The sequence below is a fragment of the Motiliproteus sediminis genome (assembly GCF_017912535.1).
Taxonomy (GTDB): Bacteria; Pseudomonadota; Gammaproteobacteria; order Pseudomonadales; family Balneatricaceae; genus Motiliproteus; species Motiliproteus sediminis.
In genome coordinates, this window is the sequence record NZ_JAERQK010000008.1 from 115,344 (window position 1) to 173,014 (window position 57,671).

45 protein-coding genes (2 of these 45 cut by a window edge) are annotated in these 57,671 nt (G+C 61.3%); 12 read left to right on the forward strand and 33 right to left on the reverse strand.

Features of this window, described 5'->3' with window-relative positions; translation table 11 throughout:
• Both JJQ76_RS13890 and JJQ76_RS13895 read right to left on the reverse strand, forming a co-directional pair.
• Positions 1 to 1,525, reverse strand: partial view of a methyl-accepting chemotaxis protein gene (locus JJQ76_RS13890; RefSeq protein ID WP_210397471.1) — the 5' portion only. The gene continues 152 nt to the left of window position 1, outside the view; the window shows 1,525 of its 1,677 coding nt (coding positions 1–1,525); its start codon is at positions 1,523 to 1,525; its stop codon lies beyond the left edge, outside the window.
• 42 nt (positions 1,526 to 1,567) lie between these two features.
• Complete coding sequence (locus JJQ76_RS13895; RefSeq protein WP_210397472.1) at positions 1,568 to 2,491, reverse strand: type IV pili methyl-accepting chemotaxis transducer N-terminal domain-containing protein; 924 nt, start codon at positions 2,489 to 2,491, stop codon at positions 1,568 to 1,570.
• A 323-nt stretch (positions 2,492 to 2,814) separates the two neighbouring features.
• On the opposite strand from JJQ76_RS13895, the gene JJQ76_RS13900 reads away from it, so the two are divergent.
• The 3 genes from JJQ76_RS13900 to JJQ76_RS13910 are packed head-to-tail and all read left to right on the forward strand — an operon-like array spanning position 2,815 to position 6,051.
• The gene (locus JJQ76_RS13900) at positions 2,815 to 3,297 is read left to right on the forward strand and encodes a DUF3015 domain-containing protein (RefSeq protein WP_210397473.1); all 483 of its coding nucleotides are present in this window, start codon (positions 2,815 to 2,817) and stop codon (positions 3,295 to 3,297) included.
• Between the two features lie 55 nt (positions 3,298 to 3,352).
• Positions 3,353 to 5,191 carry an Lnb N-terminal periplasmic domain-containing protein gene (locus tag JJQ76_RS13905; RefSeq protein ID WP_210397474.1) on the forward strand — a complete coding sequence of 613 codons (1,839 nt, stop codon included), beginning with the start codon at positions 3,353 to 3,355 and terminating at the stop codon, positions 5,189 to 5,191.
• The gene (locus tag JJQ76_RS13910) at positions 5,188 to 6,051 is read left to right on the forward strand and encodes an alpha/beta hydrolase (protein WP_210397475.1); all 864 of its coding nucleotides are present in this window, start codon (positions 5,188 to 5,190) and stop codon (positions 6,049 to 6,051) included. Before JJQ76_RS13905 ends, JJQ76_RS13910 begins: the two co-directional genes overlap by 4 nt.
• 92 nt (positions 6,052 to 6,143) lie before the next feature.
• Here JJQ76_RS13910 and JJQ76_RS13915 read toward each other — a convergent pair whose 3' ends face one another.
• A complete protein-coding gene (locus JJQ76_RS13915; RefSeq protein ID WP_210397476.1) occupies positions 6,144 to 8,126 on the reverse strand; it encodes an HD domain-containing phosphohydrolase in 1,983 nt (660 codons plus the stop codon).
• 477 nt (positions 8,127 to 8,603) lie between these two features.
• Here JJQ76_RS13915 and JJQ76_RS13920 point away from each other — a divergent pair, with 477 nt between their 5' ends.
• The 4 genes from JJQ76_RS13920 (at position 8,604) to JJQ76_RS13935 (ending at position 14,045) form a co-directional block, all read left to right on the forward strand.
• Complete coding sequence (locus JJQ76_RS13920; protein WP_210397477.1) at positions 8,604 to 10,028, forward strand: YjgN family protein; 1,425 nt, start codon at positions 8,604 to 8,606, stop codon at positions 10,026 to 10,028.
• 23 nt (positions 10,029 to 10,051) lie between these two features.
• Positions 10,052 to 11,098, forward strand: coding sequence for a M48 family metallopeptidase (locus JJQ76_RS18270; protein ID WP_425515236.1), 1,047 nt, complete (start codon positions 10,052 to 10,054; stop codon positions 11,096 to 11,098).
• Positions 11,099 to 11,208: 110 nt separating this feature from the next.
• The gene (locus tag JJQ76_RS13930) at positions 11,209 to 12,636 is read left to right on the forward strand and encodes a rhomboid family intramembrane serine protease (RefSeq protein WP_210397480.1); all 1,428 of its coding nucleotides are present in this window, start codon (positions 11,209 to 11,211) and stop codon (positions 12,634 to 12,636) included.
• Between the two features lie 11 nt (positions 12,637 to 12,647).
• The gene (locus tag JJQ76_RS13935; RefSeq protein WP_210397482.1) at positions 12,648 to 14,045 is read left to right on the forward strand and encodes a DUF4013 domain-containing protein; all 1,398 of its coding nucleotides are present in this window, start codon (positions 12,648 to 12,650) and stop codon (positions 14,043 to 14,045) included.
• 24 nt (positions 14,046 to 14,069) lie between these two features.
• Here JJQ76_RS13935 and JJQ76_RS13940 read toward each other — a convergent pair whose 3' ends face one another.
• The 13 genes from JJQ76_RS13940 to JJQ76_RS14000 all read right to left on the reverse strand — a co-directional run bounded on the left by JJQ76_RS13940 (position 14,070) and on the right by JJQ76_RS14000 (position 28,573).
• Complete coding sequence (locus tag JJQ76_RS13940) at positions 14,070 to 14,453, reverse strand: hypothetical protein (RefSeq protein WP_210397483.1); 384 nt, start codon at positions 14,451 to 14,453, stop codon at positions 14,070 to 14,072.
• 141 nt (positions 14,454 to 14,594) lie between these two features.
• Positions 14,595 to 15,113, reverse strand: a complete 519-nt coding sequence (locus tag JJQ76_RS13945) for a GNAT family N-acetyltransferase (protein WP_210397485.1) — start codon at positions 15,111 to 15,113, stop codon at positions 14,595 to 14,597.
• A gap of 121 nt (positions 15,114 to 15,234) precedes the next feature.
• Complete coding sequence (locus JJQ76_RS13950; protein ID WP_210397486.1) at positions 15,235 to 15,603, reverse strand: hypothetical protein; 369 nt, start codon at positions 15,601 to 15,603, stop codon at positions 15,235 to 15,237.
• A 527-nt stretch (positions 15,604 to 16,130) separates the two neighbouring features.
• Positions 16,131 to 18,752: a PEP/pyruvate-binding domain-containing protein gene (locus tag JJQ76_RS13955; protein ID WP_210397488.1), complete on the reverse strand. Its 2,622-nt coding sequence runs from the start codon at positions 18,750 to 18,752 to the stop codon at positions 16,131 to 16,133.
• Positions 18,753 to 18,755: 3 nt separating this feature from the next.
• Entirely contained in the window at positions 18,756 to 19,769 is a 1,014-nt protein-coding gene (locus tag JJQ76_RS13960) for a peptidase U32 family protein (RefSeq protein ID WP_210397490.1), read from the reverse strand.
• A gap of 26 nt (positions 19,770 to 19,795) precedes the next feature.
• Positions 19,796 to 20,752, reverse strand: coding sequence for an ABC transporter substrate-binding protein (locus tag JJQ76_RS13965; RefSeq protein WP_210397491.1), 957 nt, complete (start codon positions 20,750 to 20,752; stop codon positions 19,796 to 19,798).
• Positions 20,745 to 21,773, reverse strand: a complete 1,029-nt coding sequence (locus tag JJQ76_RS13970) for a peptidase U32 family protein (protein WP_210397493.1) — start codon at positions 21,771 to 21,773, stop codon at positions 20,745 to 20,747. Before JJQ76_RS13970 ends, JJQ76_RS13965 begins: the two co-directional genes overlap by 8 nt.
• A 2-nt stretch (positions 21,774 to 21,775) precedes the next feature.
• The gene (locus JJQ76_RS13975; RefSeq protein ID WP_210397494.1) at positions 21,776 to 22,750 is read right to left on the reverse strand and encodes a peptidase U32 family protein; all 975 of its coding nucleotides are present in this window, start codon (positions 22,748 to 22,750) and stop codon (positions 21,776 to 21,778) included.
• 52 nt (positions 22,751 to 22,802) lie between these two features.
• Positions 22,803 to 23,795 (reverse strand): peptidase U32 family protein, encoded by a 993-nt coding sequence (locus JJQ76_RS13980; RefSeq protein ID WP_210397495.1) that lies wholly within the window; start codon positions 23,793 to 23,795, stop codon positions 22,803 to 22,805.
• Entirely contained in the window at positions 23,789 to 24,889 is a 1,101-nt protein-coding gene (gene hisC / locus JJQ76_RS13985) for a histidinol-phosphate transaminase (RefSeq protein ID WP_210397496.1), read from the reverse strand. Before hisC ends, JJQ76_RS13980 begins: the two co-directional genes overlap by 7 nt.
• Positions 24,882 to 25,694 carry a fumarylacetoacetate hydrolase family protein gene (locus JJQ76_RS13990; protein ID WP_210397497.1) on the reverse strand — a complete coding sequence of 271 codons (813 nt, stop codon included), beginning with the start codon at positions 25,692 to 25,694 and terminating at the stop codon, positions 24,882 to 24,884. Before JJQ76_RS13990 ends, hisC begins: the two co-directional genes overlap by 8 nt.
• Entirely contained in the window at positions 25,691 to 26,122 is a 432-nt protein-coding gene (locus JJQ76_RS13995; RefSeq protein WP_210397498.1) for a dual specificity protein phosphatase family protein, read from the reverse strand. The genes JJQ76_RS13990 and JJQ76_RS13995 overlap by 4 nt, the downstream gene beginning before the upstream one ends.
• Before the next feature lie 213 nt (positions 26,123 to 26,335).
• Positions 26,336 to 28,573 carry a sensor domain-containing diguanylate cyclase gene (locus JJQ76_RS14000; RefSeq protein ID WP_210397499.1) on the reverse strand — a complete coding sequence of 746 codons (2,238 nt, stop codon included), beginning with the start codon at positions 28,571 to 28,573 and terminating at the stop codon, positions 26,336 to 26,338.
• A 336-nt stretch (positions 28,574 to 28,909) separates the two neighbouring features.
• Between JJQ76_RS14000 and JJQ76_RS14005 the strand changes: the two genes are divergently transcribed.
• On the forward strand, positions 28,910 to 30,478 hold the full coding sequence (locus tag JJQ76_RS14005) for a methyl-accepting chemotaxis protein (RefSeq protein ID WP_210397500.1): 1,569 nt from the start codon (positions 28,910 to 28,912) through the stop codon (positions 30,476 to 30,478).
• 10 nt (positions 30,479 to 30,488) lie between these two features.
• Here the strand turns inward: JJQ76_RS14005 and JJQ76_RS14010 are convergent, their stop codons facing one another.
• The 3 genes from JJQ76_RS14010 to ercA all read right to left on the reverse strand — a co-directional run bounded on the left by JJQ76_RS14010 (position 30,489) and on the right by ercA (position 36,443).
• Entirely contained in the window at positions 30,489 to 33,467 is a 2,979-nt protein-coding gene (locus JJQ76_RS14010; protein ID WP_210397501.1) for an EAL domain-containing protein, read from the reverse strand.
• A 74-nt stretch (positions 33,468 to 33,541) separates the two neighbouring features.
• Positions 33,542 to 35,296, reverse strand: a complete 1,755-nt coding sequence (locus tag JJQ76_RS14015) for a PAS domain-containing hybrid sensor histidine kinase/response regulator (RefSeq protein WP_210397502.1) — start codon at positions 35,294 to 35,296, stop codon at positions 33,542 to 33,544.
• Positions 35,280 to 36,443, reverse strand: a complete 1,164-nt coding sequence (ercA, locus tag JJQ76_RS14020; protein ID WP_210397503.1) for an alcohol dehydrogenase-like regulatory protein ErcA — start codon at positions 36,441 to 36,443, stop codon at positions 35,280 to 35,282. The genes JJQ76_RS14015 and ercA overlap by 17 nt, the downstream gene beginning before the upstream one ends.
• 177 nt (positions 36,444 to 36,620) lie before the next feature.
• Here ercA and JJQ76_RS14025 point away from each other — a divergent pair, with 177 nt between their 5' ends.
• Positions 36,621 to 38,408: an SLC13 family permease gene (locus JJQ76_RS14025; protein WP_210397504.1), complete on the forward strand. Its 1,788-nt coding sequence runs from the start codon at positions 36,621 to 36,623 to the stop codon at positions 38,406 to 38,408.
• Positions 38,409 to 38,438: 30 nt separating this feature from the next.
• Here the strand turns inward: JJQ76_RS14025 and cowN are convergent, their stop codons facing one another.
• From cowN to urtA, 14 genes are all read right to left on the reverse strand, one after another.
• Positions 38,439 to 38,732 (reverse strand): N(2)-fixation sustaining protein CowN, encoded by a 294-nt coding sequence (cowN, locus tag JJQ76_RS14030; protein ID WP_210397505.1) that lies wholly within the window; start codon positions 38,730 to 38,732, stop codon positions 38,439 to 38,441.
• On the reverse strand, positions 38,733 to 39,683 hold the full coding sequence (locus tag JJQ76_RS14035) for a PDR/VanB family oxidoreductase (RefSeq protein WP_210397506.1): 951 nt from the start codon (positions 39,681 to 39,683) through the stop codon (positions 38,733 to 38,735).
• A gap of 190 nt (positions 39,684 to 39,873) precedes the next feature.
• The gene (gene ureG, locus JJQ76_RS14040) at positions 39,874 to 40,503 is read right to left on the reverse strand and encodes an urease accessory protein UreG (RefSeq protein WP_210397507.1); all 630 of its coding nucleotides are present in this window, start codon (positions 40,501 to 40,503) and stop codon (positions 39,874 to 39,876) included.
• A 46-nt stretch (positions 40,504 to 40,549) separates the two neighbouring features.
• Positions 40,550 to 41,254 carry an urease accessory protein UreF gene (locus tag JJQ76_RS14045; RefSeq protein ID WP_210397508.1) on the reverse strand — a complete coding sequence of 235 codons (705 nt, stop codon included), beginning with the start codon at positions 41,252 to 41,254 and terminating at the stop codon, positions 40,550 to 40,552.
• Positions 41,244 to 41,825, reverse strand: a complete 582-nt coding sequence (ureE, locus tag JJQ76_RS14050) for an urease accessory protein UreE (RefSeq protein ID WP_210397509.1) — start codon at positions 41,823 to 41,825, stop codon at positions 41,244 to 41,246. Before ureE ends, JJQ76_RS14045 begins: the two co-directional genes overlap by 11 nt.
• Positions 41,826 to 41,836: 11 nt before the next feature.
• Complete coding sequence (ureC, locus tag JJQ76_RS14055) at positions 41,837 to 43,555, reverse strand: urease subunit alpha (RefSeq protein WP_210397510.1); 1,719 nt, start codon at positions 43,553 to 43,555, stop codon at positions 41,837 to 41,839.
• Position 43,556: 1 nt separating this feature from the next.
• Positions 43,557 to 43,886: an urease subunit beta gene (locus tag JJQ76_RS14060; protein WP_210397511.1), complete on the reverse strand. Its 330-nt coding sequence runs from the start codon at positions 43,884 to 43,886 to the stop codon at positions 43,557 to 43,559.
• Positions 43,887 to 43,894: 8 nt separating this feature from the next.
• Positions 43,895 to 44,197 carry an urease subunit gamma gene (ureA, locus tag JJQ76_RS14065; RefSeq protein WP_210397512.1) on the reverse strand — a complete coding sequence of 101 codons (303 nt, stop codon included), beginning with the start codon at positions 44,195 to 44,197 and terminating at the stop codon, positions 43,895 to 43,897.
• Between the two features lie 55 nt (positions 44,198 to 44,252).
• A complete protein-coding gene (locus tag JJQ76_RS14070) occupies positions 44,253 to 45,140 on the reverse strand; it encodes an urease accessory protein UreD (RefSeq protein ID WP_210397513.1) in 888 nt (295 codons plus the stop codon).
• 306 nt (positions 45,141 to 45,446) lie between these two features.
• The gene (gene urtE, locus JJQ76_RS14075; protein WP_210397524.1) at positions 45,447 to 46,142 is read right to left on the reverse strand and encodes an urea ABC transporter ATP-binding subunit UrtE; all 696 of its coding nucleotides are present in this window, start codon (positions 46,140 to 46,142) and stop codon (positions 45,447 to 45,449) included.
• Between the two features lie 127 nt (positions 46,143 to 46,269).
• Positions 46,270 to 47,091 (reverse strand): urea ABC transporter ATP-binding protein UrtD, encoded by an 822-nt coding sequence (urtD, locus tag JJQ76_RS14080; RefSeq protein WP_210397525.1) that lies wholly within the window; start codon positions 47,089 to 47,091, stop codon positions 46,270 to 46,272.
• An 8-nt stretch (positions 47,092 to 47,099) separates the two neighbouring features.
• On the reverse strand, positions 47,100 to 48,263 hold the full coding sequence (urtC, locus tag JJQ76_RS14085; protein ID WP_210397514.1) for an urea ABC transporter permease subunit UrtC: 1,164 nt from the start codon (positions 48,261 to 48,263) through the stop codon (positions 47,100 to 47,102).
• Positions 48,264 to 48,275: 12 nt separating this feature from the next.
• Positions 48,276 to 49,931 carry an urea ABC transporter permease subunit UrtB gene (urtB, locus tag JJQ76_RS14090; protein ID WP_246480818.1) on the reverse strand — a complete coding sequence of 552 codons (1,656 nt, stop codon included), beginning with the start codon at positions 49,929 to 49,931 and terminating at the stop codon, positions 48,276 to 48,278.
• Between the two features lie 133 nt (positions 49,932 to 50,064).
• A complete protein-coding gene (urtA, locus tag JJQ76_RS14095; protein ID WP_210397515.1) occupies positions 50,065 to 51,342 on the reverse strand; it encodes an urea ABC transporter substrate-binding protein in 1,278 nt (425 codons plus the stop codon).
• A 550-nt stretch (positions 51,343 to 51,892) separates the two neighbouring features.
• On the opposite strand from urtA, the gene JJQ76_RS14100 reads away from it, so the two are divergent.
• The 3 genes from JJQ76_RS14100 to JJQ76_RS14110 form a co-directional block, all read left to right on the forward strand.
• Entirely contained in the window at positions 51,893 to 53,563 is a 1,671-nt protein-coding gene (locus JJQ76_RS14100; RefSeq protein ID WP_210397516.1) for a flagellar assembly protein A, read from the forward strand.
• Between the two features lie 248 nt (positions 53,564 to 53,811).
• Positions 53,812 to 57,216, forward strand: a complete 3,405-nt coding sequence (locus JJQ76_RS14105; protein ID WP_210397517.1) for a hybrid sensor histidine kinase/response regulator — start codon at positions 53,812 to 53,814, stop codon at positions 57,214 to 57,216.
• A protein-coding gene (locus JJQ76_RS14110; protein WP_210397518.1) for a response regulator transcription factor crosses the window boundary here: on the forward strand, positions 57,216 to 57,671 show its 5' end (the start). 456 nt of this gene lie beyond the right edge of the window; the window shows 456 of its 912 coding nt (coding positions 1–456); it begins with the start codon at positions 57,216 to 57,218; its stop codon lies beyond the right edge, outside the window. Before JJQ76_RS14105 ends, JJQ76_RS14110 begins: the two co-directional genes overlap by 1 nt.

Genomic DNA, 57,671 nt, shown 5'->3' on the forward strand with positions numbered 1-57,671 from the left:
CTGTCTGCTCTTCAGCGGCGCTGGCAATCTGGGTGCTCATGTCGGTAATCCGGGTTACCAGGTCGGCTATCTCGGTCAGCGCATGGCCGGTCTTGTTGGTCTCCTCCACGGTCTGGTTGCTGCTTGCGTGGCTGGTCACCATCACCTCGACCGCGCGCTCGGCCTGGGCCTGAATCTCGCTGATGATGCGGTTGATATCCTGAGTGCTGTTTTCGGTCTGGCTGGCCAGTGCTCGCACTTCGTCGGCGACCACCGCGAAGCCGCGCCCCTGATCACCGGCGCGGGCAGCCTCGATGGCGGCGTTAAGAGCCAACAGGCTGGTCTGCTCCGAGACTCCCTTGATCACCTCCAGCACTGCGTTGATGTTGGTGGTTTTGGCATTGAGATCGTTAATGACCTGCACCGCGTTTTCAATTTCTGACGCCAGGTGCGAGACGGTGCTGACGGCGTGATTGACCACTTTGCGCCCATCTTCGGCATGGCGCTGGGCGGAGTCGGTGGCGTGGGACGTGTCTACGGCATTGCGCGCGACTTCGTGCGCGGTGGCGGCCATCTGGTTGATCGCAGTAGCGATCTGGTCGATCTCCAACTGCTGGGCCTGAATATCGCGGCTATTGTGCTGGGTGATCTCGTAGGCTTCAGCCGCCGCGCTGCTCAGGCGTTGCGATGAGGCCTCGACCTGACGCAGCAATCGCTGCACCTTTTCCACGAAGTGATTGAACGCATCGGCGATTCGGGCCATCTCGTCATCGCTCTTGACCTCCAGGCGCTGGGTGAGGTCCCCCTCGCCATCGGCTATATCCTGCATCATGGCAACCGTGCGGTTGATGGGCAGGATGACCGAGCGCAGACTGATCAACAGCGATACGCAGGCGATCAACAGTGAGCCGATCATGCCGGACACAATCAGGTTGCGTTCAAAGTGGATCTCGCCCTGAAAGCCGGTAGCCAGAGACCGAATGCCGGTGTTGGCGTCCAGGGTTGACTGAGCCAACGTGACCTGCTCGGCGACCTGCTGGTTAACCGCCTTGACCTTGTCGGCGGCGCTACCGACGGCGCGACTGAACTGGTCCATGCTGCGTACCGTGGCGGCGGCGTTGATCATCCCTTCCCGCTGCAGTGTTTCCTGAATGTTGCCGATCTCGTCGGCAATGTCATCCAGCGCGTCGCGAGCCGGCCCGCCGTCGAGCTCTTCACCGATATAGCCGACCTCCTCGGCCAGGTCGGCCAGAGTATCGTTGATCTGGCCCATCTTGCGTTCCAGCAGTTTGGCCCGCTGGTTCGCAACGATGATGCCCTCGGCAGTGGTCTGCATCTCGGAGGTGACGCTATCCAGTTCGCTACTGGCAGTGGCGGTGCTCTGCTGGGCACGGGTAGAGTTGTCCACCCCCACCTTTGATCGTTGCACGACGTCGGCGAACCCCTCATTGAGATGGTTGAACGAGAGCAGGGTGATGCCGCTGGTGACCAGCAGCAGCGTGGCGGTGGCAACGCCACCGGCCAGCAGTTTGGTTTTGATCAACATCGTCAGCTCCTTCTGCGCGTTGAGGCCCACCGCGGTCCGCTATTACTTGGCGGATTCCTGTTCATACATCTTCACCGCGGCATTCATCTCTTTCAGTAGCGGCAGATTGATCTCTGCCACCTTGGCGACCATGCTCGGGGAGATGCTGGCCGTGGTGGGATTGGCAGCTTGCTCCATCATTGGCTTGAACTCGGTCCAGATCGCCTGAACTTTGCCCAGCTGTTCCCGGATTGCCGGCTGCGACGTGCCGGGCAGACCCAGGGTGTCATCGCCGTCCAGCAAGCCCTTCAGGGTTCGTTCGAACAGGCTGTAGGTTTCCAGCAGGTTGAGTTTGTTGTCTTCGGGTTCATGGCCGTAGGCGATCAGCAGAAACTCTTTGCTCATTTTCTGGCTGAGCATGCGCTGCTTGCCCGACAGGTTGATGGTGGCAGCCAAGGCGGGATCCGCCTTCAGGCCGTTGGCGGACGCGTCTTTCTCGTACAGGCCCACCGCTTTGTTCATCTCCTTCAGCAATGGCAGGTTCAGTTGGGCAATCTGAGCAATGTCCGCCTGGCTGGCGCTGCCATTGGCACTGATGCGGTCGATGGCCGGACGGAACTCCGCCCACAGCTTATCGATTTTGTCGAGCTGGCGCAGAATCCGGGAGCTGCTGGTCGGGGGCAGACCCACCGCCGGATCACCATCGCGCAGGCCCTTGAGGGTGGTATTGAACAGGGCCGCCGTCGCCTTGAGGTTGTTGGCATTGCCGGACTGGTCGACCTCCAAGGCAACCAGTACGGCCTCTTTGCTCATTTTCTGGGTCAGCATGCGCTGGCGTCCGGACAGATTGAGCACGACACCGTATTCGGCTGCCGTCGGGCCGTCAGCGGCGTGGGCCGCGGGAATACCGCTCAGTGCGGTGATACAGGCGGCACTGATAAGCAGGGGGCGGACTAAAAAAGAACGGATAAATTGTAGGGTTTTCATGATCGATCATCCTTGTCGAAAGCGAATCTTTTGAAAACCAACGAGCAGACTGCATTCCTTGCAGGTGGTGACCGCGACTATAGCAGACGGTGGTTCAGGCGCACTTGATCTTGGGCAATTCTGCCTCGCTCGGTGGTGGAGGCATGCCGGTGGCCTCGGTAGCTGAGGCCTGGCTGTACACAGACTGATCAATGGCGGCCATTTCTTGCTATTTATTTGACTTTTCGCCGAATTCGGCGAATAACTTCCCGAGTATCTTCGGAGCTGGCGAGTCTGATGTTCGGGCTCCGGGTTGTGTCAATGTCGAAAAAAAGGATTTATCTATGAAGCGTTTAGTTCTTGCTACGTCTCTGGTCATTGCTTCTTCTACCGCTTTTGCCGAAGCCCCGGGCGGCCCCAACTGTGGTTGGGGTAACATGTTGTTTGACGGCTCCTCCGGTCTGCCTGCTCACGTAATGGCTTCGCTTACCAACGGCACTACGGGTAACGCGACCTTTGGCATGACCTCTGGTACCAACGGCTGTGACGCCAATGGCACACTGACATACGGCGGTCAGAAGTGGATGGGTCTGGCGGCGGTGATGGATGAGTTTTCCGAGGACGTTGCCCGCGGCGAAGGTGAAGCCTTGAACGCGGTCGCAGTAATGATCGGCGTTGCCCCGGAAGATCGCGAGCATTTTGCTGCGGTCACTCACCAGAACTTCTCCACCATCTTTACCAGCGAATCGGTGACCGCAGAAGATGTGGCTCGCAACCTGGATGAGGTTATGAAAGCAGACGCGCGCCTGAATCGCTACGCGTCCTGATCCCCACAAGCCCCTGTTCGCAGGGGCTTTTCTTTGTCTCAATTTTGCCTATTTGATGAATCGCATCCTGATTGGCGCGTTGTGTGCGCTACTGATGCCGGCGGTTGCCGGTGCTTCATCCCTCAAACAACTTGCAGAGTCGCCCTATTGGCAGAGGCTGCTGCATCTCGATGCCGGCGGTCGCAGCCGGGTCGACGATGAACGTTTTTTCCTGGCCGGCCGCTCCGATCCCAGTGCGCTTGAGGAGTTGGTTGCCATGCGCGACGCGGCCAGCGCCGAAACTGATGACCCCCGCACGCATCCGCGCTGCCGCTATCCGGCCCGCTATCGCTGGCTGCAGCAGCAGGGGGTGATCGACGCCAAAGCCTTGCCGGCGATCCGTTGTCCTGACTATGAAGAGTGGCGTGCCCAGGTCAACGCAACCCGGGTCAGTCTGATATTCCCGGCGGCCTATATGAACAGCCCGTCATCCATGTATGGGCACACCTTTCTGCGCTTTGATCCGGAAGACGCCGAGTCGGGCTCGCTGTGGCTCTCCTGGGCGCTCAACTTCGGTGCCAACATCACCACCGAAGACAACTCGTTGCTATATGCCTACAAGGGCCTGTTCGGTGGTTATCCCGGTCAGTTCAACATGATGCCCTACTACCGCAAGATTCAGGAGTACAACCGCATGGAGAATCGCGACATGTGGGAGTATCCGCTCGACCTCAGCGCGGCGGAAGTGGATCAGCTGCTGGAGCATGTGTGGGAACTGAAGGATATCAACTTCGATTATTTCTTCTTTGACGAGAACTGTTCGTTTCAGCTGTTGGAACTGCTGGACCTGATTCGGCCCGAGGCGCGGCTGACCGAGGGCTTTGATCTGCATGCGATTCCGGCGGATACGGTGCGGGCGGTGGTCAACGCCGGCATGGCGGGGGAGGTGGTCTACCGGCCGGCCAATCGTACCCGCTTTGACGCCCTGGTCGCTGACTTCAGTGACGATGAGATCGACCGCCTTGAGGCACTGACGCGGGCACCGGAACAGGCTGATCAGCTGCTGTCGGCGGTCCCTGTTGAACGCCGACAGCAGCTGGTGCAGGGGGCTTATGATTATCTGCGGTTGCAACAGGATGGCGCGGTCCGGGACGAAGACGCCAACCGGCGCAGCTATCGCCTGCTGCAACTGTTGAATCAGCAACCACGGGCCCCGTTGCCGCAGCCAGTGATGCCGACCAATCCGGTCAACGGGCACTATTCCGGCTTGCTCCGCGTGGGGGCAGGACAGCGCGCCGAGCGTGATTTTATCGAGCTGGGAATCCGCGCGGCCTATCAGGATCTGCTGGACGCCGATGACGGCTTCCCTGAAGGGGCCGAGCTGGAGATGGGTGAGCTGGCGCTGCGGTACTATGCCGGCGGTAACCTCAAGCTGGAGCTGCTGGATCTGGTATCGATTCGTTCGTTGCCGCCCCGTTCGGCCCTGTTCTCACCCTGGTCCTGGCAGGTGCGGGCCGGGCTGGAGCGGGTCCACAGTGATGCCGCATCTGGCGATAACCTGGTCGGTCAGGTTGCCGGTGGCGGTGGCGTCACCTACGATCTTAACCGGCAGCGCACGTCGCTGTTTGCGCTCGCCACCGGCCGACTGGAGTTTAACGACCGGTTTGACCCGGCGCTGACGGCAGGTATCGGTACCAACTTCGGGGTGCGGCACAAGGGCCGATGGGGCCAGGGCATCGCCGAGTACAAGCTGATGCAGCTAACCAACGGTCAGTTGCGGCAACGCTTCGATCTTGGCATGCAGTGGAATGTTGGCCGCCAGCAGGGGCTGCGGGCCGGTTACGTGCACCGTCAGCACGATGACGGTAGCTACGATAACGCCCTGCTGGTCGAGTATCGCCATCACCTGTTATGAAACGATTCGGACCGCTCCCCGTCACCTTGTTGCTGCTCACGCTGCTGCTGGGTGGCTGCGGCTCCCCCTCCCAGCTGCTGTTCTACCCGATGAAGCCCTGGGTACAGACCCCAGCCGATATGGGGCTGCTGTATCAGGATCTGTATCTCACCACCGCCGATGGTACCCGGCTGCATGGCTGGTATCTGCCCGCTGTGGGAGAACCCCGGGGGCAACTGTTGTTCCTGCACGGCAATGCCGAGAACATCAGCACCCACGTGGCCAATGTGGCCTGGCTGCCTGCCGAGGGCTATGGCGTACTGGCGCTGGATTATCGCGGCTATGGTCGTTCCGACGGGGTTGCGATGCTGCCGGCGGTGTTCGAGGATCTGAGTGCCGCCAGCCAGTGGTTGTTTACCCACACGCCGCCGCCCTGGATTCTGCTGGGGCAGAGTCTGGGCGGGGCGCTGGCGGCGGGATTCATCGACCGGGCCGATGCGGCACCCTTTGATGGGTTGGTGCTGGATGCTCCGTTCGCCCGTTATCAGGACATCGGCCGCCATGCTCTTAGCCGCGGTTGGCTGAGCCGCTGGCTGCTGGCTCCGGCGGCGCGTTTGCTACCGGAAGAGTACGATCCTGTCGATCACCTGCCCCGGCGCTCGTTGCCGTTGCTGGTATTTGCGAGTCCCCATGACCGCGTCGTGCCCTTGGCCCACACTCGGGAGCTGTTCGCCGCGGCACGAGAACCCAAGCAGCTGCAGCTGCACTCGCTGGGGCATGCCGCTACCTTCAATGACGCCGCCCAGCGCCGGCAGCTGCTAGCCTTTCTGGCCGGGATAGAACCGGGTAGCGCAACTCAGGGGCCGGGCGGGCAAGAGTGACGCGTTTACCTGCTGTCCCGGCTGCCGAACGGGGTGAAGATCCGCAGGGAGATGGCCCTGTCAGACACCGCTCTGGCCGCCGAGTTGCGCTATCAGGGGCTGGGCTGCTGAGTTGCGGTGTCGGTTGCGGCGCCGTTCTGTTTGCCGTTCAGCTCGTCGCGGACCATGGCAATGAATGCGCGTAGCAGGGCGGGATCCCACTGGCCGCTGTCCTGTTCGCTCTCCAGAATCGACAGCGCTTTTTCGCTGCTCATCCCCTTGCGGTAGACCCGGTCGCCGGTCATGGCGTCCCAGGTGTCGGCAATTGCCACGATCCGCGCCAGCAGGGGGATCTCGTCGCCGGCAAGGCCATCGGGGTAGCCTTTGCCATCCCAGCGTTCATGATGCCAGGCGGCGATCTCGGCAAAGCTGTGAAAGCGCACCAACGGCTTCATGATCGAGGCAGTGTTGCTCGGGTGTTCCGACATCACTTCGAGTTCCTCGTCGTTCAGCGGGCTGGGCTTGTTGAGAATGTTGTCGGGCACCCCGATCTTGCCCAGATCATGTACCAGTGCTCCGCGTTTAAGCAGATCCAACTGTTGCTGTGATAACCCTACCCGCTTGCCCAGCATCAGCGAATAACGGGCCACCCGACCCGAGTGAGCGGCGGTGTAGGAGTCTTTTTTCTCCAGCGCGCGGGTCAGCGAACGCAACATTTGCAACAGCGCGCTCTCCTGCTCGGTTTGCAGCTCCTCGATGCTATCGGCCATCCGGTCCACCGCGTTGCTGAGGTTGCCGATCTCATCGTTGCGGTGCAGGCCGGTGCGGCTATCCAGATCGCCGCTGGCGATATGGTTGGCGGTGGCGGCGATGCGCGTCAGTGAACGGGTCACCTTAAACGACACCCACCAGGCAACCAGAATGCAGAGCAGCAGGATAACGGCCCCCAGGAACCAGAGCTGCTGGAGCAGGGCATTGTCTTCACGCTGAATGGCCGCCGCGGCTTGTTGGGCCTGGGCGCGGAAGTCAGCCAGGCTCTGGGTCAGCAACAGGTAGGTGAAACCGGGGCGGATGGGTGTGTAGGCCCAGAGCAGCGGCGACGCGCTGCTGGTATTGGCCTCAAGCCTCACCTGCCCCTGACGTAACCCCGCCAAGTGGTCGAACAATCGGCCGCTGGTATCGTCAATGTAGTCGGGCAAGGGGGTGTTCAGCCAATCCAGCTGCGTAGCGTCCGCCGCGGCAGCGGCAATACGCTGGACCCGTTTTTCGCCGGGCGGCAGCGCCATCAAACTGATCTCCAGCGGTGCCTGTTCGAGCTGCCCGGAGACCAGCCTGGCAAAGGTCTGGTCCAGCGACAGATCGATGGCAGTGACACCGGCCAGGGTACCATCAGGGTGTAAAAAGCGGCGGGAGAGGGTGATCAACAGGCGTCCGGTGGTGGCGTCGATATAGGGATCACTGCGCTGCAGGCCACCGTTGGCGGCGGCTTGACGGTACCAGTCACGTTGGCGCGGATCAAAGCCGTCCGGGTAGCCGCCGTGGCCGGGAAAACTGCTGTGAAGGCCGCTCTCCAGGGCGGCGGTGTGCCACAGACTACCTGCTGCCGGGTCTGCATGTACGCTGCGATAAACTGGCAGCAGCGATGTCAGCAGATTGATGTCGCCAGCGGGTGCCGGTGCCGCCCCGGGGGGCTGCAGCAGGCTGACGGTGGCATGGGATATGGGGTGGCGGACCCGTTGTTCTCCCTTGTGAGCGGGAGTGGTGCCGTCGGTGGCAACCAGGCCGCGGTCAAAATCCGTAGCCCAGGCGTAGGGCTGGGGCGAGGCAGGTGGCTGGCGCAGTCCTGCTTCAAGGGTTTCCACCTGGCGCTGCAGTCCCTGTTCAATCAAGCCGAGCTGGGCCCGAAGCAATGCGGCCAGGGTTCGGGTGCGGGTTTCCAGATGAGCCCGTTTCTGTGCCAGCAGGGTATCACTGCTGTAGCGGCTGACCTCATCCCCGAGATGGTCGATCCCCCGAAAAGCCAGTAGGCTGAACAGCAGCAACGGCCCCAGGGCGGTCAACGTGAGCAAAGAGAGCAGCTTGTAGCGAATCCGCATCGTGGGTATATCCTTGGTTGTCCCGGCTCATACGGCCATGTATGAGGTGCAGTGAAGCATAATCCAGATTGCTGCGGTTGCACGCGGTGGCGCAATAACGGTGCGCAGCAGTGGTTATACCTCACCGGTCTTGGGCCATTGCCTGGTGACTGGCTGAAATCGCCGTCTTTTGCGCCCCGGTGGACCCGTCCTATGCAGCGACGCTGGGTGCTTACGCCCGCTCTCGCCATGGGTGCTTTAAAGCACTCCAATTCTGTCGCCTGGGCGCCGATGGCGGTGGTAGCGATGCTGTGTGACTGCAGTGTCGTCAGGTGCTGGTTTGATCGGCGTTCTGGCGGAAACCGGGCTGCGGTTCACGAATGCATGGTGCGCTATTGCGTCAGATCAACAATAACGTGGTGACGACTCAACAGGGGGGCGGGATCAATGCTAGATTGTGCCAACGACCCACCTCAATCGGTAATCAAGGACGATATCATGTCAACAGAACGTTTTAACGTGGTTGTCAGTGGCAGTGTGCTGGAGGGCTTTGAGCCGGACGCGGTGAAGGATGCGTTCACCCGCCTGTTCAAGTTGGACGCAGCCAAAACCGAGCAGATTTTTCGGCGCGGCAATGTGGCAATCAAGCGCGACATCGATGCTGACAAGGGTCAGCGTTTTATCGACGCGCTGCAGCGGATCGGAGTCGCAGCACAGCTGCAGCCGTTCAACCCCGCGCCAGAAGCTGCGGCGGTCGCACCGGCCCGTGGCACCATCTCGGGCGCCGTCAGCAAAGCGGCCGCGGCGGCCAGAGCCGAGGCGGGTGAGCCTGACAGCAGCGGCGAGGTGAGCCAGCGTGGCGGTGAGATGGCGGCTATGCAAGAGAGCGACGCGGAGGGCACCGCTACGTCCGCTGAGAATGCAAGCAGGGAGGCGGGCGAGCCAGCGGCTCACCCGTTCCGCTTTTACGGCAACGGCACCGAATACTTCCGCATCTGGATCGTTAATATACTGCTGACTATCGTGACCCTCGGCATCTACAGCGCCTGGGCCAAGGTTCGTAACGCCCAGTATTTTTACGGCAATACCGAGGTGGCGGGCAGCCGCTTTGCCTACCATGCCAAACCGCTGACCATTCTCAAGGGGCGGATTATTGCGGTGGTGCTGTTCGTTGCCTACTCGCTGATTTCGCAGCTCAACCCCATCGCCGGGTTGGCGCTGGCGCTGGCGATTCTGGCGGTGTTGCCCTGGATCATCGTGCGTTCGCTCAAGTTCAACCGCCGGGTGACCGCCTGGCGCAACCTGCGCTTCGGCTTCGACGGCGAGATCTGGCCGGCCTTCAAGGCGTTTGTTTTCTGGCCGCTGGCGGGGGTGTTCAGTTTGGGTTTGTTAATGCCGCTGGCGTTGTACAAGCAGCAACAGTTTATTGTTGATAACAGCCGTTACGGTACCGAACCGTTTCAGCTGACGCCCTGCGGTAAGGCGTTTTACATGATCTTTGTCGGCGCTTTCGGCATCTTTATGGTCGCCTTTGCGCTGATGTTTGGCTTGAACTTCCTGCTGCCGCCGTTGGCGCCGCTGGTGATGCTGGTTGCCTACCTGTATGTCTTTGCGTTCATTTCAGTGCGCAAGACCAACCTGATCTTCAACAACAGCGCGCTGCGTGGCGGGGATTTTGATTTCAGCTGTGACTGGTCAGACGGCTCCTACATCAAGCTGATGCTGGTCAATACCCTGCTGACGCTGCTGACCCTCGGCTTCTACTACCCCTGGGCCAAGGTCCGGGTGGCGCAGTACAAGGCCGACCACCTGCAGCTCAATGCCCATGCCGATCTGGAAGGCTTTATTGCCGGCGAAACGGAGAACGTGTCGGCGCTGGGTGAAGAGATGGGTGACGTGTTCGATATGGAGGTCGGCATCTGAACGATTCAACGGCGCGCGAGCCACTGTTTCACGGTGAATGGTACGACGGCCAGGGGTCGGCGCGTACCGAGGTGACGATCGGCTGGGGCGACGATGGTCAGCTGGAGGTGCGTCGCGGCTCGGATGGTGGGGTGATCTACCGCATCTGCGGTGGTGAGCTGCGCATTTCGCCGCGATTGGCCAACACCCCCCGCTATCTCCACCTGTTGGACGGACCCACGATCGAAACCCTCGATAACGACGCCGTGGACCAGCTGCAGCAATTGCTGGAGCCCAGCAGCTCGCGCGGTCTGGTGCACCGGCTGGAGTCTCACTGGCGCTTTGTTGCGCTCACGGTGCTGGTGGTCGGGGCGGTGTTCTGGGCCACGGTGCGTTACGGTGTTCCCGCCGCGGCGGATGCTGTGGCTGCTGCGCTGCCCGCCGAGCTGCTGGACAGCACCTCCGAGCAGACCCTGCAGCTGCTCGATCAGCGCTGGCTGGAACCCTCCATGTTGAGTGCCGCGCGCCAACAGGCGCTGCAACGGCACTTTCAGCCGCTGGTGCAAAGTCGACCGGAGCTGCGTATTCAAGTGGCGTTCCGTGCGAGCGAGGCGGTGGGTGCCAACGCCTTTGCCCTGCCCAACGGCCAGATCATCTTTACCGATGCGATGGTCAATCTGGCGGCCCATGACGACGAGTTGCTGGCGGTGCTGGCCCACGAGATCGGCCATGTGGAGCACCGTCACAGCCTGCGGCGGCTGGTGCAGAACTCGCTCTATGTGTTCGTACTGGCGCTGATCACCGGCGATACCTCAGGGACCGCCGAAGTGGTGCTGGGGCTGCCGGTGCTGATGGCGGAACTGGCGTATTCGCGCGCCTATGAGACCGAGGCGGACCAGTACGCGCTGGCCTACCTGCGTGAGGCCGGCATTCCGCCGCAGCGCTTTGCCGACCTGATGCGGCGGCTGGAGACAACGCGACTGGCCAAGGCGGGTGAAACCGCCGAGCCGGCGGATGCCGATCAGATCCGCTGGCAGGGGTATCTGTCCACCCACCCGCCCACCGAGGAGCGGCTGCGGGCGTTTGAGTAGTGCCCGCGCAGGGGGCTTTTGGATTTGGGCGCCACCAGCGGTTGTGCTATGGTCCGGCAAAACGTGGCAGTGACGCCGCGACTATCTGATCGAGAAGGGAATCGCGAGCTATGGTCATTGTCCCGACCGAAAAGCGCTTCGACCGCGAGCGCTCGCCAGTGGTGCTGTTTACCCTGGTTATCCTCAATGTACTGATCTTTTTCTTCTATCAATCGAACGACGATGAGAAGTTCTTTCAGGCGCTCAACGGTTACGAGCAACTGGGTTACCTGGACCACGAATGGCCGCTGTTCGAGGATTACCTGCGGGCGCAGCCCGACGGTGCGCCGGAAGAGTTGGCGGAGCTGCAGCAACGCTTCCGCGAAGGTGAGCGTGAAGGCCTGGCCTTCTATCTCCTCAATGACTCCTGCTTTTTCCCTTACCTGGTTGAGAACCGCCGCTTTCTCCCCGCGTCGGAGGACTTTGGCTACTGGGAAAACCGGGAACAGATCGACGACCTGATCCAATCGATCAGCTTTCGCCGCTTTGGACTGGTCCCCCGCGACCATAGCTGGTTGACGCTGTTGAGCCACCAGTTCCTCCACGGCGGCTTGATGCACCTGCTCGGCAATATGTTCTTCCTGCTGATGTGTGGGTTCGCCGTCGAGGCCGCCATCGGCCCGTTGCGTTTTCTGCTGTTCTATCTGCTCTCCGGAGTCGCTGGCGGTGTGCTGCATATGGCGCTGAACGGCGGCAGCGCGGTGCCGCTGGTGGGCGCCTCCGGGGCGATCTCCGGGGTGATGGCGATGTACCTGGGCGTGTTCCGGCTGAAGAAGATCGAGTTCTTCTACTGGTTCTTTATTTTTGTCGGCTTCTTTCGGGCGCCGGCGCTGGTGATTCTGCCGTTTTACATCGGCAAGGAGCTCTACAGCTACTGGACCGACGTCGACTCCAACGTCGCCTTTATGGCTCACGTCGGTGGTTTTCTGGCCGGCAGCGCGGCAGTGGGTATCGCGCTGCTGTTGAAGCTGCGGATCCTGGATGAGGAGTATATCGAAGAGGACCAGCAAGCCCCGCCATTGCAGAAAGATATGGCGGCTGTCTACGGCTATCTCGAGCGGTTCAATTTCAACGGCGCGTTAAAGGCTTTGGAGCAGGTCGAGCAGACCTATGGTAAGAGTTTTGAGCTGAGCAAGCTGCGCTACAACATTCTCAAGCTGGCTCCTGAACAAAGTCTGGATGATTGCGTGCTGGAACTGCTGCAGCAGGAGCGTTTGCGGCCGGCTCAGCTGCGACAGGTGGGGGAACTGTGGGATCAGCACCAGGATCTCCAGCACCGCCTGGCCGACGACCCGCTACTGAAGCTGGGTTGGCGACTGACCGGGCTGGCCGACATCGCCGCGGCCGAACAGATCTTCGGGCTGTTGCAGGGGCGCGACTCCCACAATCGGGCCCTGGGCAATTTTGCCCGCAAGTTGGCGCGCGCTCATGACGAGCGCGGTAATCGTCGCAAGCGCAGCAGCTACGAAGCGCTTGCTAAACAGCTCAGTCAGGCATAGCAGGAGGCCCCATGGAATACTGTAAATATCACCCGCTGGCCGCCGCTACCTTCGCCTGCCCCGAATGCCAGATCAGCCTGTGCGACGGCTGCGTCGATGAAAGCGGCTACGGCGAACAGGACCGCTGCTTTGCCTGCGGCAACATCGTTTCCAGCCTGGGTGCCGCCAACTCAGTGGCTCCCTTTTGGCGGCGGCTGCCGGAAAGCTTCCGTTACCCGATGAGTAGTGCGCCGTTGGGCTTGATCATCGGGATATCGCTGATCTCGACTCTGCTGTCGTCGGTCCCGTCGCTGATCACCTTTCTGCTCTGGGTGGCGGTCACCGGAGTCATGGTGAAGTACTGCTTTCTGTGCCTGCAGCATTCGTCCAGTGGTCGTGCCGAGGCGCCGGCGGTGGGGGATGCCTTCAGTGGTGGCGTCAGCCTGATCATCAATATCATCGGCATTCTTATTGCGCTCGGGGGTATGGTCTACGCCGCCGGGCTCTATCTCGGCGAGGGCGTTGCCGGTGGTCTGTCATTGCTGTTCACGCTGGGGTTGCCGGCGGTGATCATCAACTACGCGGTGACAGAGTCGTTCAGCGAAGCGATCAACCCGATGAACATGCTGCGCCTGATGGGTTCACTGGGGCTTTCTTACGGGGTGCTGCTGGCGTTTCTGCTGATCCTGTCTGCATCGGTGGGCATTATCAGCAGCCTGATCGGTGACGGCTTGACCCTGCTGACCGCCGCGCTACAAAGCGTGGTGTCCTACTACTACATGGTGGTGACCTTTCACATCCTGGGGTACATCATCTTTCAGCATCAGGAAGCGCTGGGATTTGTCGCGCGTGGCGACTTTGGGGGCACCCGTAGCGTCCGCCCCGAACGGGAGCGACTGCTGTCGCGTTTGGATGTGCTGATCAAAGAGGGCCGCCGCGATGAGGTGGTCGCCGGCTACAGTGAGGCGGTCAAGCGCTACCCGGATGACCGCCAGTTCCAGTTGCAATGCTTCGATCTGCTCCATGCCTGCGGCAACGTTGAGGCCCTGAGCCGATTCGCACCTGAGTTTTTCAGCTTTCTGGAACGCACCGGGCGCGGCGATCAGCTCTACGGCTACTACCGTAAGTTGCTGCAACTGAATCCCGGTTACCAGCCACCTGCGGCGGAACTGCGCCACCAGTTGGCACGTGCCTGCCAGCGGGCGGGTAATGCCCGCCTGGCGGTCAAACTGCTGGCGGGATTGCACCGGGATTATCCGAACTACGACGGGCTCAGCGATGCCTATCGCTTGCTCGCCGACAGTCTGGACGAGATGCCCAATATGAGCGGCAAGGCGGCACAGGTGCGGCGGCTGGTGGGGCAGTGGAGCGCGGCGGACGGGGTAGGAGCGGGACAGAGTGGTGATAAAGATACAAAGAGCCCCGCGTAGCTGGGCTCTTTGTTGGGCTACTCGCTATGAGCGACTTACGCACTCATGCTTGAATTTGGCGTAGTAACCCATGAGGTTATATTGCTCGCTATCTGCTCTGGTGGTTTTTATCAGGCGCAGCCCCTCTCTGCTGAAATGGTGGTAGATCACCCCATTTGCATCGAGGTGTTCTTCCAACCTCTTTGCAGCGCAGTCAGAGTCGATAATTATGGAGTCGCTTTGCAAGCCCCGTGTTGAGGCTATTTCCCCAAGCGGGATATAGATCTCATCGATGACTTGCTCAGGCGCGACATAGAACCCGAGTTCGTTTTTCCTGTATTCGATACCCCTTTGCTCCAGCAAGGACTCAAAGTGAGCGAGAACAAACGGATCATCTTGAGGCCGGTAACTGTGTTCTACGTCCGACATCTCCTTTGAACAGGCTGTCAGCAAGAAGATCGATAGAACGGCTGTGACTCTCATAGCATTTAACGCTGCCGTAACGGGCCGAAGCTGCGTAGCAGCGAAGGTCCGAGCCCAGCGTAGCTGGGCTTTACGTTGACGGCCTTGTTATGTTTCACGGGGATGTCTGTATATATGCCAGTTTGCACCACGGAACAGAACCTCTTTTTCGAACTTTGCTCCAATCGCGTGCGCTAGCCGTATAGACGCCGTATTCTGAGCGTTGATGAAGCTGATGAGAGAAATGTCCGGCAAGTGACAAATCCCAGCATTTTGCACAGCTCGTGCAGCCTCACTGGCGTAACCTTTGCCCCAATGCTCAGGAGCCAGCGCCCATTTTATTTCAGGGCTTGGCCAGTCGTTCGGATACCAGAAACCAGCCGTTCCCAATACCCTACCACTGGATTTTTCTTCTAAGGCGTAAGGACCGTAGCCACGGACTTGCCAATGGCCGACCATGCCACACATGGTTCGCCACGTTTCGCCTTCGGTGAACTCGCGACCCACTGTGAATTTTGTGGCTTCAGCGGAGGAGTAGTAGTGGTGAAGGTCTTTCCAATCCTCATCCCGAAACTGCCGGAGGATCAGTCTTTCAGTTTCAAGATGGTCAGGAACTAAGAATTCCATTTCGATGGCTTACTCCATTACTTGCCGTGAAACATAACGCTTTTGCTAAGGGGCGCGCAGCAGCAACGCTGCGGAGCGTCCCGCGGAGGGCCGAAGGCCCGGAGTGGACTTGAGCAATTTGTTATGCATTTAGGTAGCATCCCCAGCGACCTAAAACTGCGCGCAAATGTTCTGGTAGGAGAATTTTACAATTTTGTGACTCAATACTAAGGGCTTGCCCGATCTCACGAATGGGTTTGTTTAATTCGAATGCCTTTATAATTATTTCGTAAGCCCAGTCAGAATCTTCACCTTTTAAATTCTCAACACAATTGCTCTTAATGAAATTGTTAAGAGACGCCCTGCTGCCTCCGAGGCCATGCCCCCAACCTTCACTTTCTTCAATCGGATAATTTTCATCATCCAAATTCCATTCGATTATTTTTGGGTAGCGGCCATTGTGGCCTCCATCCCAATCTCCTAGTTCTATTTTGAGAATGATTTTAGTCATAGTGATGCATAACATTTTAATATTCGGCCCTTACAAGGTTGGTCTACCTTGCAAGGTTGCTCTACCTTCCATGGTAGGAGGGTATTCCAATGTATCGACGCAGCAAAAGATATCAGGAGCAAATCGCCCGCTTGGCGAATGCTAGAGCCGCTAAAGAACGTAAGCGGCTGGAGAACGCTATCCCTGCTGATCGTATCGACCTCCCTGATCTCCGGTGAGTCATAGAGATTACCGATTACGATACCGGTTCACCTGTGACTCATCGAATAGAACTATACCGCAGCGATCGAATCGATTGCTACAACGTCAGAATTGACGGCCAGCCGTGGCAACAGCGGATCGGTTGGAGCCGCATTTTAGAGGGATTAAGAAAGGCACTCCCAAGGCTGAGGCAATTCGACGACTAACTTGATATATCAGATATCGCTAACGGTCAAAAATGGGGCCAAAAGCGGACTGTTGTTGATGACATTCAGGCGTGCGAATAGTGATTGGCGTCCAGTGCGCACAAGTCGAGAGTTCCCTCATTACGAAGTTAACAACAGACTTCCGCCATCCCCATCCAGCAGCGCTTCGCTGCCCTCCTGCAACAGGCGGGTGGCATCCGGCAGTACCATCGCGGGAATGCCCGCTTCGCGCGCCTGACAGGCGGCGTGGGCGAGAAAGCCTCCGATCTCTACCACTAGTCCGGCGACGCTGCGCAGCAGCGGTGCCAGCCCCAGGTTGGCGCTGCGGGTCACCAGAATGTCGTCCGGGTGCAGGCTGCGGGCGAGGGCGCACAGGTCGCTGTTTTCATCCACCAACCGCAAGCGGCCGCGGCGGATGCCGGGGGCGATCCCTTCGCCTTGCCACCGGTTGCCGCCGGACGAGGGCGGCTGGTTAAAGGCGGCGTCCGGATCGTCACCGAAAATCACCGCGGGCAGGGGCCGGGCGGCGGCCAGGTTTTTGGCCAGCCGATGCTGCTGGCGGCGCTGGTCGATTAGCCGTTCCGCTTCACCGCGGCGGTTGATCGCCAGCGGCAGCTCGGCCGGTTCCAGGTAGAACAGGTCGTCGCGGGCCAGTCCGGTGCTGTCGGCGTAGGCCAGCAGGGCGCGGCGCAGCAGGTCGTATTCGCCGGCAAAGTGGTACTTGATGGTCTCCCTGAGCGGCAGATAGCGCCGCGCCAGCCGCAGGTGCAGAAACAGCTGCTGCTGGTCGGCAGCGCTGACGCCGGCCAGGCGCAGTTGTTGCCGTAACTGACGTTCGACGCCCTTGCGCTGGCACCACTGCTGACGGAACCGGCTGCGGCTGTCGGCGCGCTCACCGGGGATGGCGGTCAGGCGCTGCAGTTGTTCAGGATCTTCGTGGTAGCGGGGCTGGGCGATTTCCAGTTCGGTGACCGCCAGGTGGCCGTATCGACGGACAAACTGGGTGCGCTCCAGTTCACCGCGCTGCAGTGCGCCGAGGTCTAGCATCTGCTCGGTGATACGGCTGCCCGGCAATGCCTGCAGCAGCTGCCCCATCAGGGTATCGGTCTGATGCGGCAGATACTGCTGGAGGGCCTGGCGTAGCCGTTCGGCAAAGTAAAAACCCAGCCGCGCGGCGATCACAAAGTGGTAGCAGCTGACCTGCTGCAGATGCTGGATTAACGCACTGACCCGGATCAGCAGTGCCTGACTGGTATCGCCCGGGGTACAGCGCTCCATGCTCAGCCGGTGGCGCTCCAGCTGTGGTTCGATACGACGGCGAAAACGGCCATAGTAGTCGCGTCCGAAACGCTGCAGCGCATCCTGGTGGCGGCGGCACTCCCGCGCAAACAGCATGCCGCTCTGTTCGCCGAACAGCGCGGTGGCTTCGCCGGCTTCCAGGTACTGATGGTAAAGGCCGAATTCCGGATAGTTGGCCCGGGCAGGGTCGGCGCGCACTGCGTCCAGATAAAGCGCTACCGGCTGTGGCTGGCGCAGATCGTAACTGCGGGCATCCAGCTCCAGATGAAAGTAAGGCTGGCCGGCGATCAGGGTGAACAGCTCGCGGTTGGCACGCGGGCTGATTTCGTACCCCAGCGCTTTTCTGCCGCGGGGAATGGCACCGCCGTCACCGGTAAAAATATGCTGAAACAGGGCAAAGCTCATCGGCGTTGGCAGGGGCAGCAGTTCACCGATATTGCCGTTACTCAGCACCCCCCGGCCGTGACGCAGAATACGGTGCTCGGTCAGCTGATCGAGCTTGCGCTTGAGGGCATGCAGCTCGGTGTTGCGGTAGCGTATCAGGGCATCCCGGTCGGGCGCCCTGTTGCAGACCACGGGGCGACTCTGCAGCAGCCACAGTTGATCGCCGTCAAAGGCAAACTCGATATCCTGGGCGCTGCCCAGTGAGGCTTCCAGGGTGACGCCGAGACTGGCGAGTTGCCACAGTTGTGCGGGTGTTAACGAGGATCTGCCACCGCGCTCCGGTGGCAGCGGGTGCTCGCCGGCCAGCGACAGGCGGCGTTGCTGAGGGTGAAGATGCTGACTTATCAGCTCGCCCCGGCGACTGAGCTGGTAGCGGTCGCCCCGTTCCAGACCGGATACCAGCGGTTCGCCCAGCCCCTGGACCGCGTTGACGCACAGCTGTTCGGCGCGCGGATGCAGCGGGTCGCGGGTGAACAGCACGCCGGCAGCGGAGGCGTCTACCTGCTGTTGAACCAGAATGGCGATGCGGGGTGCGGGGGCCGGCTGTTGGTGCCGCCGCTGCTGGGCGCGTAACTGCACCACCGCGGGCCGGTGCAGCGAACGCCAGCAATCGAGCACCGCTTCAAACAGCTGTGCGGGTGAGGTGATACTGAGGTGGGTGGCGAACATTCCGGCCCAGCTGGCGTCTGCCTGATCCTCTTCCAGCGCGGAGCTGCGTACGGCGACCGGAGCCCCGTCCAGTTGATGCCAGGCGTCCAGCAGCAATGTTTCCAGCTCCGCGGGTAGCTGTGCCGGTGCGCTGGAGTCCGACAGCATGGTGAGGGCGTCGCAGGTGAGGCAGAACCCGGGGGGGACGGGCAGCCCCTGTTGCCGCAGCAGGCCCAGGGTAAACGCCTTGGCACCCACAACCGGTTGGTGCTCCGGGGTGATCTGATCCAACCACAGAACGGGCGTTGCGGTGGCCTCGACGGTGCGGGTCTGAACGCGGGTTAGCGGCATCAGTTATCCCGCCAGCGCCAGACGGACCTGCTTGCTGTCCCGTTTGCGTTTTTCGCCCTCCCAGCGCCCCTTAAGCGCCTGCCACTCCGCTTCAAAGCCACTCAAGTCGTGATTACCACGCTGAATCTGGTCCACCACCCGGCGATAAAACGCGGTGATCGCCACCACCAGCTCCACCGAACGTTCGCGACCGGGGATCTTCAGCCGCGATACGCCCAGTTCGAGATAGCGCGGCAACTCCCACAGCAGCAGCTCGGGGCTGGCCTTGAGGTTCTGGCGCTCGGCGAACAGTTCGCCGCCAAGGTTTTCCGCGCCCTGCATCATCTGCCAGTCGCTGCGGCAGATGCGGTGACAGCTGCCGCCGCGGCTGGCGCTGCCGATAAAGTGGTCCTTGTCGCTGGCGTCGTTCTTGTGGGCGATGTGAAAAAAGCTGCTGGCGTAGCAGCGGCCGGGGCAGATCCAGCTGCGCTCCGGGGTCTGGAACAGGAAGGCTTCCAGCTGCACGCCGGCTTGGTCACGAATCTGTTCGATCTCGGTCTGGCCCCAGCGGTAGGGGATGACCACGATGTCGGCACCCAGCTCGCGGTAGAGGTGAATATCCTCACGGTTGAACAGGCCGGCGGTGACGCTGACGTGGATCTCCAGCTCTGGAAAACGGGCGCGCACTTCGCGCATGCAGCCGGGATCGCACAGCATCACCCCTTGCGCGCCAAGTTTGGCGAACTGTTCGATCTTGTTGAGGAACAGCCCCATCTCGCGCGGACTCGGCATGACGTTGATGGCGACGCGGATATCCTTGTCATGGTGGACGCCGTAGTCGATCACTTCGGCCATTTCGGCGTCGTTGAGCTCGTCGGTCTTGGGGCGGCGGCTCCAGCCCAACGGGCCGACGAAGACCGAGTCGGCGCCGTGCTCCAGCGCCGCCAGCGCCATCTCCCGGGTGCCGCCGGGCGCCATTAGCTTGACCGGCGGTTGGTTGGTTGTCTGTTGCCCTTGTTGTTGTAGTGATACAGGCATCGTTTGGTCCTCGTCAGGGCTCTTGATCAGGGCATAGCCGGGGCTTGCAGGAAGTCCCAGGCGAAGGCCTTGTTGAACTCGGTTTGGGTACAGCTGCCGGCGTTTGCTGGCGCTACAATCTGGGTCAGCGACCACAAGCCGCTGATCTGATCCGGCTGCCAGGGTTGGCCGATGCGGTTGTTCCAGATGCGCCGCAGTTGCGCCAGCAGTTCGGGGTTGTCGATGGCGAGCAGCTCGGCACCGATACGTTGCCAGGCGTCGCCGCGCTGCAACTGTTGCCGCGCGTCGTTGAGGGCGGCGATAAAGGCGCGGATCAGGGCCGGTTGTTCTCTGATCAGCGCGTCGCGGAACAGGAAAAAGGTAGTGGGGGTGGGATCGAGACCGAGCGCCGGCAGCAGCAGGGGGATATCTACCAGCAGCCGATAGCCCTGCTGCTGCAGGGCCGGTAGCTGATGCCAGTACACTACCGCCGCGTCGAGCAGGCCGTTGCGCAGCCAGTCAGCCAGGGTGGTCTTGGAGCCGGCTTCCAGCACCCGGCAGCGATCATCAAGATCGAGATCGTGCAGCTGGCGACCGTAGGCGCACAGCAGCTGCCAGTTCTTGTCACGCCGGTTGACGATGCCGATCCTGGCGCCCATCAGGTCATCCAGATCACCGATGGCGCTGGCGGGCGGCACCACCAGCCCGCCCAGCACGCGGCCGTAGGGGTAGACGGCCGAGATCGCGGCGCCTTCGGCGCGGCAACGCAGCAGGGTCAGCCAGTCGCAATCGATAAAGTCCACCTCACCTGCCAGCAGTGCCGCTTCGGTGGCATGGCGCCCCTGCTGCCACTGGTCGTCACCGTAGTTCACCCGCAGTTCAAAACCGTGGCGGCGGTCGAACCCCTGCTGCTGGATGCAATCCATCAGCCAGTAGGGGCTGCCGCTGCGTTCAAAGGCGGCAGTCAGGGTGCCCAGCGGTGCGGTTTGGCAACGTTCAGCCATGGGCACGGGTCCCGGCATGCAGGGCCGGCTGTTCGCCGTAGCCTTTGGCGCGCGCCATCAGGGTGCCGACCCGACGTGACTTGGCCTTGACCCAGCGTTGCTGCAGCGTGGCCAGCTCGGTTTCGTAATGGCGCATATCGGTCTGGCTGCCATCGAGGATGCCGTCCATCACCTTGCGGTAGAAGGTGACCAGATCGCGGATCATCTCGGTGGGGCGTTCGCGGCCTGACAGTTTGAAGAACTGCACCCCGCGTTCGATAAAGGCCGGCAACTGGTGCAGCATCAGCCGGGCGTCGCTTCTCAGTTTCAGTTGCTGGTGCGGCTCATCCCGCTCAGTGCCGTGGCCCCAGTGGGTCTGGCATACGCGATAACACTCCTTGGCACCGCGGTTGGCGCTGCCGTGGAAGCTGTGGTTGCCCTCGCCCTCGTTCCAGTCGCGGAACTTGAGGTAGGAGCTCATGATGCAACGGCCGGGGCAGATGATGCCGGTCTGGACCGTTTCAAACAGAAACACCTCGATGCCGATGTTGCTGGTGGCCTTCAACTGGTCGATCTCGGTTTCGCCCCAGCGGTAGGGGATGATCAGCAGATCGGCGCCAAGGTGCTGGTAGAAGCGGCCGTCCCAGGCGTTGGTGATGCCGCTGCCAATGCTGACGTGGATCTGGGTGTCGGGCAGGATCTCGCGGATCAACGGCATGGTGCCGATGTCGGTGACGATAAAACCGGACGCTCCCCAGCCGCCAAAGAGACGCACCTTATCGAGCCAGGCGTCCATCTCCAGCGGACTGGGGAAGGTGTTCAGCACGATCCGCGGTTCGCAGCCGCGGGCGTTGGCGTAGTCGATGGCGCGGTGGATGTCGTCGTCGTTCATCTCTGACTCGGAGGGGCGACGGCTCCAGCCGAGCGGCCCCATGTAGAGCGCATCGGCGCCGGCATCGACGGCGGCCATCGCCATCTCCAGCGAACCGGCGGGCGCCAGCAGGCAGGCAGGGCGGTTGGGATCAAGCGCGGAGGCGTTCATGTTCAGGCTCCCAGGCGCTGTTCGCGGCCGACGTAGGTCTGGCCGGCGCCTTCGAAGTAGTAGCCGTTGCACAGCCCCTCTTTGGCCAGCTGGCTCAGGGTTTCCACCCCGCTCGGGCCCGGCAGCGCATCGGTGGCCAGCGCCCGCTCGATGGCGGCGCGGTAGAGGCGACCGGTTTCGGCTACGTACTCCGGCGTTTCGCCATGGCTCTGCACGTAGAAGCAGCAGAGACCTTGCTGCAGCAGTTCCGGCATATGCTCGATCATGCACAGGTCCTTGCCGGAGAGGGTCATGCGACCGGTATCTTTCAGCACCCAGCCGCCATTGCTGCGGTTGAGCCAGTAGTCTTGGTTGCAGGGGAAGTCGCACACCAGCTTGCCGCGCGGATTGACCTTTTGGGTGGCGCACTGGGAGTTCTCAACGATAAAACAGGTTTCCGAGATCACCAGCGGGATCTTGCCGTGGACCGGGAACAGCACCTCCACCGGGGTGTTATCGCGGATGTAGACGATCTCCTTGAGGCTGAGCTCGGGATTGGGGTAGACCCGCTCCACGCCGTAATCCTTCAGCACCCGCGCGGTGGCGTCGGTGTAGAGGTTGCCGAACACGCCGAGGTGGATCGGGGTGCTGTTGCCGCGCTCTTTCAGCATCCGCAGTACGCCGAGGTTGTGGACCTCCAGCGCATTGAAGGGTAGCGCCAGCGCGGCGTCCAGCATCGCCTGCACCTCCGGCAGATCTTCGTTGCCGGGGGTGGCGTAGATCCGCAGGTACGCCTTTTTGCCGGCGTTATGGATCTCGGCCACGGCGTCGGCCAGCAGCTCCGGGTGGGAGCTGAAATTGTTGGGGTAATCCATGCAGGAGAAGTCGCCCAGATAGATGGCGTCAAAGGCGCTGATATCGCACTGGCGCAGCTGCTTGGGGTTGGCGACATTGGTTGACAGTTCAATGCTTGATAAATCGATCTTATTGTTATTCATGATGTTCCTCCGCGGGGGTCGCCCGCCGTCCGACGAATAAAGAGAATGGGTATCAGTAGCCGATTGCGTCGGCCACCAGAGCACGATTCGACGCCGCCAGCGCCGAGCTGATCAGGCCGTCGTCGCGGTTGTTGCGTTCTGCCTTCCAGCGTTCGCGCAGCGCCTGCAGCTCACGTTCCAGCGGCATCAATTTGGGCGCGTCGCTGCCGAGGATCTCGTCCACCGCGCGCCGGTAGACGTTGGTGATGTCGCACACCAGTTCCACCGAGCGGTCCCGCCCCGGCACCTTGAGACAGCCGACGCCGGCTTTGAGGTAAGCGGGCAGTTCGGTCAGCCACAGGGACGGATTGCTCTTGATGGTGATCTCCTGCTGGTGGCGCTGAGCCTCGGTCTCTAAGTCCCACTCGGTCTGGCACACCCGCAGACAGTCGCCGCCCCGACTGGCGCTGCCGAAGAACAGGTCCTTGCCCTCCTCGTCGAGGGTGCGCTCAAAGCTGAAGTAGCTGCTCATCATGCACTTGCCGGGGCAGATCTTGCCGCCGGAAGGGGTCTTGAACAGGAACACCTCGATACCGGTGTTGGGGTTTTCCCGTTTGATCGCCTCGATCTCCGCCACGCTCAGGCGGTAGGGCAGCACCACGTAGGTGGCACCCAGTTCGGTGAGGAAGTGAACATCGGCGTAGTTGACGATGCCGCATCCGACGCTGGTGTGCACTTCGGCGGTCGGGATCTGGTCGCGTACCAGCTGCATGCAGCCGATATCGGAGATCATGAAGCCGGTGGCGCCCCACTCGTGGTACATCTTGACCCGCTCCATAAACATCGGGATTTCGGTGGAGCTGGGCAGGGTGTTGACCACGATGCGCACGTTCTTGTCACGGGCGCGGGCGTAATCGATCACCTCATGAATCTGGTCGTCCGGCAGCTCTTCGGCATTGCCGCGGCGGCTCCAGCCCTTGACCCCCACGTAGGTGGAATCGGCGCCGGCGTCGAGTACCCGCATCGCCATCTCTTTGGTGCCCCCGGGGGCCATCATCATCACCATGGACGTTGCTCCTGTTTGTCGTTGTTGTTCTCGGTGCCATCGTCACAGGGAAGGCGCCGGAGCAGGTTGGAAAGCGCTTCAATAAAGGCGCGGTTGTCGTGCATCAGCCCGGTACTGACTCGCAGGCAGTGGGGCAGGCCGAAGCGGCCCATCGGCTTGAGCAGCAGCCCGCGCCGGGCCAGCTGATCGACCAGCTGTTCGCTATCGATCGCGTGAGGGGAGAGATCGACCAGCAGAAAGTTGGCCTGACTGGGCCAGACCCTGAGCCCCAGCGCTTCAAGCGCTGAGGTCAGGTAAGTAATGCTGCGCTGGTTGAGGTCACGGGTGCGCCGCAGGTGATCCTGATCCTGCAGTGCGGCACAGGCTGCCGCCTGCGCCAGCGCGTTGGTGTTATAGAACTGGCAGCAGGCGTTGAGGCGGGCGATCAACTCTGGCTGGCCGACGCCATAGCCGATGCGCAGCCCCGCCAGCCCCCAGGCTTTGGAGAGCGAGCGTAATACCAGTAGCGGCGCGCCGCAGCGGATCCGTTGCAGCGCGTCCGGGTAGTCGGTGGCGGTAACGTATTCGACGTAGGCCTCGTCGATCACCACCAGCACCCCGTCCGGCACCCGCGCCAGAAAGGCGTCCAGCGCTGGTGCGTCGATATAGCTCCCGGTGGGGTTGTTGGGGTTGCCGAGCAGAATCAGACGGGTGCGCGGCGTAATGGCCGCTTCAATAGCGTCCAGATCGATCGGGCCGGGGGCGTTGCTTACGGTGACGGCGTTGGCGCCGGCACGGACCACCACCTTCTGGTAGGGCATGAACGAGGGCACCGGTATGATCGCTTCGTCACTCGGTTGCAGCAATACGCGCGCGGCGATATCCAGCAGTTCCGAGGCGCCATTGCCCAGCAGCAGTTGGTTGCTTTCAAGGTCGAGTTGCTGCGACAACAGAGCACGCAGCCGGGTGCCTTCACGGCTGGGGTAGCGGTGCAGGCCGGTGATCTCGGCCTGAATCGCGGCAGCCACTTTCGGCGACGGGCCGAGCGGATTCTCGTTGGCCGAGAGATCGATCACCGCACGGGCGACCGGCAGATTTTGCAGCGCTTCAGCCATAACAGACCTCGGCCTGAAGGGTCAGCGTGGTATCGGCGACAGTCGTTGCGGCCGGCGTGGCCAAGCGGTTGCCCAAAGTGCCGACGCCGCTGATGCTGACCTCGACCCGATCGCCCGGTTGCCAGTCACCCATCCCCTGTGGGGTGCCGGTGAGAATCAGGTCGCCCGGCTCCAGTGGCATCACCTGGCTGATATAGGCGATCAGCTGCTGTACCGGAAACAGCAGATCGCTGCTGTGGGCGCGCTGGCGCAGCTCACCGTTGACGCGGGTTTCCAGCCACAGATCGGCCGGGTCCAGAGCGGTTTCAATCCAGGGGCCAAAGGGGGCGAATCCGGGAAAGCTCTTGGCGGTACCGTAGTTGTCTTCGGCCTCCTGAATGTCACGCGCGGTAACATCGTTGGCGCAGCAGTAGCCGAGAATGCTCTGTTCGGCCAGATAGGGGTCGATGTTCTGGGTGTGGCTGCCGATGACGACGCCGAGCTCGCCTTCAAAACCGATGCGGCCGCTTAAGGCGGGGTAGGGGATGTCGCAGTCGGGCCCGGTGGCCGCGCTGGCCGGCTTGAGAAACAGCAGCGGCTGCGACGGCAGGGTATGGCCGTCGTCCGCATGGGCGCGGTAGTTGATGCCGGCGCAGATGATCTTGCCCGGGCAGCAGGGTGCCAGCGGGGTGATCTGATTGAGGGCAAAGCTGAGGCCGGTGTAACGCAGCGGCCGTTCAAACAGGTTGTGGACCACCAGTACCCGGTCGTAAGCGACCACGCCCTGATAGCAGCTTTGCTGGTGCTGGAAGCGCATCAGTTTCATGCCGCACTCTCCTGGGCCAAGCGCACGGCGTGATAGTCACGCAGTGATGCCAGCAGCTCCGGGTGGGGCTCAGCCTGGGGGCGGGCTTGTTTAATCAGTGCAACCGCCTGCTCCAGCTCCATCTGCTGGTATTGGTGCAGGTAGCTGGCGATCAGGCTGGGGGAACGCGAGATCCCCATCTCGCAATGCACCAGCACCCGCCGGCCCAGCTGTTGCTGGGCATGGATGAACTCCATCGCGCGGCGGATAGTGGTGTCCGGGATTGGCTGGCGGTCGGCCATCTGCAGGTGCAGCTGGCACCAGATGCCCCGTGGACGGGCGGCGGGGGCAAGACTCAGGACGGCGCGGATATCATGCCGCTGCAACTGTTCGGCGTCGGCGGCGTCGAGGCGGCTGCCTACCGCCAGTGACGGAGTGACCAGATTCATGGAGGCTGCTCCCGGACCGGTAATGCGCCCGATCCTGATGATTATTGTTGTTAGCAGCCATGTTACGGAGTGGGTGCTGGAGCCCACATTCCACAGCGAGTCTAAAAAACTACTACTTTGGTGCTGGCACTTATGACCTACAAAAAGAGAGGGTATTGATGGATGTCATTTCGCAGCTCTGGAGGGCGCCGGACCGGTAGCTGCGAGCGTGGTTTACTTGGCCGTTGTCCGGTCAGGGAGCAGACTGCTGTCGGCGACCTCAAGGCGGTTTTTACCCTTCCGCTTGGCTCGGTACATAGCCTGGTCGGCCGCGGCCAGTAGTTGATCAACCGTATCGCCATGATGGGGGAATACTGAGACACCGATGCTGATACCGACCTGAACCGGCCCGGACCTGGTCATCACGGGCTCGCTGATCACCTCGATAATGGTTTCTGCCGAGCGCAATTCCTGCGCGCCGGCCGAGCTGAGTAACGCGATAAACTCGTCCCCCCCAACCCGCGCCAGAATGTCCGATTGCCGTAAGGTTTCTTGCAGCCGGTAAGACACCGAGCGCAGTAACTGGTCGCCGGCCGCGTGGCCGAGATTGTCGTTGACCTGTTTGAAGCCATCCAGATCCATGAAGTAGACCGACATTTCGATATTATCGCGCTTTGCCTGCAGCAGTGCTCGTTCGGCCAGCTCTATAAACAGGCGGCGGTTGGCCAGACCGGTCAGCGCATCATGGGTTGCCTGATGGCGCTGGTCTGACTCTGCTTGCCGGCGGCGTACCACCTCCTGCTGTAGCTGGTAAGTGGCCGTGTCGACGGCATTAACCAAGGCGTAGCGATGGTTGACTACGCGGTAACTGCCAATAACAACGAGGACGCTCAACAGCAGAATGCTGGGCCAGTACCACGACGAGAGAATAAATTGGGACTCGTGGGCATGGGGATGCTGTTTGGCCGCCAACTGCCAGGCACCGTTGCGGAGCGAGATCACCGCTTTCAGCGGATTATCCTCGAAAATGGCTGGCTGGCCGCTGAACACCGCTCCCTCGATGCCGCGGCCATCAAGACCGCGCAGAGCCACATCGAAGTGCTGGGCAAATTCGTTGAGCATGGTGCTGTTGAGCAGCGCGTCAACATCGATCAGCACTGTGGCCAGCCCCCAGAACCGGGTTGTCTCCTGCGAGTACCGGGTGAATATCGGCTGGCGGGCAATCAGCGCGCGTCCCCCCTGAATCAGGGTGACCGGCCCTTCGACGATCACCTGATCGGAATCGATGGCTTGCCTGACCGCCTCCCGGCGGCGACTGTCCTTGAGCAGGTTATGGCCGATTGCCTTAGCGTTGCGGTTTTCGTTGCTGACATAGGTGACTATCCCCTCGGGTGCCAGTTGCAGGCTGATAATGCCCGGCATACCCTGCGAAAGAGTGTCGGTGAAGGTGTGGAACTCGGCTTTGCTGAAATAGGGATTGGCCAGCACAAACGCCTTCAGGCTGTCGGTCAGGCGCAGCCGCGATTCCATGGCGATCTCCAGCGAGCTGGCTATATCCTGCAGATGGCGTGTATTGGTATAAGCTTCAGCTTGTTTCTGCATCCCGTGTTCGTGGTTACGAATCCCCGCGGCGATGGCGATGCCGCCGATGCAAAGTAACAGGGCGATTAAAGCGGCTCGCGGGTTGATTCGTTCCAGCGAACGCTGCTGGTCAACGTCGTTGTCGCAGATTAACCCGCGGTATAAAAAGAAGTAGGAGCTCAAGCGGAACAGATGGCCCAGTGCGTTGGCCGGTCCGTAAACCGAGGCATACTGGGTAAAACAGAGCTCGGCCAGGGCGGTGAAAAACAGCGCGTAGGTGAGTGATGATACTTGCACCGGCTTAAAGCGTGCCCGATAGCGGAACAGCCCGTAACCGGCCAGAGCGGTGAGGGCTATAACTACGAATTCAGCCGTGATCTTGAAATCAGTCAGACCCTGACCGGGGATAAAGGCATCCGGGAACAGTTGGGCCGGGTAGATCGCCAGCAGCCCCGCGGCGGTCGCCATCGTCAGTCCGATGGCATAGCGGGAAGCCAGCACGCCGCGGGTCTGGAAATTGAAAATCACGGCCAGCCCGGCCGCCTCAATCAGTCGTGCCAGAATCCATAGTTGCGTTGGCGGATTGGGACCCAGATCGCCGGCAAATAGCGACCCTTCATAGGTCACCGTATGGGCGAAGTCGATCAGGGCGATACAGCCGTAAAGTACGGCCAGTGAGAACAGGTAGTTGTGCTTGCTTCTGGCGCGAAGCTCCCAGCCGGCTAGAGCGATCAGTGCAGCCACGCTGATGGTGGCGAGTTCGACCAGGGTGTGAAAAGCGAGAAAATTGGCCAGTGACAGCCACCAAAGCAACCCCACCGCGACCGGCAATGCCAACCATCTGGCGGATTGTTCTATTCGGGAGGGGGCGTTTAGTTCGGTTCCGTCCATCGAGTACCTCTGCCGATCCATCCTGATCGGCCATCAGCCCTGTGTTGATGCTGATATAAAATTGTTGCGGCGCGGCAAGAGTATCATTTGACAACATCTGTCAAATTGCAATAGTCCACACCTGTTATGGTAGATTTTTTTTGCGGCTTTGCTGCGGACACTTATGGCCTGCAAAAAGTAAGCAAAATGCAATTTATCAATTCTAATGCAAAATCAGTTGATGACTGTTTGACCTTGGTTTTAATATGGTTAAAGTTTACTCGATGGTTTACAGGTCGTTAGGGCCTGTTGGAGCTGCTGCCGGTGGCTCGCTTTCAGCAGTCAAGGGCCTTTCCGATGAAAAAGAACTTTCCCGTCTCGCAAAAAGAAAAGACCTTTCCTCCCCACTACAGCATTCTTTCCACCACCGACCTCAAGGGCGCAGTCACCTACGCTAACGATACCTTTTCGGAGCTGGCGGAGTTCACCCTCGACGAGCTGATGGGTAAAAACCACAATATGGTGCGCCACCCCGATATGCCGCCGGCCGCCTACGAGGATCTGTGGACGACCCTCAAGACCGGCAATAGCTGGATGGGGATCGTGAAGAACCGCGCCAAGAGCGGCGATCATTACTGGGTTGATGCCTATGTGACTCCCATTCGCAACGGCGAAACGGTCGTGGAGTACCAGTCGGTGCGCTTTCAGCCCAAGCGCGAGCGGGTGGAGCGCGCGGAAAAGACCTATGCGCAGATCAACGCCGGCAAGATGCCGCGCGCCGTGACCCGCCCCGCTACCAGCCTGTTTCAACGCTTGTCACTGGGGGCTGCCGTCGCGCTACTGCCGGTGATCATTACGGCGGTAATGGCAGACAGCGCGCTGGTTATGGCGGCGGCGTTAGCATCCTTGATTGCGGTGGTGGCACTGAACTACGGGCTTACCCGGCCGCTTGACCGGCTGACGGAAAAGGCCCGCGGCAAGGTCTGCAATAAGCTGATGCAGTACATCTATACCGGCAAAACCGATGACATCAGCCAGATCGATCTGGCGATCAAGATGTATAAGTCGGAGCTGCGGGCGGTGGTCGGACGGGTCGAAGACACCTGTGAGCATGTGCGTCGTGACGCGGCGGCTTCCTCCTCGTGTGTCAATGAAACCCTGACCAGTGCCACCGAGCAGCAGAGCGAAACCGAACAGGTGGCCGCGGCGGTGGAGGAGATGTCCGCCACCAGTCACGAGATGGCAGATAACACCGCGGCGGTCTCCGAGGCGGCGCGGGTGGCGCGCAGTGTCAGTCAGGAGGGCAACACTGAAGTTGAACGTGCAAATATGTCGATCCGCGCCCTGGCGGAAGAGCTGGCGCAGACCACCGAGGAGATTACCCAGCTGTCTCAGCAGAGTGAGCAGATCGGTACGGTGCTGGATGTGATCAAGTCGATCGCCGAGCAGACCAACCTGTTGGCCTTGAATGCGGCGATTGAGGCGGCCCGGGCCGGCGAGCATGGGCGCGGCTTTGCGGTGGTGGCTGATGAGGTACGCTCGCTGGCGCAGCGGACCCAGGAATCCACCGGCGAGATCGAGTCGATGATTGACGGGTTGCGCGGTGGGGTGTCATCCAGTGTGGCCTGTATGGACAAAAGCCAGCGAAGTTCCGCTGCCGCATCCGCCCAGATGGCGCACGCCAGTGAGTTGCTGGTGCAGATTACCCAGCTGGTGGATCAGGTGACCGATCTGTCGATTCAGGTGGCCTCGGCGACCGAGGAGCAGAGCGCGGTGGCCGGAGAGATCGCCTCCAATCTGGGCCGTATCAATAAGCTCTCGGCGCGCACCAAGGATAATGCCCACGCAGCATTGCAGCATACCGAGCAGTTTTTGCACACCATTGACGACCAGCAGGGGCTGGTAGGGCAGTTTCGCACCCTGTGAACTGATCCGGTCAGATCTGGTAGTCGATTCCCGGTTGGAACGGCCCCGCGAGAGGCAGGCGGGGGAGTCCATCGGCATCGGGGTTTTGCAGCAGTCGTTCGAATTCATCAGCGGGCATCGGGCGGCCGTAATAGAATCCCTGCGCCTGGCGACAGCCCTGCAGTAACAGGAAGTCCGCCTGCTGGCGGGTTTCGACCCCCTCCGCGACGACGTCCAGATGCAGGCTGGCGGCGAGCGCCAGAATCGCCTGTACGATGGCGGCATCATTGGGATCGTCCGGAATATCGCTGACAAACGAGCGATCGATCTTGAGGGTGGTGACCGGCAGCTGTTTGAGATAAGCCAGCGACGAATAGCCGGTGCCGAAGTCATCAATCGCCAGCGATACGCCCATCTTGCGCAGTTGCTCCAATGCCTGCATCACTTCGTCCGACTGTTCCATGATCAGGCTTTCGATAATCTCCATCTCCAGGTGACGGGCATCAAGTCCGCTGCGCTGGAGAATGTCACTGATCTGCTCTACGAACAGCCCTTCGATCAACTGCTTGCGAGAGAAATTAACCGCCATGCTGTGCAACGGGTAACCGTTATTGAGCCAGGCCTGCATCTGATGGCAGGCCTGCTCCAGCACCCACAACCCCAGCGGCCGGATCAGCCCGGTTTCTTCCGCCAGCGGGATGAACTGGTCCGGCGGTAGCATCCCTTTTTGTGGATGGATCCAGCGCACCAGCGCTTCGGCACCGGTAATGCGGCCGTTCTCCACGGCGATCTGGGGTTGGTAATAAACGGTGAACTGTTGCTCCTGCAGCGCCTCTCGCAGCAGTTGTTCAAGTTCGGTACGTTGCTGCGCCTGGCGGGTAAATTCGGCCGAGTAGTACTGGTACTCGTTGCGCCCACGCTCCTTGGCTTTGTAGAGCGCAGTATCGGCGTTGCGCAGCAGGGTTGTGTCATCGCTGCCATCCTGTGGCGAGATGCTGATACCGATGCTGGTGGTGACATGGAACCACTGGCCTTCGATTTGAAACGGCTCACGGAACCGTTCCAGCAGTTTGCTGACGATGGTATCCACCGGTGTGTGGTCTACCAGCCCCTCCAGCAGCAGGGTGAATTCATCACCGCCCAGCCGCGCCACGGTATCCTGCTCGCGCACCGCACCGGAGAGACGCTCGGCGACCTGCAGTAACAGCTGGTCGCCGGCGGCATGGCCGAGGCTGTCGTTGACCTTTTTGAAGTGGTCAAGATCAAGGAACAGCAGGGCGACGGAGGTACCTTCACGTCGTGCACGTTGGAGTCCATGCTTCAGCCGGGCCATAAACAGCATGCGATTGGGCAGTTCGGTAAGGGGGTCGTGATGGGCCAGATATTCGAGCTGCTGTTCGGTCTCTTTCACTGCCGAGATATCGGAAAATACCGCAACATAGTTCAACAGTTCCTGGTTCTTGCCACGTACTTCAGTGATCGACAGCCATTCAGGAAAGACCTCGCCGTTCTTGCGCCGGTTCCAGACCTCTCCGCACCACTGGCCACCGTTATTCAGGTTGTCCCACATCTGCTGGTAAAAGGCCTGGTCATGTTTGCCGGACTTTAGCAGGTTTGTTTTTTTGCCGATCGCCTCCGCTTCGCTGTAGCCCGTCAGTTCGGTGAAGGCCGGATTCACTGCGATGATCCGCAGTTCGGCATCGGTGATGATGATCCCTTCCTGAGTGTTGTCGAACACCGTTGACGCCAGTCGTTGGCGCTCTTCATGGCGCATGCGTTCGGTGATATCGCGCCGCAGAATCAGGGTGCCGCCGTCCTGAGCTCGGTACTGATTAACCTCGATCCAGTGGTCGTTGAGGGTGGGAAACAGCAGCTGTTTATCGCAGCGCAGGTACTGCTGCCAACGATTCTGCAGCCAGGTATCCCAATGCTCTCTGGGGACGCGGACCATCCCTGTTTCCAGCAGGGCACGGTTGAGCTCTTGAATGTGGATGCCCGGTTTTAGCAGCGGCGCCACCGCAGGGACTGCCTGCCGATAGGCGGTGTTACACATCACCAGGCGGTGGTCGGAGTCGGTCAGCAGCAGACCATCGGTGATCGCTTCGAGGGCGTCGTCCAGGCGCTGCTTGAGCTGGTCCGCCTGACGTTGGCTGCGTACCTCGTCGGTGACGTCGCGTCCGGTACCGCGGTATCCGTCAAAGCGACCGTCGGTGGTGAATAGCGGCTTGCCGCTGATGCGGAAGATCCGTTGTTCTCCGTTGGGCAGGCAGGCGTCGTACTCAAAGTCACTGAAGGGCTCATGCCGCTCCAGCAGGCTCAGGTGTGCTTGCCACTGGGGAGAGAGGTCGCCGTCGCGAGTCAGGTCGAGGCGGGTTTTGCCGATCAGCTCTTTCGGTTCCAGGCCGAGATAGGTTTTCAGACGGGCGGAGAAGTAACTGAAACGCAGCGCTGCATCCATCTCCCACAGCCAGTGTGCGGAGGTCTCGGCAAATTGGCGAAAGCGAACTTCGTTGGCAGCCAGGCTCTGTTCCAGCAGTTTGCGTTCGTTGATCTCGGTACGGAGCTGATGCTGGATCGACAGGTGACCTACCTCATTTTTCAGCATCTCTTCGATACAGGCTTTGACGATGGAGGCAAACTGACGGGCATCGGCCAGGGCTGCTGCGACACCGACGCAGAGCACCCGCTGCTGGTTCATATCGATGCCGAGGTTGCAGCCTTCCAGCATGACCCCCGAGCGGCGCGACAGTTCGGCGTCGATCTCCAGCTCGTCGATCTCTCCCCGCAGGATGCGGGCGGCCCCCTCGTGCCGGATCCCGATACGTTCCGGGACCGACGAGGCGACGATCTCGCCGTCGCCCGCCATGATCGATATCTTGCAGCCGACCATGGCAGCGACCGAGTGACAGATCTGTTGCAGACGGTTCAGCTCAATCGGCAGCGCATGACGCTTAACCTTATGATTGGGTGCGCTTTTAACGAACTCTATGGGTGGGGTTGGCGGTGTCATCCGCATAGTATAGATGAGAGAGAACTGATGTTCTGCCGTTGTTGAAGCCGGCCGGGCGGTGATCGCCTGCCGGCTCAGTGTGTCAGCAGGCAGTGGCTCATCAGGGCGCGCAGTTTGTTGGGTTTGACCGGCTTGTTGAGGCGGGAGACTCCCAGCTGTTTCAGTTCTGCCAGCACCGGATCGCTACGGTCAGCGGTAATGACGATGGCTGGTAGCTCGCGCTCGCACTGCTGGCGTAGTTGGCGAATCAGCTCGGCACCGGTTTCCTCCCGATCGAGGTGGTAATCCGCCAGTACGATGGCCGGTGGCAGTGGCATTGAGGCCAGCTCGCTGAGGGCGGTGTCGATACTGGTGGCGGTGTGCACGCTGCAGCCCCAGGTGCTGAGCAGGGCTTTCATGCTGTGAATGATCGCCTCTTCGTTCTCTACCACCAGTACCCGGGCGCCACGAATATTGTCGATGGTGTCGGGGAAGAACGGCGTGCCAACGGGGGCGGGCGCGGGCAGCTCACACAGCGGCACCTCGATGCTGAAACAGGAACCCCGCTGCGGTCGCGAGACCACCCTGATCGGGTGATCCAGCATGCGGGCGATCCGATCGACGATCGCCAGACCCAAGCCCACCCCCTTGTCGCGTCCGGCGATGCGGTTATCCAGCTGCTGGAACTCGGCGAAGATGCGCGCCTGTTCCTGCTCGTTCATTCCGGGCCCGGTGTCGCACACCATAATACGCAGCCGGTCACGGCGGCGGCGACAGCCGATCAGAATACCGCCGGTGGCGGTATAGCGCAGGGCGTTGCTGACAAAGTTGCGCAAGATCCGCATCATCAGGCGCGAGTCGCTCATCACGATGGCGTTACTGCGCCGTACCTTGAGGCGCAGTCCGGATTGCTGGGCCGAAGGTTCGAACTCGGTGGTGAGCGAACGTAACAGGGTATCGATCTCGAAGCGGCTGGGGTCGGGGCTGATGGCGTTGGCGTCCAGCTTGGCGATGTCCAGCAGATCGGTCAGCAGCTCTTCAGCGCCGTGCAGCGCCACATGAATCCGCTCCACCAGTTGGCGGTGGTTGTCGTCGGCGTGCTCGCAACGCAGCTGTTCCTGCAGGGTGGCCACCAGCAGCCGGGCGGCGTTCATCGGCTGCAGCAGGTCATGGCTGGCTGCAGCCAGATAGCGGTCCTTGCTGCGGTTGGCTTCCTCGGCTTCCTGTTTGGCGTGGGAGAGGGCGCTCTGGATTTCACGCCGCTCCTTGATCTCTTCGACCAGATGACGGTTCACCCGGCTCAGCTCACGGGTCCTGTCCTGCACCCGCTGCTCCAGTTCTTCGTTCAGCTTGGTCAGTTCGCGCTGGGCTTTTTTTCGCTCGGTGATGTCCTGCACGAACACTTCGATGAGGCCCTCGTCGGCGCTTTTCAGCAATACGTTCATGGACACATCGACCTGTAGCCCCTGGCGGGTTTGCAGCAGGGTTTCGAAGCCGGTGCGCTGGCCGTCTCGACCGAGCAGTTTCAACAGTCGACGAAAATCGTCGGGATCGGCAAACAGCTGCGAGGCGATATCGCCAATGGCGCGCACCAGCTGTTGCGGCGAGGCGTAGCCGCAGATCCTGGCAATGGCCGGATTGGCGGTGAGAATGGCACCATCTGTGGTGGCCTGAAATATCCCGTGCAGGGCGTTTTCGAACAGCCACTTGTAGCGGTCTTTCTCCGCCTCTAGCTCGTCGATCTTGCGCTGCAGCTCGGGGTAGTAGCTCTTGCGGGCGGAGAAATCGCCGAGGCCGATCAGGTTTTCGATCAGCGCCTGATCGTCGCGGCGGTTAGAGGGCTTCCTCATACACTACCTCGACGTCGCGCTTGTTGGATTTGCGCGGATTGGTGAGGATGCAGGGGTCCTTCAACGCCTTGCCTGACAGAATCGGAATGTCGCTGCTGCTGACGCCGGCCTCCTTGAGGCGCTGGGTGAGGCCGACTTCACTTTTCAGGTGACGCACACCGGCGAGCAGCCGTTGCTTGATCTGCGCTGCGTTCATGCCGCGGGTATCGATGCCCACGGTTTCGGCCACCTTGCGGAAGCGGTCCTCCGCCGAAACGTAGTTGTAGTCGATCACATGCTCCAGCAGGATGGCGTTGCAGAGCCCGTGGGGCAGATCCAGATGGCCGCCAAGGCTGTGGCTCATGGCGTGGACCGCGCCGAGGATGGCATTGGAAAACGCCAGCCCCGCCTTGAGGCTGCCGAGCATCACCTGCTCGCGCAGGTGAATGTCCTCGGGGTTGGCCACCAGCGCGGCGAGGTTACCGGACACCAGTTGGATCGCCTCCAGCGCATGCATGTCGGTCAGCGGACCGGCGGCGGTAGACACGTAGGCTTCCACCGCGTGTACCATGGCGTCGATGCCGGTACAGGCGGTCAGAAAGGGGTCCATGGTGCGGGTGGTTTCCGGGTCGATCAGCGACACGTCCGGCACCACCGCCTTGCTGATGATGGAGATTTTGTTGCGGGTTTCCGGGTCGGAGATGATCGCAAATTGAGAGACGTCGGCCGAGGTGCCCGCGGTGGTCGGCACGAAGATCAGTGGCGGGATCGGCGACAGAATGCGGTCGACCCCCTCAAAGTCGAGAATATGGCCCTGGTTGGCGCTGATGATGCCGATCCCCTTGGCGCAATCCATCGGGCTGCCGCCGCCAACGGCGACGATCAGGTTGCAACCGAGCTGGCGGTACAGCTCGGCGCCCTGCATCACCTCTTCGGCGCGGGGGTTGGGGCTGACATTGGTGTAACGATGGGTTTCGATGCCGATCTCGGTGAGGCTGATTTCGACATCGTCGACCCAGCCGGCGGCCACCACGCCGGGATCGCTGACAATCATTACCCGTTGGGCACCAAAGGTGCGGGCGAAATTACCGGCCGCTTTGCGCGCGCCGACACCGAAGATGATCTCCGGTGCGACAAACTTTCTGAGGTTGGAGAACCCCGATTCCATAACTGACTCGCTGTTATTGTTGTTGTGCTTCTGTTATCACTCCACGATAACAGTTTTTCGCCTGCCAAGGGTCAGCACTTTAGTATCGCCGTGGCCCAATCCTGCCTGGATTGTTCATACTGGAGCAGAGTGTTGCGGAGGGCGACGCGCCTGGCGACCCCACACAGGGATACTGTTATGACCATCGACCAGACCATGATTGCTGTCATTCTGCTGGTCACGCTGGGGTTGTTTGTGTCCGGCCGCTTCCGCCATGATGTAGTGGCGGCGCTGGCGGCGCTGGCCTGCGTGCTCACCGGTCTGGTGCCGGCAGAGCGGGTGTTTGAGGGCTTTTCCCACCCGGCGGTGATCACCGTGGCGGCGGTGCTGGTGGTGAGCGATGCGTTGCGCCGTTCCGGGCTGGTGGACTGGATCGCCAGCCACCTGACCGGGTTGACCCACAACAGTACCCTGCACGTGTTGGTGTTGACCGCGGCGGTCACCGTGGCATCCGCGTTCATGAACAATGTTGGCGCGCTGGCGCTGTTTCTGCCCATCGCATTGGCAACGGCGCACCATCACCAGCGCTCGCCCGGCATCCTGCTGATGCCGCTGGCCTTTGGCAGCATTCTTGGCGGTATGACTACCGCCATCGGTACCCCGCCCAATATCATCATTGCTACCTTTCGCGCCGAACAGCAGGCCGAAAGCTTTGCCTTCTTTGACTTTACCGCAGTGGGCGGCGTGGTTGCGCTCTGCGGGGTGCTGTTTATCGCCCTGATTGGTTGGCACCTGATTCCAAAGGCGCGTCGCAGCAGCAATCAACCTCAGGGACTGTTTGCCATTGAGGAATATCTGGTGGAGCTGCGGCTTGCCGAGGATAACGATCTGGTGGGGTCCGAACTCAGCGAACTGTCGGGGCTGAATGATGGGTTAGAAGTGGTCGGTGTAGCGCGGTTCGGGCGCTTACGAACGGTATCGCCGCGCTGGCGTCTTGCCGTGGGCGATGTGCTGTTGTTGCGTGGCGATATCGAGCAGGTGCCGGGGTTCGCAGAGGATAACGGCCTGTTGCTCGAAGGGGCGCCGCAGCATGGGGCCGGCGATACGGACGGCAACACCCCCGCAGAGCGCGATCTGGAGCTGGTCGAGGGGGTGGTACAGCAAGGATCGCGCCTTGATGGTCGCCGGATCAGTGAACTGAGCAGCCTGACCGCGGGAGGGCTGACGCCGCTGGCGCTGGCGCGTCAGGGGCGCATTATGAACCGGCGGCTGGCCGACCAGCTGTTCAAACCGGGCGATGTGCTGTTGGTACAGGGTGAACGGTCGGTGGTGGATCAGCAGTTTTATCGCCTCGGTGTCCTGCCTCTGGCGGAGCGGGACCTCAGTCTCGGTCAGCCGCGCCGCCTGCTATTGGCGGGTACGGTGTTTGCGCTGGCTATCACCGCGGGCGCTGCCGGCTGGCTGCCGCTCCCAGCGGCGTTCTGTATCGCCGTGTTGGCGTATCTGTTGCTGGATATTCTGCCGCTGCGCAGCCTATATGAGCCGATCGACTGGCCGATTCTGGTGTTGTTGGCGTTGATGTTGCCGGTTGGTGGTGCGATCCAGTCCACCGGACTGGCGGCCACCATCGCTGATGTGGCCAGCGGACTGGTGGTTGAGCTGCCTGCGTTCATGATCGTGGCGCTGGTCATGCTGATCACCATGTGTCTGTCCGATGTGATCAACAATGCGGCGACGGCGGTGGTGATGGCTCCCATCGCGCGGGATATGGCGTTGGCGCTTAACTTCAACCCGGACCCGCTGCTGATGGCGGTGGCCGTGGGAGCATCCTGCGCTTTTCTGACCCCTATTGGTCACCAGTCCAATACGCTGGTGATGGGGCCTGGTGGCTACACCTTTGGCGACTACTGGCGTATGGGCTTGCCGCTGGAGCTGCTGATCCTGTTGGTGGGCACTCCCATGCTGCTCTGGGTCTGGCCGATCTAGTCTCTTGCCGGCGGCCTCAACAGATCCGTTTCAGCAGCAATCCCGCTCCAGCGCGTCGAGCAGTCTCAGGCCGTGCGGGTCGTCATGGCTCTCAAGCAGTTCGCGCATGTAGAACACGTAGGAGTGCACCAGAAACAGCGCGTCCGGGCCGCCGGGCTGGTTGGCCTTGGCGGCGAACAGGGTCCAGAAACGGTTGTCTGGCGCGCGCTTCGCCGCTAACTCGAGAACATGGGCGACCAGTTGCTCAGCGCGCTGTTCGCACTCCAGGCCACAGAATGACTGGTAGCGATCCAGCTCCGCTGCTGATTCGACAGGGGTGGTCATTCAAAGCTCCAACAGCAGGCGGCCGCTTTTGGCGCGTGAAACGCAACTCAGCATCCGGCCAGCATCGCGCAGTTCCTGCGGCAGTACATTGTCGCGGTGATCGACCTCGCCCTCCAGCACCGTTACCGCGCAACCGCCACAGAATCCCCGCGGGCAGTTGCGCGAGATCGGCACCCCGTGCAACTGCAGCGCTTCGACCAGGGTTTGATCGGCGGGCACGGTCAGCACATCGCCACTGCTTGCCAGTTGTACGTCAAAGGGCTGATTAACTGCTGCCGGTTCGGCGGCGTCAAACACCTCACGATGGAGCTGCTCGGGCACGATGGCGCCCTGCAGCGCCGAGCCGATGGCCTCCATAAAGCCGTTTGGCCCACAGAGGTACACCTCAGTAGCGGCGTTGCCGGCTAGCAAAGCGCGATAGTCGACACCACCTTCGGGGTCATCGTCGAGGTGCAGATACACCTTGTTGGCAAAGGGTGCGCTGGTCAGTAGTTCCAGAAAGGGCGCTCGTTCACGACTGCGCGCGTGCAGGTGGAGCTCGAACGGCTTGCCGAGCTGTTGCAACCGGTAAGCGAAGGTGAGCATGGGGGTGATGCCGATACCACCGCCGATCAACAGTGAGAACGGTGCGTCTTCTCGCAGTGGAAACAGATTACGGGGCGGGCTGATATTAAGCTGAAAACCGGGCATCACCAGATCGTGCAGCATGGCCGAACCGCCGCGGCTGTTGGGGGCTTTCAATACGCCCAGCAGGTAACGGTGGGTTTCCGCCGGGTCATTGGCCAGCGAGTACTGACGGCTGATGCCGTAGCCGATCTGGACGTCGATATGGGCACCGGCGGTGAACGGCGGCAGCTCGCCGCCGTCAGCGGCGACCAGCTCAAGGGCGACCGTGTCTGTAGCGATGGGGTACTTGTCGGCGACCCGGACCGGGATCAGTGCATCGTTCATGCGAAATACCTGTGTCAGCAAAATCTGCGCAATATCAGGTAGTCAGCAAAGAGTGTGCCGCGGCGGGTCAAGCCGCGCTAATGCCCGCGGGTCGGGGGCTCAGGTGCCGATCAGGGGTGCCTGAACCGCCCCGTCGGCTGTCAGTTTACGGCCAATGGGGCGGTGGTTGTGGGTATTGATACAACGGCGATCAGCCGACCTTTACCTGCCGCGGCTCCAGCATCCCCTGTTCGACAATAAAGTCGATGATGGTCTGCAGCCCCTGGCCGCTCTTGAGGTTGCTGAACACGAAGGGGCGTTCGCCGCGCATCTTCCGGGCGTCGTGGTCCATCACCTCCAGTGAGGCACCCACCAATGGGGCCAGGTCGGTCTTGTTGATGATCAGCAGATCCGACTTGGTAATGCCGGGGCCCCCCTTGCGCGGGATCTTGTCGCCAGCGGAGACGTCGATCACATACAGGGTCAGGTCCGAGAGTTCAGGGCTGAAGGTGGCACTGAGGTTGTCGCCGCCGCTCTCCACCAACACCAGTTCCAGCCCCGGATGGCGGCACTGCAGTTCGTCGATGGCGGCGAGGTTCATGGAGGCGTCTTCGCGGATCGCCGTATGCGGACAACCGCCGGTTTCCACCCCCATGATGCGGTCGGCTTCCAGCGCCTGATGACGCAGCAGGAACTGTTCGTCCTCCTTGGTGTAGATATCGTTGGTGACCACGGCCAGGTTGTAGTGCGCGCGTAGCGCCTGGCACAACTCCTTCAGCAGCGCGGTTTTGCCGGAACCGACCGGGCCGCCGACACCGACACGCAGACATTGGGTAGTCATCGATAGTTCTCCTTGAATCCTTTGAATAAATGAACGGTGTGCCGGTTCAGCTGCGGAACAGGCGCGAATACTGGGTTTCATGCAGGCTGCTGGCCAGGGCTACGCCGGGCAGGGTGGCACCGAGCTGGTCATCGGCCAACTGCTGGGCGCGCGCCACCGCGGTATCAATCGCCGGCAGTAGTCGCATCAGCAGCTGCTGGGCGGCGGTCTGCCCCAGCGGCAGGGTCTTGCAGGCCACCGCGATCTGGTTCTCCAGCCAGGCCCAGGCAAAGCCGTTCAGCATCTCGCTGTCACCGACCCCGTAGTGGACGGCAGCACGGGCGAACTGGCTGCAGTAGCTGGGTTCTTCGGGCAGCCGGTCATCGGCGTCGATCACCGCCAGCGACAGCAGCAGCCTGCGCAGGGCCAGGCCCAGTTGCTGATCTTCGAACAGCAGCTCTTTGGTCTCGCGATTGGCCAACAGCCACTGGTTCCAGTAGCGCACCGCGGCGTCGTCATGCTGCCGATAAGCCTCGGCGAAGCGCAGCAGCAGCGGCAGTTCCAGCCGCGCCATCCCCTCGCCCAGCACCCCCTGCAGCCACTGTTGCAGTTCGACGTCGCCGGTGATCCAGCCGCTGTCGATGGCGTACTCCAGCCCCTGCGAATAGGCGAAACCGCCGATCGGCAGCGACGGACTGGTCAGGTGCAACAGGTGCAGCAGTGCGCGACTGCCACCCGTGGTTGACGAGGTGCAGGTGGGTTCAGTGGGCATGGGAATGCCCGTGCTTATGCAGATGGTTGTGCTCATGCCCGTGGTCATGATCCTGGCCATGGCTATGGCTATGGCTATGGCTATGGCTATGGCTATGGCTATGGGAATGACCCTGCCCATGGGTATGGCTCTCATGGCCGATATGGCTGAGGCCGTAGGCGCCGTTTTCCGGGGTAAAAGGCGCCTGTTCGACCAGCGCGGTCAGGCCGTAACGCTCGGCCAGCTCCTGCAGTACGTGGTCGGGTTGAAAGCGCAGCCAGCGTTCGCCCACCTGCAGCGGCACGTGGCGATTGCCGAGGTGATAGCAGACTTTGGCGAACGCCAGCCAGTCATCGGTAGAGGCGGTGACCACCGCTTCCGGCGCGGCGGTGACCTGGATCAGCTGACCACAGTCGCTTTGCAGCAGATCACCTTCGGCCAGCACTTGGCCGCGTTCGATAAATACGCCAACTTCGCGCCCACCCTCGGTGGTGGCTTTGAAACGACCCCGTTTACGCAGGTCGTAGGGCAGCGCCAGGCGGTCGAGAATGGCGGCGGGCTGACCATCAAAACGTTGAGTAATTTTCAGCATGGTTCGGTCCGTCAGAATAAAAAGTAACGTTGTGCCAGGGGCAATACTTCAGCCGGCTCGCAGCTGAGCAGTTCGCCGTCGGCACGCACCTCGTAGGTTTCCGGGTCCACTTCCATGGTTGGCATATAGTCGTTGAGCACCATGTCGGCCTTGCCCACCGAACGCACGTTGCGACAGGCGGCGAGGGTGCGTTGCAGCCCCAATGTCTCATTCAGGTTGCTGTCCAGCGCTGCCTGGGACACAAAGGTCAGACTGGTCGCCGCGGCGGCACGGGGTGACGCCCCGAACATGGGGCGGTAGTGCACCGGCTGCGGAGTCGGAATCGAGGCGTTGGGGTCACCCATGGGGGCGGCGGCGATAAAGCCGCCCTTGATGATCAGCGAGGGCTTGGTGGCGAAAAAGGCGGGCTTCCACAGCACCAGGTCGGCCAGTTTGCCCACCTCGATGGAGCCTACCTCGTGGCCGATGCCGTGGCTGATGGCCGGGTTGATGCCGATCTTGGCGATATAGCGCTTGGCGCGGAAGTTGTCGCAGCCAAGGCTCTCGTCTTCGGGCAGCAGACCACGCTGCACCTTCATCTTGTGGGCGGTCTGCCAGGTGCGGATGATCACCTCGCCCACCCGGCCCATCGCTTGGGAGTCGGAGGCGATCATCGAGAATGCGCCGAGATCGTGGAGGATGTCCTCCGCGGCGATGGTTTCCTTGCGGATACGGGAATCGGCAAAGGCTACATCCTCGGGGATATTGGGGTCGAGGTGGTGACACACCATCAGCATGTCGAGATGCTCGTCCACGGTGTTGACCGTGTAGGGCCGGGTGGGGTTGGTGGAGGAGGGCAGCACGTTGGGCAACCCGCAGGCCTTGATGATATCCGGGGCGTGGCCGCCGCCGGCGCCTTCGGTGTGGTAGGTATGAATCGAGCGGCCCTTGAACGCGGCCAGGGTGTCTTCGACAAAGCCGGATTCGTTGAGGGTGTCGGTGTGGATCGCCACCTGCACGTCATAACGGTCGGCGACACTCAGGCAGGCGTCGATGGAGGCCGGGGTGGTGCCCCAATCCTCGTGCAGCTTGAGTCCCATCACCCCCGCCTTCAGTTGCTCTTCCAGCGCCTCCGGCAGGCTGGCGTTGCCCTTGCCGAGAAAACCGAAGTTCATCGGCAGGTGGTCGGTGCCCTGCAGCATCTTGCCGATGTTGAAGGGGCCGGGGGTGCAGGTGGTGGCGTTGGTGCCAGTGGCGGGGCCTGTGCCGCCGCCGATCATGGTGGTGACGCCCGACATCAGCGCTTCGTCCACCTGCTGCGGGCAGATGTAGTGGATGTGCGAATCGATGGCACCGGCGGTGAGGATCTGGCCCTCGCCGGCGATCACTTCGGTACCGGGACCGACGATGAGGGTGACGCCCTCCTGGGTGTCCGGGTTGCCCGCTTTGCCGATGGCAGCGATGCGGCCGCCCTTGATGCCGACATCCGCCTTGACGATGCCCCAGTAATCGAGGATCAGCGCGTTGGTGATAACGCAATCCATCGCCGTATTATTCATGCCTTCATTAGTGACTTGGGCCTGACCCATGCCGTCGCGGATCACCTTGCCGCCGCCGAACTTCACCTCGTCGCCGTAAACGGTGTAGTCCTTCTCTACCTCGATCCAGAGTTCGGTGTCACCGAGGCGGACCCGGTCACCGGTGGTGGGTCCGAACATATCGACATACGCCTGCCTTGAAATCCTGGCCATCTCAGTTGCCTCCCTGCTGGCTGTCATCAAGCCTGCCCATCACCTCGCCGCGGAACCCGTAGATGGTGCGCGATCCCGCGTAGGGCACCAGCTCCACGGTACGGGTCTGGCCCGGCTCGAAACGCACCGCGGTGCCGGCGGCAATATTGAGCCGCCAGCCCCGGGCGGCGTCACGGTCGAAGCTGAGGGCCGGGTTGGTTTCAAAAAAGTGGTAGTGGGAACCCACCTGAATCGGGCGGTCACCGGTGTTGGCCACCTTGAGGGTCTGGGTCGGGCGACCGGCGTTGAGTTCGATCTCGCCGGGTTGAAGCTGCAGTTCGCCGGGAATCATACGGCCTCCTATTGAATCGGTTGATGCACGGTCACCAGCTTGGTGCCGTCAGGGAAAGTGGCTTCCACCTGTACTTCATGGATCAGCTCGGCGATGCCATCCATCACCTCGTCGCGGCCGAGAATGGTGCGGCCGAAACTCATCAGTTCCGCCACCGTTTTGCCATCGCGGGCGCCCTCCATGATTTCGCAGGAGATCAGCGCCACCGCCTCCGGATAGTTGAGCTTGAGGCCGCGGGCGCGGCGCCGCTCCGCCAAGAGGCCTGCGGTAAACAGCAGCAGCTTGTCTTTTTCGCGGGGGGTCAGTTCCATCGTCTGCTCCGTTGATTCGGTGATTGCATGGTCATGGTTGTTCGATGCGGCCGGCTCACGTCAGCCAGATCCGCGGCAGCGTGGCGTCCAACCCCAGCAGGGCCGGGCGGATCTGCTGCCACAGCCGGGTAAAGCAGAGGCGGGCCTGTTCGCTGTCCTGTCCCAGCAGCCGCGCCACCAACACCCCGCGGCGCCAGGTCACCGCTACGCAGAGGTGCGCTCCCGTCAGTGATTCGAGGCTGGCGCGCAGCTGCGCTAACAGTGCGGTGGGTTCTTCACTGAAACCGACGGCATACAGCGAGCCGAGCTGCGGGTAGCCCTGCAGCCCCCAGCGTTCGCTGGCGATAGCGTTATCGGCTTGCAGCTGTTGTTGTTCCAGCAGCAGCGGGACACCGTCGCGGTAGAGCCGGGTTTTCTGAACAAAATGGCCGTTGCTGAAACGGATGTTGCTGGCCGGGCGGCCCAGGCAGATCAGCTCCCAGCCAATAAAACGCGCATCACCGCTGAGCTCGATCCGGGTGTCGCTGTGACCGAGGGCGCCGTCGTAGAGGATGGTTTCCTGCGGCAGCCACTCCAGTGTGCTGCCCCCAGCTTGTTGCAGCCTGACCTGCTGGTACTGGCTGACGCCGCAGCTGTCGCCCTTGTAGATCTTGCCCGCGGAGGGGGTGGTGATCAGGGCGTGACAGTCAGACGAGAGCTGGGCGTCAATCTGCAGCTGGTCACCGCTGACCAGACCGCCTGGCGGGTGCAGCAGATACACATGGCATACCGGACCTTCGGGGTAGAACGGACGCTGCACCCGCAGCGGCCCCTGGTGAGTCAGCTGTGGCAGGGCCGTGCGACCGTGGCGCGCTTCGAACCCCAGTGCAATCCGGGCGCGCCATTGACGTTCGGTGCCGTAGCCGGTGGAAGAGGGCCATTCTCGGGCCAGCGCCTGATTCATTGCTGCGATCCCTGTGGTTGATTGCGGCCCGATGCGCTCAGGTTTGTTTTTGGGGTGTCATGAGCGCGCTGCACCGGGCCGACTGCTGTTGTTGATGCTTCGCAAGAAGCGGACCAATCTGAGGGATGAACGCTGCACTGCGCTGTATCTGCGGGCAGACAGGGGGTGGCAGCGGTGGCCGGCCAGTGCCGCGGGCCCGCCTGCTTGCTGGCGGTTGCGGCCAGCGCCCTGAACCGGTGCTGCTCCCGCGCCGCGCACTGTTATGGTGCGCGGCTCCGGGCTGGCGCATCGCTCCCTACGGGGCCGTTAAACGGTCAGGTACTGCTTCACCAGTTCGTCTGACAACTGCTCGATGCCACCGGAAGCAACGTTGCGGCCGCGATCCAGGATGCAGAAGTGGTCTGCCACCTTGCGGGCGAAGGGCAGTTTCTGCTCTACCAGCAGCACGGTGAGGCCGATCTCGCGGTTGAGTTTGCGAATGATGTCGCCGATCTCCGCCACCACGTTGGGCTGAATCCCCTCGGTGGGTTCGTCCAGAATCAGCAGTTGCGGATCGGTCACCAGTGCGCGGCCGATGGCCAGCTGTTGCTGCTGGCCGCCCGACAGGTCGCCGCCGCGGCGGTGCAGCATCTCTTTCAGTACCGGGAACAGCTCGAAGATGAACTCCGGAATCTTTTTCTGGCGGTCGCTGCGTGCCGGCAGACCGATCTGCAGGTTCTCCTCCACCGTCATCAACGAAAAGATCTGCCGTCCCTGCGGCACGTAACCCACCCCCAGCGCGGCGCGTTTTTCCGCCGAGGCGCGGCCGAGATCCTGACCGTTGAACCGCAGCTCGCCGGAGCGGGTGGGCAGCAGTCCCATGACGCATTTGAGCAGCGTGGTTTTGCCGACGCCGTTGCGCCCCATCAGGCAGGTGCAGGCGCCGCCGGGTACCTCCAGATCCAGGTCCCAGAGGGTATGGCTTTGGCCGTAAAACTGATTCAGTGCACGAATAGAGAGCAGGCTGTCCTTGCCCGGTGCGTTAGCGGGCCTCTCATCCCTGTTTGTCGCCAGATTGTTCATAGCTGTCGCTCCTGTGGCGGGCGGGTAATTATTGTTTTTGACCAGAGTGTTAACGTCTGTCGACCGGTTATTCACCCAGATATACCTCGATGACGCGCGAATCCGACTGCACCTGGTCCATGGTTCCCTCTGCAAGAACCGAACCCTGATGCAGCACGGTAACGGTGCGGGCGATGGAGCGGACAAAATCCATGTCGTGCTCCACCACCACCACCGAACGCTCCCCGGCCAGCGAGGTCAGCAGCTCACCGGTGCGGTCCATCTCCTGATGGGTCATCCCCGCCACCGGCTCGTCCACAAGCAGCAGCTTGGGGTTCTGCATCAGCAGCATGCCGATCTCCAGCCACTGCTTCTGGCCGTGGGAGAGAATCCCTGCGCGCAGCCAGCGGTCGTTCTCCAGCCCGATCAGGACCAGGGTTTCCTCGATGCGGTCCATCTGTTCGCCGGACAGCCGTGCCCGGTAGGTGGGCCAGACCGCCTTGTCGCCGGCCATCGCCAGTTCCAGGTTTTCGAACACGCACAGCTCTTCAAACACGGTGGGTTTCTGAAACTTGCGCCCGATGCCCGCGGCGGCGATCTCGGCTTCGCTCATCTTCAGCAGGTCGATGCGCTGGCCGAAGAATGCCTTGCCGCTGTCGGGCCGGGTCTTGCCGGTGATGATGTCCATCATGGTGGTCTTGCCCGCACCGTTGGGGCCGATGATGCAGCGCAGCTCACCCGGTTCGATGTAGAGGTTGAGGTTGTTGATCGCCTTGAAGCCGTCAAAGCTGACGTTGAGGTCCTCCAGATAGAGGATGCAGTTGTGGCTGAGATCCAGTCGGGCTGAAGGTTCCGGTTTCAGAAACTCGAATACCTCGTCGCGGTTGAGCCAGCTCGGTACATATCCCATGGCTGTCATTAATGGGCCTCCTGTGGCAGTGCAGCGGTAGTGACGGGGCCAGAGTCGTCGCCATCGGTCGGGTGTCGTGCCTTGGATGGTTGGTCCGAATCGCGGTTAAACAAGCCGACAATCCCGCGCGGCAGGAACAGGGTCACCAGCACGAAGATGGCACCGAGGGCGAACAGCCAGGCTTCCGGCATCGCCGCGGTAAAATAACTCTTGCCATAGTTGACCAGCAGCGCACCGACCACGGCACCGAACAGCGTGCCGCGTCCGCCGATGGCGACCCACACCACCGCCTCGATGGAGTTCAGCGGTGAGAATTCGTTGGGGTTGATGATCCCCACCTGCGGCACGTAGAGAGCACCGGCAACGCCTGCCAGCACCGCCGACAGGGTGAACACTGCCAGCTTGATCTTCTCCACCCGGTAGCCGATAAAGCGCACCCGGTCTTCACTGTCGCGGATCGCCACGCTGACCCGCCCCAGACGCGAATTGGTGACACTGCGGCAGAGCAGGTAACCGGCCGCCAGCGCGATGGCTGAGGCGATAAACAGGCCCAGACGGGTGCTGTCGGCCTGCAGGCTGAAGCCAAGGATGTCCTTGAAGTCGGTGAGGCCGTTGTTGCCGCCAAACCCCATCTCGTTGCGGAAGAACGCCAGCATCAGCGCATAGGTCAGTGCCTGGGTGATGATGGAGAGATAAACCCCGGTCACCCGTGAACGAAACGCCAGCCAGCCGAAGGCGAACGCCAGCAGCCCCGGTACCAGCAGCACCATGATCATGGCGAACCAGAACTGGTCGAAGCCGGACCAGAACCAGGGCAGTTCCTGCCAGTTGAGGAACACCATGAAGTCCGGCAGCTCCGGATTGCCGTAGACGCCGCGATCACCGATCTGGCGCATCAGGTACATCCCCATGGCGTAACCGCCGAGGGCAAAGAAGGCGCCGTGGCCGAGGCTGAGAATACCAAGATAACCCCAGGCCAGATCCACCGCCACCGCCAGCAGGGCGTAGCAAAGATACTTGCCCAGCAGGGTTACCGTGTAGGTGGGCACGTGCAGCATCGAGTCTTGTGGCAGCAACTGGTTGGAGGCCACTACCGCCACGCTGACCAGCAGCAGGGCGGTGAGTAGAATGCGGCCGCCGCGGTCGTTGGCTAACAGACTTTTAATCAACATGAGCGATCCCTATCAACCTTCGGCTGCGCGTCCCTTCTGCGGAAACAGTCCGCGCGGGCGCTTTTGAATAAAGAGAATGATGAACACCAGCACTAGGATCTTGGCCAGTACCGCGCCGGCCCAGGGCTCCATAACCTTGTTGGCGACGCCAAGGGATAGCCCGGCCACCAGCGTGCCCCAGAGATTGCCGACGCCACCGAACACCACCACCATGAAGGAGTCGATGATGTAGGCCTGGCCGAGGTTGGGACCGACGTTGGTGAGCTGGCTCAGCGCTACCCCGGCCACCCCGGCGATACCGGAACCGAGCCCGAAGGTGAGGGCGTCGACCCACTGGGAACGCACCCCCATGGCACGAGCCATCTGGCGGTTTTGAGACACCGCGCGTACCTCCAGCCCCAGCCGGGTGCGCTTGAGGATCAGGTGCAGCAAAAAGAACACGATCAGGCAGAAAGCGATGATGTAGAGCCGGTTGAGGGTGAGGCTGAAGATGGCGTTGATCTCCCAGGTGCCGCTCATCCACTGCGGGGTTTCCACCGAACGATTGAGCGGCGAGAAGATCGAGCGCACCGCCTGCTGCAGCACCAGACTGAGGCCGAAGGTAGCGAGCAGGGTCTCCAGCGGGCGACCGTAGAGAAAACGGATCACTCCACGCTCGATGGCGATCCCCACCAGACCGGAGACGATAAAGGCGGCCGGCACGGCGACCAGCAGCGAGTATTCGATGGCGTTGGGCATCAACAGCTGGATCACGTAGGTGGTATAGGCGCCGATCATGATCAGTTCGCCGTGGGCCATGTTGATCACGCCCATCACCCCAAAAGTGATCGCCAAGCCGATGGCGGCGAGGATCAGCACCGAGCCAAGGCTGACACCGAAGAACAGGGTTTCCAGATTGCTGAACAGATTGACCCGCGATTCGATGGTGATCAGCGCCTTCTCCGCGGCTTTGCGTACGCCGGCATCGGCGTCATTGGCGGTCATCGTTACCAGCCGGTTGCGTACCGAGGGGTAAAGGCTGCCCTCCAGCGCTTGCAGCGCCTGCAGGCGCACGCTGCGTTCACTCGATTCCAGTTGCGCAACGGCGATGGCAATATCGAGCACTTCGATCACGCTGTCGTCCTGCTCGGTACGGCGGCGTTTTTCCAGTAGCGGCAGCGAATCGGCAGTGAGCTCGGACAGCATCGCTTCAAGGGCCGTCTTGCGGATGCCCGGGTCAGCTGCGCCCAGCTGCAGCTCGGCAATCGCCTGGGTCAGTTGCGAGCGCAGAGTATTGTTGATGGCGACTTTCTTGACGTCGCGGCGGCCGACGGTGCCGAGTGCCTCACCGCTGACGGCATCGGTGATCTCATAGCCTGTGTCGGCGTCGCGGCGGGTGACGATGCGGTCATCGGACTTGCGGTAGTACAGCTCGCCGGCGCTCATGGTTTGCAGCAGCGGCAGCACTTGCTCGTGGCCGGACGCGACCAGCAGCTCGATTGCCCGTCCTTTCTTGCTGAAGCTTTTCTCGCTCAGTAGCGCCAGACCCTGCTCAAAGTCATCGGATGCGGCGAAGGCGGTGGAGGCTGTTGATACGGTGAACAGTAGCGCCAGCAGCCACAGTGCCCGCCAGCCCGTTGACCTGCGGCCTTCCGGCATAGTGCGGTAATGGGTGGAGGTTGTTGCCATCACAATCGCGTCCTGTGATTTAAATTCGAACGAATGGAGGTTCGGATTCCAGAGAATGAAGGCCCGGCCCTGGCAGAAGTCGGGCGTGGGCAAACCGGCCGCCCGAGGGCGGCCGCTTGCCGCGGGTGCCGGATCAGAAGTTCTGGCCGGAGCACTTGCCGGTTTTGACGTTGTAGTTGCCGCAGGAGAGCGGTGCGCGCCAGTCGGCGATCAGGTCTTTGGAACCGGGCAGGAAGTCGGACCAGGCGTCACCCAGTACGGTGCCGGAGGTGGACCACACTACTTCAAACTGGCCATCGTCCTGGATCTCGCCGATCAGCACCGGCTTGGTGATATGGTGGTTGGGGGCCATGGTGGCGTAACCGCCGGTGAGGTTAGGCACGCTGACGCCGATGATCGCGTCCTGTACCGCGGCCGGGTCGGTAGTGCCCGCCTTCTTGACCGCCTCAACCCACATCTTGAAGCCGATGTAGTGGGCTTCCATCGGGTCGTTGGTGACCCGCTTCTCGTCACCGATATAGGCATGCCAGGCCTGGATAAACTCGTCGTTGGCCTCGGTGTCGACGCTCATGAAGTAGTTCCAGGCGGCCAGATGGCCCACCAGCGGTTTGGTGTCGATGCCGGACAGCTCCTCTTCACCCACGGAGAAGGCCACCACCGGGATATCCTCGGCGGAGATCCCCTGGTTACCCAGCTCCTTGTAGAAAGGCACGTTGGCATCGCCGTTGATGGTGGAAACCACCGCGGTCTTCTTGCCGGCAGAGCCGAACTTCTTCACGTCAGCAACGATGCTCTGCCAGTCGGAGTGACCGAAGGGGGTGTAGTTGATCATGATATCTTTGTCGGCCACCCCTTTACCCTTGAGGTAGGCTTCCAGAATCTTGTTGGTGGTGCGCGGATAAACGTAATCGGTGCCCGCCAGCACCCAGCGTTCAACCCCCAGCTCGTTCATCAGGTAATCCACCGCCGGAATTGCCTGTTGGTTGGGCGCGGCACCGGTGTAGAACACGTTCTTGGAGGACTCTTCACCCTCGTACTGGACCGGATAGAACAGCACGGTGTCGAGCTCTTCAACCACCGGCAGTACCGACTTGCGCGACACCGAGGTCCAGCAGCCGAAGATGGCGTCGACGCCGTTCTTCTCCACCAGTTCGCGGGCTTTCTCCGCGAACAGCGGCCAGTTGGAGGCGGGATCCACCACCACCGCTTCCAGTTTCTTGCCCAGCAGGCCACCCTGCTTGTTCTGCTCTTCGATCAGCATCTGCATGGTGTCTTTCAGCGTGGTTTCACTGATCGCCATGGTGCCGGAAAGGGAGTGCAGCACGCCGACCTTGATGGTGTCATCGGCGGCCATGCTGGCCGAAGCCATCATCGCCAGTGCAATTCCTGAAGCCAGTTGTTTCATTTTCATGGTTGATCCTTCCTTCATTGCCTGAGGTGGGTATGCGAATTCGGTTGCTTTTCGGTGCCGCCTTGAGTGCGGCGGCGCCGGTAGATCACTGGATTAAAACGTTTCAGTAGCAAGCGGAATCGATTGTGCGCCCTATGTTGCAGTGCAGGTATGGGGTGATAAACGCAGGGGGGTACGTCAAATGACGTAGGGGGCGGCAGATACCGGGATTGGCAGAGTTACAGGTGAGAATGGGTGCTCGTTGGCAATTCAGAGCTGCCTTAGCGGCTAGACACGCTGCCTGATGTGTCCCAAAGCCGGAGCTGATACGCGGTATCCTGTACCGCAGCCACACGACAAACCCGCATTGAACATTAGGCATGGGGCGTGTCCGGACAGTCGGCATCCGATTCGTGGCCAACAGGCAGCGGCAGATCCACGCAGAGGGGCCAGATGCTCTATGGTGGTGTTATTGGCGACGATTTACCGATTGGGTTAGTCAGTTATCTGTATATCGGTCGATACTATCTTTAAATGCAGTATCTCCACTTAAACGACTAAGGGATAGATTGTGGACCGAATCTGCTTGCGCCTGTCACCGGATCAGCAATTTGTCGAAGCGGTGTTGACTCCGGAAACTGAACCGGCACCTCTAACCGAGACGGCGCTGCGAACCATGCTGGCTGAATCTGACTTCAAGCACTTCAAGCCGCAGGATGATGCCATTCGCACCTTGATCGACTCGGCAGCTCGTGCTGCTGACACCCCCCTGACCGAACAGGTGTTCCTGTTGGCACAGCGCGTGGACGCGGTGCTGGAGCTGGTTGTCAGTGAGAACCAGATGGCTTGTGAAGCCCGGATTACAACCGGTTACGGTGGCGAGCCGATCACCGCGAAGCGGTTCAAACAGGCGCTGCAGGAAAGTGGCGTGCGCATGGGCATCGACACCGCGGTTGCATCGGCATTGATGAAACAGGCTTATCGTGCCGAGCCTGGCTCGATCCACAAAGCCATCATCGCCAGAGGGCGTGCCGCGGATAAAGGAAAGAATGGGCGCTGGGTATCTGAGGTTACTACGGTGCGACCGGCCATCGAGAACCCGAAGATGCGCGAGGACGGCAGTGTCGATCTGCTCGATTTCGGTGAAATCCTGAGCGTTGCGGAAGGCACGTCACTGATGCACCTCGAGCCGCCGACACCGGGTGTCCCGGGCTTTACGGTCACCGGTAAAAAACTGCCAGCCGACCCGGGTAGTCCCGCCAAATTTGTTGCCGCAGAAGGCGTTACGTTAGCGCCGGATCAACAGCATATTCTGGCGGCTCGATCCGGGATGCCGGTTGAAGTTCCAGGCGGTATTCGTGTCGATAACGTCTACAAGGTTAAACAGGTGAATCTGGAAACGGGCCACATCGAGTTCGACGGCACCGTCATCATCCAAGGCGATGTCTGTGACATGATGAAGGTGGTGGCCAGCGGGGATGTCATGGTCGGCGGGTCGGTGCAATCGGCACGGATCGAAGCTGGCGGTGACTTAACCGTCCGTAAAGGTGTGATCGGCCATCAGCGAACGGAAGAGGACGAACTCCATAGCGACGACCTGACCTGTGAACTAATGGCAAGAGGGCGCATGCAGCTGGGTTTTGCCCAGTATGCGCGACTGGAATCAGGAGGGGGGATCTATGTTGACACGCAGTTGTTGCACTGCGTGATCACAACCGCCACTGAACTCGTGATCGGCCGGGAGGGAACGCGCAACAGCAATCTGATCGGTGGCATCTCACGGGTGGGTAAGCGCGTGGTCTGCGGTAACTATGGTACCGATGCGTTTGTGCCGACAACAATCGAACTGCGGCCAAATACCCACGAGATTGACCAACAAGTCCGGCAGTTGACCGAAGCCAGTGAGCTGAAACAGCAGCAACTTGCGGAGATCAAAGCTACGTTGCCGCAGCTATCGACATTACCCAAAACCCCGGAAAACAAAAAAAGCTACAACGCCGCGCTGAAACAGAGTCTTGAAGTCGGCAATGCCGCCGTGGCATTGGATCAGCAGCTCAAGGCCCTGGAGGAGCAGAAGAAAGCGCTGTTGGCCCATGCCTGGGTGGTTGCGCGCGGCACCATCTACCCAGGCGTATCCGTCGTGATCCCACCCTATATCCATAAGACTCACCGCGAGCACCAAGGGGGCGGAATCCGGTTTGAACAGGGCGAGATCCGCTACGACCCTGCCCTGGCCGAGTAACTGGTTCAGCGCCATCAGCAGCTGGGCTGACTCGGCGGCTGCCGACCAACCACCCAACCTCAGATTGCAGCAAGCTGAATAGCTCCGCGGGATGGTAGAAGCTGGCACGTGCACTGCAATAAATAACCATAGTTAGCGATTTCGCCACGGTTTTGCACCCACCCGGTGCGCCGCGGCGTGCGCTATTGGTGCGCCGCGCATTATTGGTGCGGCGTGGTGCTCCGCCATGCTGACCGAAGAGCCCATTGATGCCCGCTTCTCAGAAAGTGTTCAAGGTGCGCCGTCGCTACAACAAGTGGGTGGCCAACCAGACGCTGGAAGATTTTGCTCTGCGCTTCACTGCCCGCAGCGGGCGGCGCATGAGCATCGAACGGGTGGCACAGACGGCGCTCGGTGCCACGGCGTTTCTGGCGCTGGAGGGTTTGGCGGCGGCGGTGACCCTCAACTACGGCTTCACCAACAGCGTGATTGCGATGCTGGTGGTGTGTGCGGTGTTTTTTATCACCGGTTTTCCTATCACGTACTATTCCGCCAAGCACGGGCTGGATATCGATCTGCTCACCCGCGGCGCCGGTTTTGGTTACCTTGGCTCCACCATCACCTCACTGATCTACGCCTCTTTTACTTTTATATTCTTTGCCATCGAGGCGGCGATACTGGCCTCGGCGCTGCAGGCGCTGTTCGGTATCCCGCTGTCGGTGGGTTACTTTCTCTGCGCGGTGGCGGTGATCCCCATTGTGACTCATGGCATCTCGGCCATCAGCCGCTTTCAGGTCGGCACCCAACTGATCTGGGTCGGGTTGCAGTGCACCGCGCTGGCGGTGGTGGTGGGTTACGAGTTCGAGCGATTGGAGGAGTGGACCGGCTACGCGCCGCCGCTGGTAGAGGGCGCCGGGGAGTTCAACATTCTGCTGTTCGGCGCTTGTGCGTCGATCTTCTTCGCGCTGGTGGCGCAGATTGGCGAACAGGTCGACTACCTGCGCTTTATGCCGCCCAAAACCGAGGCCAATAAAAAACGCTGGTGGTTCTGGCTGGTGCTGGCCGGCCCTGGCTGGGTACTGGTCGGTCTGATCAAGATGCTGCTGGGCTCCTATCTGGCCTATCTGGCTATCAGTGACGGGCTGGCGTACACCCAGGCGATCGACCCCACCCATATGTACCAGCGGGTGTTCAACTACCTGACCCAGTCACCGCAGGTGGCGTTGGTGCTGGCGGCGGTGATGGTGATTGTGTCGCAGATGAAGATCAACGTCACCAACGCCTATGCCGGCTCCATCGCCTGGTCCAACTTTTTTTCGCGTCTGACCCACAGTCACCCGGGGCGGGTGGTATGGCTGGTGTTCAACGTTACCATCGCGCTGCTGTTGATGGAGCTGGGTATCTATCAGGCGCTGGAGGCGATTCTGGGAGTATTCGCCATCGTCGCGGTGAGCTGGCTGGCGTCGCTGTCGGCGGATCTGCTGATTAACAAACCCCTGGGGCTGAGCCCCTCCTACGTGGAGTTCAAGCGCGGCCACCTGTACGACATCAACCCGGTGGGCACCGGCTCCATGCTGCTGGCCACCGGGCTCGGAATGCTGAGCTATCTCGGCTTGTTCGGCGAAGTCGCGCGCACCCTCAGCCACTTTGTCAGTCTGGCCACCTGTTTTGTGGCGGTACCGCTGATCGCCTGGCTGACCGGTGGGCGCTACTACCTGGCACGCCAATCCCCTGAGCTGGTGCCGCTGCTGGCAAAGAGCGAGGGCTGCGAGGAGCACCAGACGCTTAAGTGCGGCATCTGCGAAAACGCCTTTGAGGGCGAAGATATGAGCTTCTGCCCGGCCTATCAGCAGCCGATCTGCTCGCTCTGTTGTTCGCTCGACGTGCGTTGCCTGGAAAGCTGCAAGCCCCATGCGCGGTTGTCACAGCAGATCAAAACCTTTCTCAACCTGTTTCTGCCGCGGCGGGTGGTGGCCTGGGTGAACTCGCGGTTGGGACGCTTTGCTGCGCTGTTGTTCGCCATCAGCACCCTCAACGCTGCGGTACTGGCCCTGATCTACCAGCATATGCAGCCGGCGTCGGTAGCCGAGGCGTTGCTGCTGCAACAGGCCCTGTGGACACTGTTCTTCACCCTGCTGATCGCCACTGGCGTGGTTGCGTGGCTGTTCCTGCTGGCGCATGAGAGCCGGGTGGTGGCGCAGGAGGAGTCCAATCGCCAGACCCAAAAGCTGACCCGCGAGATTGAAGCGCACCAGCAGACCGACCAGGAGCTGCAGGCGGCCAAAGAGCTGGCCGAGCGCGCCAACGAAGCCAAGAGCCGTTATCTCTCCGGCATCAGCCACGAGCTGCGCACGCCGCTGCAATCGGTGCTCGGTTATGCACAGCTGCTCAACGACCGCGCCGACACCCCCGAGGGACACAAGCGCGGGCTGGAGATTATCCAGCGCAGCGGCCAGTATCTGGCGGATCTGATCGAGGGCCTGCTGGATATTTCCAAGATCGAAGCGGGGCGGCTCGATCTTTACCGTAATCGGGTCAAGCTGCCCCAGTTGATCGATCAGTTGGTGGCGATGTTCCGGATGCAGGCCCTCGACAAAGGGATCCATCTGAGCTGCCGGATCCATAACGCGTTGCCGGACCAGGTCATCGCCGACGAAAAACGGTTGCGCCAGATCCTGATTAACCTGCTCTCCAATGCGGTTAAGTACACCCCGCGTGGAGAGGTGGAGCTGGAGGTGTTCTACCGCAACCAGGTGGCGGAGTTTGTGGTTCGGGACAGCGGCCTGGGGATCGACGACGAAGCGCTGAAGCGGATCTTTGATCCGTTCGAGCGGGTCCGCACCGCCGACAGTACCCATCTGCCCGGCACCGGACTTGGCCTCACCATCGTCAAACTGCTGACTGAAATCATGGGTGGCGATCTGCAGGTGGAGAGTACGCCGGGGGTCGGCAGTTGCTTTCGGGTCAGCCTGATGCTGCCCTGGGTCAGCGATGCGGAGGTGCCGGAACTGGCGCGCCAGCGAGTGGTTGGGTACGAGGGCTACCAGCGCACCCTGTGCCTGGTTGATGACGACCCGGTATTGCGAGGCATGCTGGCGGATCTGCTTACGCCGTTGGGGTTCGTCACCCTGGAAGCCCCCGACGCCGCGGCCTGCCTGCGGATGCTGGATAAGGCCAAGCCGGATCTGTTTCTGCTGGATATCTCCATGCCGGGCATGAACGGTCTGGAACTGGCGCGTGAGCTGCGCCGACTGGGTGTCGATGTGCCGGTGCTGATGCTGTCCGCCGATGCCCAGGAGGCCGACCGCCACCCGGACGATCAGGCGGTGTACAACGATTATCTGGTCAAACCGATCACCAACCAGAAGCTGCTCGACAAGTTGGCACAGCATCTCAAGTTGCAGTGGACCTACCAGCAGCAGCCGGAAATCACCGAAGTGGCCATTGCTGAAGCCCCGGCCGGCGACGATCAGGCGTTGGTGATACCCGACCATGCACTGATTCGCGAACTCAGGGCCTACGCCGAGATGGGCTATCGCAAGGGGGTGCGCAGTGTGCTCGCGCAACTGCAAAACGATGCGCTGCTGAACGCCGCCACCCAACGGCATCTTGAACAACTGAATGAACGCTTCCAGCTCGAACAGCTGGCGCTCTGCCTGGAGAAACCCGGTTAATGAACGCACCTGCAACCACCGATACCGTGCTGGTGGTGGATGACTCCGCCGACGCCCTCAGCCTGATTAACGACACCCTGGAGAGTGCCGGTATGGATGTACTGGTGGCGCTGGAAGGCAAACAGGCGCTGACTATCGCCCGCCGCATCCGCCCCGATATCATTCTGCTGGATGCGATGATGCCGGTGATGAATGGTTTTGATACCTGCAGCGCGCTGAAGGCGGATCCGGCGCTGGCATCGATACCGGTGATCTTTATGACCGGCCTGACCGACACCGACGACGTGGTGCGGGGGCTGGAAGCGGGCGGAGTGGATTACCTGACCAAACCGATCAACCCCAACGAGCTGCTGGCGCGGATGAAAGTACACCTCAGCAACGCCCGCCTGACCCGCAGCGCCCAATCGGCGCTCGATAGCACCGGCCAGCACCTGCTGACGGTGGGTGCAGCGGGT

Bases quoted from the DNA above. Each gene is read 5' to 3' on its own strand.
- urtB (WP_246480818.1), bottom strand. From the start codon at position 49,931: ATGGCAACAACCTCCACCCATTACCGCACTATGCCGGAAGGCCGCAGG.
- JJQ76_RS14015 (WP_210397502.1), bottom strand. From the start codon at position 35,296: ATGAGGAAGCCCTCTAACCGCCGCGACGATCAGGCGCTGATCGAAAAC.
- JJQ76_RS13970 (WP_210397493.1), bottom strand. From the start codon at position 21,773: ATGAACGCCTCCGCGCTTGATCCCAACCGCCCTGCCTGCCTGCTGGCG.
- JJQ76_RS13905 (WP_210397474.1), top strand. From the start codon at position 3,353: ATGAATCGCATCCTGATTGGCGCGTTGTGTGCGCTACTGATGCCGGCG.
- JJQ76_RS14005 (WP_210397500.1), top strand. From the start codon at position 28,910: ATGAAAAAGAACTTTCCCGTCTCGCAAAAAGAAAAGACCTTTCCTCCC.
- JJQ76_RS14105 (WP_210397517.1), top strand. From the start codon at position 53,812: ATGCCCGCTTCTCAGAAAGTGTTCAAGGTGCGCCGTCGCTACAACAAG.
- JJQ76_RS13975 (WP_210397494.1), bottom strand. From the start codon at position 22,750: ATGAATAACAATAAGATCGATTTATCAAGCATTGAACTGTCAACCAAT.
- cowN (WP_210397505.1), bottom strand. From the start codon at position 38,732: ATGACCACCCCTGTCGAATCAGCAGCGGAGCTGGATCGCTACCAGTCA.
- JJQ76_RS14000 (WP_210397499.1), bottom strand. From the start codon at position 28,573: ATGGACGGAACCGAACTAAACGCCCCCTCCCGAATAGAACAATCCGCC.
- JJQ76_RS13990 (WP_210397497.1), bottom strand. From the start codon at position 25,694: ATGAAACTGATGCGCTTCCAGCACCAGCAAAGCTGCTATCAGGGCGTG.
- ercA (WP_210397503.1), bottom strand. From the start codon at position 36,443: ATGGAATCGGGGTTCTCCAACCTCAGAAAGTTTGTCGCACCGGAGATC.
- JJQ76_RS14010 (WP_210397501.1), bottom strand. From the start codon at position 33,467: ATGACACCGCCAACCCCACCCATAGAGTTCGTTAAAAGCGCACCCAAT.
- JJQ76_RS14045 (WP_210397508.1), bottom strand. From the start codon at position 41,254: ATGCCCACTGAACCCACCTGCACCTCGTCAACCACGGGTGGCAGTCGC.
- JJQ76_RS13955 (WP_210397488.1), bottom strand. From the start codon at position 18,752: ATGCCGCTAACCCGCGTTCAGACCCGCACCGTCGAGGCCACCGCAACG.
- ureA (WP_210397512.1), bottom strand. From the start codon at position 44,197: ATGGAACTGACCCCCCGCGAAAAAGACAAGCTGCTGCTGTTTACCGCA.
- JJQ76_RS13945 (WP_210397485.1), bottom strand. From the start codon at position 15,113: ATGGAATTCTTAGTTCCTGACCATCTTGAAACTGAAAGACTGATCCTC.
- JJQ76_RS13915 (WP_210397476.1), bottom strand. From the start codon at position 8,126: ATGCGGATTCGCTACAAGCTGCTCTCTTTGCTCACGTTGACCGCCCTG.
- JJQ76_RS13895 (WP_210397472.1), bottom strand. From the start codon at position 2,491: ATGAAAACCCTACAATTTATCCGTTCTTTTTTAGTCCGCCCCCTGCTT.
- JJQ76_RS13950 (WP_210397486.1), bottom strand. From the start codon at position 15,603: ATGACTAAAATCATTCTCAAAATAGAACTAGGAGATTGGGATGGAGGC.
- JJQ76_RS13960 (WP_210397490.1), bottom strand. From the start codon at position 19,769: ATGCCTGTATCACTACAACAACAAGGGCAACAGACAACCAACCAACCG.
- urtC (WP_210397514.1), bottom strand. From the start codon at position 48,263: ATGTTGATTAAAAGTCTGTTAGCCAACGACCGCGGCGGCCGCATTCTA.
- JJQ76_RS13910 (WP_210397475.1), top strand. From the start codon at position 5,188: ATGAAACGATTCGGACCGCTCCCCGTCACCTTGTTGCTGCTCACGCTG.
- JJQ76_RS13995 (WP_210397498.1), bottom strand. From the start codon at position 26,122: ATGAATCTGGTCACTCCGTCACTGGCGGTAGGCAGCCGCCTCGACGCC.
- JJQ76_RS13965 (WP_210397491.1), bottom strand. From the start codon at position 20,752: ATGGCTGAACGTTGCCAAACCGCACCGCTGGGCACCCTGACTGCCGCC.
- ureE (WP_210397509.1), bottom strand. From the start codon at position 41,825: ATGCTGAAAATTACTCAACGTTTTGATGGTCAGCCCGCCGCCATTCTC.
- urtA (WP_210397515.1), bottom strand. From the start codon at position 51,342: ATGAAAATGAAACAACTGGCTTCAGGAATTGCACTGGCGATGATGGCT.
- JJQ76_RS13980 (WP_210397495.1), bottom strand. From the start codon at position 23,795: ATGGTGATGATGATGGCCCCCGGGGGCACCAAAGAGATGGCGATGCGG.
- JJQ76_RS13900 (WP_210397473.1), top strand. From the start codon at position 2,815: ATGAAGCGTTTAGTTCTTGCTACGTCTCTGGTCATTGCTTCTTCTACC.
- JJQ76_RS14025 (WP_210397504.1), top strand. From the start codon at position 36,621: ATGACCATCGACCAGACCATGATTGCTGTCATTCTGCTGGTCACGCTG.
- JJQ76_RS13940 (WP_210397483.1), bottom strand. From the start codon at position 14,453: ATGTCGGACGTAGAACACAGTTACCGGCCTCAAGATGATCCGTTTGTT.
- JJQ76_RS13920 (WP_210397477.1), top strand. From the start codon at position 8,604: ATGTCAACAGAACGTTTTAACGTGGTTGTCAGTGGCAGTGTGCTGGAG.
- JJQ76_RS14035 (WP_210397506.1), bottom strand. From the start codon at position 39,683: ATGAACGATGCACTGATCCCGGTCCGGGTCGCCGACAAGTACCCCATC.
- hisC (WP_210397496.1), bottom strand. From the start codon at position 24,889: ATGGCTGAAGCGCTGCAAAATCTGCCGGTCGCCCGTGCGGTGATCGAT.
- ureC (WP_210397510.1), bottom strand. From the start codon at position 43,555: ATGGCCAGGATTTCAAGGCAGGCGTATGTCGATATGTTCGGACCCACC.
- ureG (WP_210397507.1), bottom strand. From the start codon at position 40,503: ATGACTACCCAATGTCTGCGTGTCGGTGTCGGCGGCCCGGTCGGTTCC.
- urtD (WP_210397525.1), bottom strand. From the start codon at position 47,091: ATGGGATATGTACCGAGCTGGCTCAACCGCGACGAGGTATTCGAGTTT.
- JJQ76_RS13935 (WP_210397482.1), top strand. From the start codon at position 12,648: ATGGAATACTGTAAATATCACCCGCTGGCCGCCGCTACCTTCGCCTGC.
- JJQ76_RS14060 (WP_210397511.1), bottom strand. From the start codon at position 43,886: ATGATTCCCGGCGAACTGCAGCTTCAACCCGGCGAGATCGAACTCAAC.
- JJQ76_RS14070 (WP_210397513.1), bottom strand. From the start codon at position 45,140: ATGAATCAGGCGCTGGCCCGAGAATGGCCCTCTTCCACCGGCTACGGC.
- JJQ76_RS13930 (WP_210397480.1), top strand. From the start codon at position 11,209: ATGGTCATTGTCCCGACCGAAAAGCGCTTCGACCGCGAGCGCTCGCCA.